The 57,671-nt window shown below is 67.0% G+C and carries 37 protein-coding genes and 1 pseudogene (1 of these 38 only partly in view); 8 read left to right on the plus strand and 30 right to left on the minus strand.

The window, feature by feature from the left end:
* Positions 1–575 precede the first annotated feature (575 nt).
* Both tyrS and CDN38_RS00600 read right to left on the minus strand, forming a co-directional pair.
* Positions 576–1,853, minus strand: a complete 1,278-nt coding sequence (gene tyrS / locus CDN38_RS00595; RefSeq protein ID WP_075510819.1) for a tyrosine--tRNA ligase — start codon at positions 1,851–1,853, stop codon at positions 576–578.
* An 18-nt stretch (positions 1,854–1,871) separates the two neighbouring features.
* Positions 1,872–2,483 (minus strand): DNA-3-methyladenine glycosylase, encoded by a 612-nt coding sequence (locus CDN38_RS00600; protein WP_099319298.1) that lies wholly within the window; start codon positions 2,481–2,483, stop codon positions 1,872–1,874.
* Positions 2,484–2,540: 57 nt separating this feature from the next.
* Between CDN38_RS00600 and CDN38_RS00605 the strand changes: the two genes are divergently transcribed.
* From CDN38_RS00605 to CDN38_RS00615, 3 genes are read left to right on the plus strand one after another with little or no spacing between them, the layout of a single operon-like run.
* Positions 2,541–3,308 carry an ABC transporter ATP-binding protein gene (locus CDN38_RS00605; RefSeq protein ID WP_075510818.1) on the plus strand — a complete coding sequence of 256 codons (768 nt, stop codon included), beginning with the start codon at positions 2,541–2,543 and terminating at the stop codon, positions 3,306–3,308.
* A 2-nt stretch (positions 3,309–3,310) separates the two neighbouring features.
* Entirely contained in the window at positions 3,311–4,060 is a 750-nt protein-coding gene (locus CDN38_RS00610; protein WP_233027141.1) for an ABC transporter permease, read from the plus strand.
* Positions 4,057–4,671, plus strand: coding sequence for a TetR/AcrR family transcriptional regulator (locus CDN38_RS00615; RefSeq protein ID WP_075510828.1), 615 nt, complete (start codon positions 4,057–4,059; stop codon positions 4,669–4,671). The genes CDN38_RS00610 and CDN38_RS00615 overlap by 4 nt, the downstream gene beginning before the upstream one ends.
* Here the strand turns inward: CDN38_RS00615 and CDN38_RS00620 are convergent.
* From CDN38_RS00620 to CDN38_RS00635, 4 genes are all read right to left on the minus strand, one after another.
* Entirely contained in the window at positions 4,637–4,861 is a 225-nt protein-coding gene (locus CDN38_RS00620; RefSeq protein WP_075510816.1) for a Trm112 family protein, read from the minus strand. The genes CDN38_RS00615 and CDN38_RS00620 overlap by 35 nt on opposite strands.
* Positions 4,854–7,817: an acyl-CoA synthetase gene (locus tag CDN38_RS00625; RefSeq protein ID WP_233027072.1), complete on the minus strand. Its 2,964-nt coding sequence runs from the start codon at positions 7,815–7,817 to the stop codon at positions 4,854–4,856. Before CDN38_RS00625 ends, CDN38_RS00620 begins: the two co-directional genes overlap by 8 nt.
* A 196-nt stretch (positions 7,818–8,013) precedes the next feature.
* Positions 8,014–8,325: an ESX-1 secretion-associated protein gene (locus CDN38_RS00630; RefSeq protein ID WP_075510814.1), complete on the minus strand. Its 312-nt coding sequence runs from the start codon at positions 8,323–8,325 to the stop codon at positions 8,014–8,016.
* Positions 8,326–8,369: 44 nt separating this feature from the next.
* Positions 8,370–9,500, minus strand: coding sequence for an EspA/EspE family type VII secretion system effector (locus CDN38_RS00635; RefSeq protein WP_075510813.1), 1,131 nt, complete (start codon positions 9,498–9,500; stop codon positions 8,370–8,372).
* Positions 9,501–10,159: 659 nt separating this feature from the next.
* Between CDN38_RS00635 and CDN38_RS28775 the strand changes: the two genes are divergently transcribed.
* Positions 10,160–10,567, plus strand: coding sequence for a hypothetical protein (locus tag CDN38_RS28775; protein WP_142361225.1), 408 nt, complete (start codon positions 10,160–10,162; stop codon positions 10,565–10,567).
* Between the two features lie 251 nt (positions 10,568–10,818).
* On the opposite strand, the gene CDN38_RS00645 is transcribed toward CDN38_RS28775, so the two are convergent.
* Positions 10,819–12,372 (minus strand): MFS transporter, encoded by a 1,554-nt coding sequence (locus CDN38_RS00645; RefSeq protein WP_082277133.1) that lies wholly within the window; start codon positions 12,370–12,372, stop codon positions 10,819–10,821.
* 222 nt (positions 12,373–12,594) lie between these two features.
* On the opposite strand from CDN38_RS00645, the gene CDN38_RS00650 reads away from it, so the two are divergent.
* Both CDN38_RS00650 and CDN38_RS00655 read left to right on the plus strand, forming a co-directional pair.
* Positions 12,595–14,361 (plus strand): ABC-F family ATP-binding cassette domain-containing protein, encoded by a 1,767-nt coding sequence (locus CDN38_RS00650; protein WP_099319299.1) that lies wholly within the window; start codon positions 12,595–12,597, stop codon positions 14,359–14,361.
* A gap of 14 nt (positions 14,362–14,375) precedes the next feature.
* A complete protein-coding gene (locus tag CDN38_RS00655; RefSeq protein ID WP_099319300.1) occupies positions 14,376–15,638 on the plus strand; it encodes a cytochrome P450 in 1,263 nt (420 codons plus the stop codon).
* Here CDN38_RS00655 and CDN38_RS00660 read toward each other — a convergent pair.
* From CDN38_RS00660 to CDN38_RS31640, 19 genes and pseudogenes are all read right to left on the minus strand, one after another.
* Positions 15,621–16,682: a type III polyketide synthase gene (locus tag CDN38_RS00660; protein WP_075510810.1), complete on the minus strand. Its 1,062-nt coding sequence runs from the start codon at positions 16,680–16,682 to the stop codon at positions 15,621–15,623. The two genes, CDN38_RS00655 and CDN38_RS00660, sit on opposite strands and share 18 nt — an antisense overlap.
* 161 nt (positions 16,683–16,843) lie before the next feature.
* A complete protein-coding gene (locus CDN38_RS00665; RefSeq protein ID WP_075510809.1) occupies positions 16,844–19,888 on the minus strand; it encodes a type I polyketide synthase in 3,045 nt (1,014 codons plus the stop codon).
* A complete protein-coding gene (locus CDN38_RS00670) occupies positions 19,885–26,199 on the minus strand; it encodes a type I polyketide synthase (protein WP_075510808.1) in 6,315 nt (2,104 codons plus the stop codon). The genes CDN38_RS00665 and CDN38_RS00670 overlap by 4 nt, the downstream gene beginning before the upstream one ends.
* Positions 26,200–26,220: 21 nt before the next feature.
* Positions 26,221–32,589 (minus strand): type I polyketide synthase, encoded by a 6,369-nt coding sequence (locus tag CDN38_RS00675; protein ID WP_075510807.1) that lies wholly within the window; start codon positions 32,587–32,589, stop codon positions 26,221–26,223.
* A gap of 89 nt (positions 32,590–32,678) precedes the next feature.
* Positions 32,679–33,740 (minus strand): type III polyketide synthase, encoded by a 1,062-nt coding sequence (locus CDN38_RS00680; protein WP_075510806.1) that lies wholly within the window; start codon positions 33,738–33,740, stop codon positions 32,679–32,681.
* Between the two features lie 67 nt (positions 33,741–33,807).
* On the minus strand, positions 33,808–35,256 hold the full coding sequence (gene argH, locus CDN38_RS00685) for an argininosuccinate lyase (protein ID WP_075510805.1): 1,449 nt from the start codon (positions 35,254–35,256) through the stop codon (positions 33,808–33,810).
* A gap of 100 nt (positions 35,257–35,356) precedes the next feature.
* Complete coding sequence (locus CDN38_RS00690; protein ID WP_099318725.1) at positions 35,357–36,553, minus strand: argininosuccinate synthase; 1,197 nt, start codon at positions 36,551–36,553, stop codon at positions 35,357–35,359.
* 12 nt (positions 36,554–36,565) lie between these two features.
* Positions 36,566–37,066 (minus strand): arginine repressor, encoded by a 501-nt coding sequence (locus tag CDN38_RS00695; RefSeq protein ID WP_075510803.1) that lies wholly within the window; start codon positions 37,064–37,066, stop codon positions 36,566–36,568.
* Between the two features lie 49 nt (positions 37,067–37,115).
* Positions 37,116–38,042 carry an ornithine carbamoyltransferase gene (argF, locus tag CDN38_RS00700; protein WP_075510802.1) on the minus strand — a complete coding sequence of 309 codons (927 nt, stop codon included), beginning with the start codon at positions 38,040–38,042 and terminating at the stop codon, positions 37,116–37,118.
* Positions 38,039–39,229, minus strand: a complete 1,191-nt coding sequence (locus tag CDN38_RS00705) for an acetylornithine transaminase (RefSeq protein WP_075510801.1) — start codon at positions 39,227–39,229, stop codon at positions 38,039–38,041. The genes argF and CDN38_RS00705 overlap by 4 nt, the downstream gene beginning before the upstream one ends.
* Complete coding sequence (gene argB / locus CDN38_RS00710; protein WP_075510800.1) at positions 39,226–40,101, minus strand: acetylglutamate kinase; 876 nt, start codon at positions 40,099–40,101, stop codon at positions 39,226–39,228. The genes CDN38_RS00705 and argB overlap by 4 nt, the downstream gene beginning before the upstream one ends.
* A complete protein-coding gene (gene argJ / locus CDN38_RS00715) occupies positions 40,098–41,309 on the minus strand; it encodes a bifunctional glutamate N-acetyltransferase/amino-acid acetyltransferase ArgJ (protein WP_075510799.1) in 1,212 nt (403 codons plus the stop codon). The genes argB and argJ overlap by 4 nt, the downstream gene beginning before the upstream one ends.
* Positions 41,306–42,365, minus strand: a pseudogene (gene argC / locus CDN38_RS00720) (N-acetyl-gamma-glutamyl-phosphate reductase). Before argC ends, argJ begins: the two are co-directional and overlap by 4 nt.
* 93 nt (positions 42,366–42,458) lie before the next feature.
* A complete protein-coding gene (locus CDN38_RS31635; RefSeq protein ID WP_269821527.1) occupies positions 42,459–44,882 on the minus strand; it encodes a PE family protein in 2,424 nt (807 codons plus the stop codon).
* A gap of 1,773 nt (positions 44,883–46,655) precedes the next feature.
* Positions 46,656–49,142, minus strand: a complete 2,487-nt coding sequence (gene pheT / locus CDN38_RS00735) for a phenylalanine--tRNA ligase subunit beta (RefSeq protein WP_099318727.1) — start codon at positions 49,140–49,142, stop codon at positions 46,656–46,658.
* A complete protein-coding gene (gene pheS, locus CDN38_RS00740; RefSeq protein WP_075510795.1) occupies positions 49,142–50,185 on the minus strand; it encodes a phenylalanine--tRNA ligase subunit alpha in 1,044 nt (347 codons plus the stop codon). The genes pheT and pheS overlap by 1 nt, the downstream gene beginning before the upstream one ends.
* A gap of 366 nt (positions 50,186–50,551) precedes the next feature.
* On the minus strand, positions 50,552–51,331 hold the full coding sequence (locus CDN38_RS00745) for a rhomboid-like protein (protein ID WP_075510824.1): 780 nt from the start codon (positions 51,329–51,331) through the stop codon (positions 50,552–50,554).
* Positions 51,332–51,340: 9 nt separating this feature from the next.
* A complete protein-coding gene (locus CDN38_RS00750) occupies positions 51,341–52,252 on the minus strand; it encodes an adenylate/guanylate cyclase domain-containing protein (RefSeq protein WP_201258282.1) in 912 nt (303 codons plus the stop codon).
* Between the two features lie 73 nt (positions 52,253–52,325).
* Positions 52,326–53,426, minus strand: coding sequence for a PE family protein (locus CDN38_RS31640; protein WP_275539808.1), 1,101 nt, complete (start codon positions 53,424–53,426; stop codon positions 52,326–52,328).
* A 513-nt stretch (positions 53,427–53,939) separates the two neighbouring features.
* On the opposite strand from CDN38_RS31640, the gene CDN38_RS00760 reads away from it, so the two are divergent.
* Positions 53,940–54,998, plus strand: coding sequence for an oxygenase MpaB family protein (locus CDN38_RS00760; RefSeq protein WP_075510823.1), 1,059 nt, complete (start codon positions 53,940–53,942; stop codon positions 54,996–54,998).
* A 3-nt stretch (positions 54,999–55,001) separates the two neighbouring features.
* Here CDN38_RS00760 and CDN38_RS00765 read toward each other — a convergent pair whose 3' ends face one another.
* The 4 genes from CDN38_RS00765 to infC form a co-directional block, all read right to left on the minus strand.
* Positions 55,002–55,787 (minus strand): TrmH family RNA methyltransferase, encoded by a 786-nt coding sequence (locus CDN38_RS00765; protein ID WP_075510792.1) that lies wholly within the window; start codon positions 55,785–55,787, stop codon positions 55,002–55,004.
* A gap of 15 nt (positions 55,788–55,802) precedes the next feature.
* A complete protein-coding gene (gene rplT, locus CDN38_RS00770; protein WP_036412581.1) occupies positions 55,803–56,192 on the minus strand; it encodes a 50S ribosomal protein L20 in 390 nt (129 codons plus the stop codon).
* 77 nt (positions 56,193–56,269) lie between these two features.
* The gene (gene rpmI / locus CDN38_RS00775; protein WP_023373729.1) at positions 56,270–56,464 is read right to left on the minus strand and encodes a 50S ribosomal protein L35; all 195 of its coding nucleotides are present in this window, start codon (positions 56,462–56,464) and stop codon (positions 56,270–56,272) included.
* 39 nt (positions 56,465–56,503) lie between these two features.
* On the minus strand, positions 56,504–57,085 hold the full coding sequence (gene infC / locus CDN38_RS00780; protein WP_080674289.1) for a translation initiation factor IF-3: 582 nt from the start codon (positions 57,083–57,085) through the stop codon (positions 56,504–56,506).
* A 449-nt stretch (positions 57,086–57,534) separates the two neighbouring features.
* On the opposite strand from infC, the gene lysX reads away from it, so the two are divergent.
* On the plus strand, positions 57,535–57,671 hold the start of the coding sequence (gene lysX / locus CDN38_RS00785; protein ID WP_201258281.1) for a bifunctional lysylphosphatidylglycerol synthetase/lysine--tRNA ligase LysX. 3,154 nt of this gene lie beyond the right edge of the window; 137 of the gene's 3,291 nt are visible here — the first part of the coding sequence; its start codon is at positions 57,535–57,537; the stop codon falls past the right edge of the window.

The following is a 57,671-nucleotide window of genomic DNA, read 5'->3' on the forward strand; positions in this document are numbered from 1 at the left end:
GATTTGTCGCTACTAGCAGTAGCGACTAGCGGTCGTGGGGCTGCGCCCCGGTGTGGCGAGATGAAAATCGCGTACTGGTGCGGTTGGGGCGGTGGTCGACGGCGCCGAGTGTGCGTTGATGGCGCCGACCGTGCCGTCAGGGCGGCCGATCGTGGATGTTCCCGCCCTCCATACACAGTCAAAGCCGCCACCGCACACTCGATACGGCGCATAACAGCCGATTGGTGAGCACCTGCGACATCCCCCGAACGCCTGCCATCACAAGCGGTTTGAGCGACGGTGCGGTATCGGTGTGCCGAAACAGCGCCAGGCATCCAAGGCTGCGCGCGAGGACATCGTTGACCAGCCGCATTCGTGGTCACCACAAATTTTCGAGTGAGGCGGGCACTAACGGAGCACTAACGGTGGACAGAAAACGCGGTTGCCAACACCGCATTTTCAGCCCACGGCCACGTCCGCTGACTGGACGCAAACCTGCACGCCGGTCGAACCCCGATGCAGCTGCTGCACACCGCCGAACGTGCTCATCAACTGGGCACGCCACGCCCCCGCCCTACCGAAAGATCCGACCTAACCTAAGAGCCGACCCGTTCGACACCGGCGACATTCCGCTTGCCGCGGCGCAGCACCAGCCAGCGGCCGTGCAAGAAATCCGATGACTGCGGCGACCATTCGTCGGTCTCGACGCGAATGTTGTTGACCGAAACCCCGCCCTCGTTGATGGTGCGCCGCGCTGCCTTCCTGCTGTCCGAGAGGCCGGTGGCCACCAACAGGTCGACGATCCCGTCGGGAGTACCCGGTTTGAGTTCGGCGACGGTGGTTTCGCGCAACGCGGCGGCCAGCGTCGGCTCGTCGAGCCGGTCCAGTTCGCCGTGCCCGAACAGCGCCCGGCTGGCGTGCTCGACGGCGGCGGTGGCCGCCTCGCCGTGCACCAAGGAGGTGAGCTCGGCGGCCAGCCGCCGTTGGGCCAGCCGCTGCTGCGGGCGCTCGGCGGTCGCCTGCTCCAGTTCGGCCAGCTCGTCGGCCGACAGGAAGGTGAACCACCGCAGATAGCGGATCACGTCCGCGTCGGCGGTGTTCACGAAGTACTGATACCAGGCGTATGGGGTGGTCAGTTGCGGGTCCAGCCACAAGCTGCCGCCGCCGGTGGATTTGCCGAACTTGGTGCCGTCGGCGGCGGTCACCAGCGGGACGGTGAGCGCATGCACTGTGGCACCGAGCTTTTGGCGCACCAGCCGCACTCCGGCGATGATGTTGCCCCACTGATCCGAACCCCCGATCTGCAGGCTACAGCCGTGACGCCGGCGCAATTCGACGTAGTCGTTGGCCTGCAGCAGCAGGTAGCTGAACTCGGTGTAGGAGATGCCCTCACCTTCCAGACGGCGCCGGATCGTGTCGCGATCCAGCATCACGTTGACCGAGAAGTGCTTGCCGACATCGCGCAGGAACTCGATGGTCGACATCGCGGCCGTCCAGTCGATGTTGTTCTCGACGATGGCGCCCGTCGGCGAGTCCCCAGAATCCGAGAAATCGACGAAGCGTTCCAGCTGCCCGCGGATCCGGTCGGTCCATTCGGCGACGGTGTCGGCGTCGTTGAGCGTGCGCTCCCCGATGTCGCGCGGATCCCCGATCATGCCGGTGGCCCCGCCGGCCAGCACGATGGGCCGATGGCCGGCCCGCTGGAAGCGGCGCAACGCCAGCAGCGGCACCAGATGTCCGGCATGCAGGCTCGCCGCGGTGGGGTCGAAGCCGGCGTATACCGTCACCGGGCCGCGCCGCAATTCGGCGGCCAACGCGTCAAGGTCGGTGGACTGCGCGATCAGCCCACGCCAAGCCAACTCGTCAAGGATCATGGTCGAAAGTCTTCCAAACTAGTCGCTGGCGCCCGGGACCGGCGCTCGGGGGCTGCGCCGATAAGCCGACACCTCCGGTCGCCCCGCAAGCCACAATCGCCACGGCCGGTCGGCGGCCTGGCTGACGCCCACCCGCGGTCCGGACAGCGCCGTGGGCGGATCGGCCAGCTCCAGCGTTACCGGACTGGCCGGGTCGAATAGGTCAATCCCGTTGTCCGCCATGGTGATTCCCAATGCCTCGCAGAGATTTCCCGGGCCACGCGCCAGTGCGGCGGTACGAACCAGTTCGCCGCGACGGGACCGGGCGACATCGATGCCGTCCTCGACGGCGCAGGCCCGCAGCAAGACGGCGGCAGCCGTGCCGTCGGGGCCGCAGGAGACGTTAGCGCAGACATGGATTCCGTGGCTGCGGTAGGTGTAGAGGTGGCCGGGCGGCCCGAACATCACCGCGTTGCGACCGCTGAGCCCGCGGTAGGAATGCGCCGCGGCGTCCGGCCAGGGACCGCCGGGCACCCCGCCGTAGGCCTCGACTTCGACGACAATGCCGCTCACCCCCCGTCCGGCGAGCGTGGCGCCCAGTAAGCGGTGCGCGGCAGCGACCGGGTCCCCCAGTAGTCGCTCAGCGCTCACCGGAGAGATTGTGCCGCGCCCCTTGACAAGCGCCGGCGACAGGTCGATATTCATCATATGATGAGTTCATCGAGCGATGAATTACTTCGGGACGGCGCCGAACCGGCGGTCGTCATCGAAAGCTTGACCGTTATCCGTGGCAAAAACCGCGCCGTGCAAGATGTTTCACTGAGAGTCGGGTGCGGAACCATCACCGGCCTGCTGGGTCCGTCCGGTTCGGGCAAGACCACGCTGATGCGCTGCATCGTCGGCTCCCAGATCCTCACCTCCGGTTCGGTGCGCGTGCTGGGGCTGCCCGCCGGGTCGTCCCAGTTACGTCATCGTGTCGGATACATGCCTCAGGACCCGACCGTCTACAACGACCTGCGGGTGATCGACAACGTCCGCTACTTCGCCGAACTCTGCGGCGTCGACGGTCAAGCCGCCGACGAGGTGATCGAGGCGGTGGACCTGAGCAGCCACCGGACTGCACGCTGTGCCAACCTCTCCGGCGGCCAGCGGGCTCGCGTTTCGCTGGCCTGTGCCCTGGTCGGCCGGCCGGATCTGCTGGTGCTCGATGAGCCGACCATCGGCCTGGACCCGGTGCTGCGGGTCGAACTGTGGGAGCAGTTCACCGCACTCGCGCGGCGTGGCACCACGCTGGTGGTGTCCAGCCACGTGATGGACGAGGCCGACCGCTGCGGCGATCTGCTGCTGATGCGCGAGGGGCGGCTGCTGGCCCACACCACGCCGGACAATCTACGGAAGGAAACGGGATGCACATCACTGGAGGACGCGTTTCTGTCCATCATCCGACGCACCACCATCGCGCTCGCAGCCGGCTGAGCCTGCAGAACTATACGGCCACCACCGCACGGATTCTGCGCCAGCTGACTGCCGACCACCGCAGCATCGCGATGATCCTGCTGGTGCCCGTGCTGGTCCTCACGCTGATGTATTTCATGTTCGACCAGGTTCCGCCCCGCCCCGGTGCTCCCTCCGGGTTCGACACGGCGTGCATGGTGCTGCTGGGCCTTTTCCCGCTTTTCGTGATGTTCGTCATCACGGCGATCACCATGCAGCGCGAACGAGCTTCGGGAACGCTGGAGCGCATTTTGACCACTCCGCTGCGCAGAATTGATCTGCTCGCCGGCTACGGGACCGCGTTTTCGATCGCCGCGGTGGCCCAGGCCACGGTGGCCTGCATTGTGGCGTTCTGGTTCCTCGGTTTCGACACCGCGGGTAGTCCCGCGTGGGTTTTCGTGATCGCGATCGTGAACGCCATCTTGGGTGTCGGCCTGGGCCTGCTGTGTAGTGCGTTCGCCCGCACCGAGTTTCAGGCGGTGCAGTTCATCCCGCTGGTGATGGTCCCGCAGCTGCTGCTGGCCGGCATCATCGTCCCGCGGGCGCTGATGCCGACCTGGCTGCAGTGGCTCAGCAACGCGATGCCGGCCAGTTACGCCCTGGAGGCCCTGCAACAGGTGGGGGCACATTCCGAGCTGACCTACACCGCGGTGCGCGACATTGTGGTCGTGCTGGCTTTCGCGGTCGCGTCGCTGGGTCTGGCCGCGGCGACACTGCGGCGCCGGACGCCATAGTGGCGGCGCGTCGACGCCCCGGCCGGCCGGCCGGAAACTCCGACACCCGCGAACGCATCCTGACCTGTGCGCGAGAACTGTTTGCGCACAACGGTATTGACCGAACATCAATACGAGCGGTGGCCGCTGCAGCCGGGGTGGACGCCGCCTTGGTTCATCACTACTTCGGAACCAAACAACAGCTTTTCGCCGCCGCCATTCACATACCGGTGGATCCGATGGACATCATCGCGCCGATGCGGGAAACGCCCGTCGAAGACCTCGGTGTGAAACTGCCGACCGCGCTGCTTGCGCTGTGGGATTCCGAACTGGGCCCACGGTTGATCGCGACGGTGCGATCGCTGTTATCGGGCACCGACGTCACTTTCGTGCGGTCCTTCTTCGAGGACGTGGTCACCAAGGAGTTGGGTGCACGCGTCGACGATCCCCCCGGGACCGGGCGGATCCGCGCCCAGTTCGTCGCCTCCCAGGTGATCGGTGTGGCGATGGCGCGCTACATCGTCAAGGTGGAGCCGTTCGCGTCGCTGCCGGCCGAGCAGATCGTGCGGACGATCGCGCCGAATCTGCAGCGCTACCTCACCGGGGATCTGCCGGATGACCTGGCGCCGTGAAGCGGGCGTGCTCGTCGTCGCCGACGTCGCGGGCCTGGTCGACCAGCAGGACCGGGATGCCGTCCTCGATGCGGTAGGCGCGCCGCAGCCGCGGGTTGTAGAGCAACGGGCCGTCCGGGCTGGAGGCGAGCAGCAGCGGACCCTGGTCAGCCGGGCACACCAGGATGCTCAGCAGCTTGTCGTCAATCATCGGCGGATTTCTCGCCGCCCAACTCGGTGCGCGCCGCCGGGGTCAGCTTGCGAAACTCGCGGGAGGCAGGGTCGAAATACCATGCCTGGCGGCCGGGCTTGGGAATTCCGGCGGCCCGCAGCGCGCTGACGGTGGGCCGGTAGGTGGCGCTGAGCGACAGCTTCGGCACCACGTGGACGATGTCGGGTCCCAGTCCGACCGGCATGCCCGCGACGGCATCGGTCAGGTCGGCCGCGGTGATGGTCGCTCCCGGCCGCAATGTCACCGCGGCGACCGCTAGCTGATGGCCGTTGGCCGAAACGTCGTAGGTGACCGCGAGGTCGACGCCGTTGATGCAGCCCAGCGCATCGGTGACCGGCTCGGCATACACCATGCCCCGCGCGGTGCGCACCACCGAACCGCGCCGGCCCGCCAGCCAGTAGTCCCCGTCCGCGTCGCGGTAGAACAGGTATTCGGTGGAGATCCAGGTGTCGGCGGGGGCGAAGACGCCCCGCTTGATCGACGCGGTCGGGTCGATGGGTCCGCTGGCGTGCGCCAGCAGCACTCCGACCTGGTTGACCTCGGCAACCTGGACGAACCCGCGGTCGTTTTCCAGGATCAGGTCGTGTTCGGCGTCGTAGGCGCCGAGCTCGACCCGTCCGGCACCGGGCAACGGGCGGCCCTTGCTGCCGATCTTGGCGCCGGACACGTTGGCCAGCACCGCCTGTCCGTCGGTGGTGGCGAAGAACTCGACGACATGTGCCGGCGCGAACGTGTCGACGACCCGCGCCCACAATCCGGTCGGCATCCCCGAGCCGATGAACAGCCGGACGGGGTGGTTGCCATGCAGGGCAAAAGCCGGATCGTCGACCACGTCGCGCAGCATGGCCCAGGTGTAGGACACGACGGTGACGCCGTAGCGGCGTATCTCGGCGACGAACCGGTCGGCACACAGTCCGCGCGACAGTGCGATGCGAGTGCCGCCCACGACCGCACCGCCCAAGCTGACCAGCAGCGCGGATTCGTGGTGCAGCGGCGTCAGGCAGTAGACGGTGTCCCGGCGGTCCAGGGCGGCCGTCGATGCGGTGCCGAAGGCCGACACCGCCCAGCGGTAGTTGGTGATCTGCTTGGCGACCAGCTCGCCGCCGACCGCGCTGAACGCAATGAACGCCAAATCCCTTGCCAGGCCTGGGTTTTGCCGGTACCAGGCGGGCAACTGGACGGCGTCGGGGTCGATCTTCTCCATGTCGATCACGTCAGCGTCTTGGGGTAGATGCAGATCTCGTGACTCGCCGCCGCCCAGCACCAGCACCTGTCCGGGCAATTGGCGTGCCGCGCCGAGGTTGGTGGGATCGGTGATGATCTCGGTCGCTCCCCCGAGCCGCAGCTGTGCGGCCAGGTCGACGTCTTGGCGCATCAGCACCACTATCGCCCCCAACCGGGACAGCGCCACGATTGCGACCAGCGCGCTGGGCCGGGTCTCCATCAGTACGCCCACCCGGTCACCCTGGCGCACCCCGACGTCGATCAGGCCACGGACCACGTTGTTGATGCGGCGATTCACGGCCTCGTAGGTGTGCACGCGATCGTCGAACAGCAGGAATTCGCCTTGCGGGGCGTCGTGGGCCTGTTCGTCGATGATCCGGCCCAGCGAAATCCGGGTGTGGTCGTTGAGTTGCCCCAGCCGGGCCAGGCGCGGCAGCGTGCGGACGGTTTCGACGGCCAGGGTGCGCATGGACTTGTTGGCGGCTACCACCGCCTCGGCCGCACCACGGGCCATGGCCAGGGCCGCCTCGGACACCTCTCCGATCCCGTGCGCGACCCGGGAGCTGAATGCGACTCCGCTGTCGGTGTGTTCGGCCGGCTGCTCGACCATCAAGCTGATGTTGGCCGGCTTGTCACCGTCGCTGGAGATCCAGCGCACCCAGTCGGCGACGGTGGGCCAGCTCTGGTGCGCCGCCCTGGATCCGACGACGAGACCGAAATGGCCGGTGCGGATGAGGCATTCGTAGACGTCGGTGTTGGGTGCGGCACGACGGATGCCGCGCACCGAAGCCGGCTGGCCGATGTCGTCGACCTCGCCGACGAACGCCAGTATCGGGCAGGTGATGTCGGTGAGCGTCACCATTTGGCCGCTGATGGCGAAACCACCGGTCATCATTCGGTTGTGGGCGATGAACTGCTTGAGCAGTTCTGAGATCGCGGGACCGGACCAGGCGATCCAGCCTTCGGATTCGAGGAATCGGCGCTGTTGTTCCCGCGGCAGCAGGGCCTCGCGGTCATGAAGCTGGCGCAGGAAGTCGATGCGGGCCTTGGCCGTCTTGAGCGGATCCATCATCTGGAAACCGGTGCGTGCCATCCAGCTCGGGATGGCCAGCCGGTTGAAGACGTGATCTGCCATGAAGCTGGCGGCGGCCGCACCGAAGTTGGCCGGAATACCCATCGGCAAGGCGGCCAGGGTGTCCACCGGCGAGCCGAACGCCACGATGCTGGCGATGTTCTTGGAACGCCGGTACGCCGCGGCCTGATAACAGAACATGCCGCCCTGCGAATAGCCGACGATGTGCACGTCCTGGCCGGTGGTGTCATGCACCGTGTCGATGGCCTGACTGAGTGCGACGATGTGGTCGGCCAGGTTGCGGCGCATGCCGCCCTCGACCTTGTCGGGCGAGCCGAAGTCGATGACCCACGGATCCAGGCCACGGGCGTGCAGGATACCCACCGCGCCGTCCTCGCGGGTGACGTCCCACATGTCGGCCGACATCATCATCGGGTGCACCATCAACACCGGCGGGCCTACCGGCGCGTGTCCCGGCCGGGTGTCCGGCGGGAAGTACCGTCGCAGCTTGTACATCGGCACGCTCTCGACGATCTGGGACGGCGACGGCACGCTACCGGTTTCCAGGCCGCCCAGCCGCAGGACTTCCAGCCCGTTTTGGGCGGTGGCCACCAGACGCTCGACCGGGCGTGTGACCATCGACAAATTGAGATCCACAACTGCTCCTGGGTGCTCCTGAGTTGGCCTTGACCAGCGTGGACATCATTCCACATCGGAGCGGGGCACAGGTCGCGCCGTCGCGTACGGCGCCGCCGGCGGTGGTGGGGGATGCTCGGGGTGTTCCAGCCCGGATGACGCTACCCGGGCCGCAGCCGGCCCCTATCCCGGGCGGCGATCAGCGAAAGAACTTGCTCAGCACGCTGGCCGCCCCTTCGTCGGTGTCGAGATAAGCACCGGCGGCCTTATGAAGACTGTCCGCTAGCTGTCCGTCGACTTGTTGCACGCACGCGCCTGTGGCACTGCGGATGGTCTCGAACCCTGCCAGGGTCTGATTGAACAGCGAGCAGAACGAACCGTGGGTGGTCGAGACCGTCTGACTGATTCCGCTAACCATGTCGACCGCGGATTTCACATCGGCCGACACGTTGCCTTGAATCCGCTCCAGCACGCTCAGGAACTCTGGCACGACATACAGAAAATGACCCATGACTACTCCTCTCTGGTGGACGGTTTGGCTATCACCTTGGCTCGCTACGGTTGTGCCACCCGGGCATTGACGAATATCGGCACTTTCCCGGGCTTCTCGGCGCTCGCTGTCGAGCCGTCGACGGGAGCCCGCTCGGCATCCGATCCGCCCGAGGCCCCGCCGCTTCCGCCGTCACCCTGCGGTCGGCGCGTCGGAGCATGCGGCACGGATCCCGGCACGCCCGGGGCACCCGACGAGGATTGCGCGCCGGCCGTCGGCACCGGGCTACCGGCCTGGCCAATGCTGCCCGCAGGACCCACTTCCATTGGGAATGACCGCATCTGAGTCATCGCTCCGCCGAGCTGGCCCATCGCCGGTAAGCCGGCACCGCCGAGCGCGCGCACCGGATCGGACACCTGAGCCAGGTTCGACACGTGGGTGAGGTCGGGCATGGCGGCCGCGCCCCCGGTTGAGGCCGACTTTCCCGACATCCCAGCGATGCCCGACAACGACGACAAGCTGGACAACATGGTTCCCAAGCCCATGTCGGAAAATATGCTGGCGATCTCCGACCACGCCGCGTACAGGGCGGACTCCAATTTCGAGATGAATTGCCGTATATCGAACTCGATGTCCGACACGACGGCGATCACTTCCTCCTCGATCAGGGCTTCCAGCAGCTCGACCAATTTCCACAGCGCGGCAATCAATTTGGCGGTGTCTTCGGCCGTCTTGTACGCCAAATATGCGAGCGCACCGGCAACCATGCTCATCATCAGCGAAGTGATCGGAAGCTGAAACCCATCCGAGAGCCATTGTCCAACAAGGGGTATGTAGGAAATGACGATGGCGACCGGGCGTGCGATCTCGAGAACACGTCTTGCGAATGCCAGGACATCACGGGTCTTCTTTACCGCGTCCGCTTGATCCGTTACCAGCGTCCCGGTGATGTAATCCAGGTCCGCCAAGATTTCTTCCCGGATCTTTTGCAGCTGATTCTTGGCGGAGTAGGCCTCCGCGGCGGCGCCCATCCAGCGGTCGCCCGGAGCGGCCGACGCCTGATCCTGAGCGCTCCGGGTGAACCATGACGAACTGGTGTTGAAGACCTCTCCGGAAACGGGCAATCCGATTCCAAGCAACGCCTCGAATCCGTCGATGGTGTCGATCGCCGAATCGATGATCCACGCTCTGTCCATTGTGATATGTCCTCTCGCAGGCTAATTCGTTAGAAGAGTTGTCTTCGGGCGCACGTCAGGCGCTACCCGGTTATGCATGATCACCGGCTGATTGCCGGGGGTTGATATGGCAGACGCCTTTGTCGCGCCGCTTGGAAATCACTCCGCCAGAAGCGTGCTGGGCGCCATTCATAACGCAGCGCAAGCCAAGTGAAAAGGTAAAGCCGGTCAGTGTCTTCGTCTAGCTGCCATGGACTGCTCCTCGGGTAAGGAACCAACAACGACGAACTGCCGCAACATGTCGCACCAGACAACAGCGCTTTCGGCGGCGGACGTCAGCGTACAAACTCTTTCCAGCCGGATGGCCAGGGTTCACTCGCGGTCGACCTTACGATTGCCACGAAAACGTTGCTACGTACAACAGTTGTATTACGCAAGTCACAGTAGGGCGCGACGGGCCGTAAGCGCAAGAGCCAATTGAGATTTGCCTGTGATCACTTCGTGATCAGTTGCGTGCGAAGGCCGCCCACGCGTCGCCGGTAGGGCTTCGGCGCGTGGGCCATCACCGCAACAACTGCGCACGCGGCCCCGCGCTGAACTGAATTCCTTTTGACATCAGGGCTTTTAGCCCGCCGTAGGCATCAGATGGCTCGCAGCTCCGAGAACGCGCCCCTCATCGATTGAAGCATGTTGGTTTCGGCACATCGGGCCGACTCCAGGATCGCGGGAACGTCCTCGAGTTTGCCGTGTATTCGCGCCAACTGCTCGAGCACACCGAGCCTTCGTTGATTGACATCGTCCAACATACGCCGCGCCTCGGCCATGCGCTGCTCGACCTGCTCGTCGGCAAGGCGGACACGCCGTTCGGCTTCGGTCATGGCGTCATTGAGTCGCTTGTCGCACTCCTGCTGCGTAGTTCGCAGCTGATCATCGATCTGGAATTGGGCGTCGGAGCGAAGCCTGATCAGTTCGGCATCGAGTTGCTGTTCCGCCTTCTCGCGACGCCTGGCATCGGCAATGCGCATTGGTCGATCTCGCCTCGTGATGGGCTGACAGTGGTTGGCCATGGCCCGCTTTCCGGTCGCTGACGGACTTGCGGATCGCCCCCGGGATGACCGGACGACGATGGCAACACAGCCGCCGATGCAAGGACAGACGCGACTGCGTGACTCACCGAAACTCCTTTACATCAGCGTGCGACTCGCCAGTTTGGTAAGCGAGGCAGACTATGGTGCACATTGGCAATAATTGTTATCGGCGGTTTTTTTGGGGCTGGAAGCTGATCGTCACCGACCCGCGCCCCACGCTGCGCAGCCATCGGGCCATCGCGTTGACACGCTCAGCCAGCCCGCTCAACAGGTAGCCGGCGTGGCAGCAGTAGCCACACGGCCACCGCGGCGGTTAACGGCACCAGTGCCATCAACAGGCTGGTGGTACGCAACGCGGAAACCACGACCTCCTGAGTGGTCGCCATGAGACTACGGGCTGACTCCGGATCAAGGACGGCGACGCCGCCCAGGTTGCCCCCGCCGTACGAACGGGTAGCCTCCAATGCTTTGGCGGCCTGAGTGGGAGAGACGCCGGTGCCAGCGAACCGTTCCTGGGCTCGTGCCGTGTAGAAAGTCATGGCCAGCAGGGTGACCATGGTGGGCCCGAGTGAGTAAGCGGACTGGCCGACGCCGGGTTTGACCGCGGCCACCGAGCCCTCCAAACCCGGTGGGGCAAAACTCATCATGACACTGGCCTGCGGGGGCTCGATGAGACCCAGGCCTGCGGTCAGGACCACTATTCCCACTCCGATCACGACGACAGATGTGCCCATGCCGAAGGTGGCGAATACGCCGGCGGCCACGGTGAGCAGTCCTAGACCAAACAGGATGGTGGCCCGCTCCGAGGTCCGGGCCATCATCCGGCCGGCCGCAACGGCCGCGGGCGCCTGCACGGCGGCGCCCAGCACCAACAACACGCCCAGCACGGTGAGCGAATATCCGCGGACCACGGTGGCGTAGTAGCTCAGGATGAGGATCAGCCCGGCGGACAGGAAATTGAACGCCAGCCCGGCGATGACGGCGGCGTTGAACGGGCCGGCCCGGAAGATCCGCAGATCCAGGGCCGGATGGTCGGTCCGCAACTCCCACCACACGAAAAAGGCTCCGGCAGCCAGCCCGATCAGCAATGGCGGTGCGGCAGCGGCCGGGCCGTGAGCCAGCCGGGACAGGCCGTAGACAACACTGACCAGCATGACGCCGGCGGCGGCAATACCGGGATAGTCGATTCGGCGGTCGCTGATCCGGAACGTCTCGGGGACGAACCGAACGGTGAGGGGGATGGTGAGCAACGCTACGGCGGGGGCCACGACCAACGCCCAGCGCCACCCGAGCGACTCGACCAGGATGTTGCCGATCAGCGGTAATGGGGCGCCCACCAAGAATGCGGTCCCGAGGAAGAGGCTGATCGCCTTGGACCGTTGCTCAGCCGGGAACACGGCGTTGATGATCGCCAGCGAAAGACCCAGCAGGAAGGCGAAGAAGACACCGGTCAGAGCGCGGGCGACCATCAGCATCACCGCGTTGGGCGATGCTGCGGCCAGCAAGCCGAAGATGATGGCGCCGACCAGGCCCAGCAGATACATCCGGCGTTTGCCGTAGACGTCGCCGAGGGTGCCTGCGCCGAGTATGGCCGCGGCCAGGGTGAGGGTAGCCAGACTGGCGGCGAATCCAGCGGCAGCGGTGGACATGTGCAGCCCCTCCCGCACCGGCACGAGATTGCTGGAGAAGATGGTTGGGTCGGCGCCGGTGACGGCAAACCCCAGCCCCATGGCGAGCACGGTCATCCACTGGGCGAGCGTCAGCTTGTCCTCGCCGGGTTGCGTTTCCGTGCTTGACGCGTCCATGCCGGTGTGCCTCTCGTCGTGATGTGCGGTCGAGTCTAGGGATGACCCGGGTCGATGGCGACACGGTTTCCCGGGCTTTCGACAGCGTCCACCGTGCGGGGTAGCACCGGCCCTGGTCCACCCCGGGCAGCACCGGCGGCACCGTTGACGACGAGACCAGGGGGTCCGCCGTTGATCTGTCCGCCAGCCGAGTCGAGGATGCGTGCCGGTAGCGTCGGCCCGGTGGCGCACCTGCTCGGAGCCGAGGCCGTGCACCTGGCATATCCGGCCCAGGTGGTGTTCGAATCGGTCACGCTCGGCGTCAACGACGGCGCACGCATCGGCATCGTCGGGCGAAACGGGGACGGCAAATCCAGCCTGCTGGGCCTGCTCACCGGCCAGGTACCGCCGGACTCCGGACGGGTCACCCGGCGCAGCGGTTTGCGCGTCGGCGCGCTGAGCCAGGCCGACACCCTAGACCCCGCTCACACCGTCGGCTGGACGCTGGTCGGCGACCAACCCGAACACCACTGGGCCGGCGACCCGCGCGTGCGCGACGTGGTCGCCGGACTGGTATCCGACATCGACTGGCGTGCAAAGGTTTCCACCCTCAGCGGCGGCCAGCGGCGCCGTGTGCAGCTGGCCCGGCTGCTGATCGGCGGCTGGGAGGTGATCGCCCTCGACGAGCCCACCAACCACCTCGACATCGAAGGCATCACCTGGCTGGCCGGCCACCTCCAACAACGCTGGGCCCGCAACGGCGGCGGGCTGCTGCTGGTCACCCACGACCGGTGGTTTCTCGACGAGGTCGCCACCACCACCTGGGAAGTCCACGACGGCGTCGTCGAACCCTTCGAAGGCGGATACGCGGCCTACGTGCTGCAACGCGTCGAACGTGACCGCATCGCCGCCGCGGCCGAGGCCAAGCGACAGAACCTGATGCGCAAGGAGCTGGCCTGGCTGCGGCGCGGTCCCCCGGCGCGAACCTCCAAACCCAAGTTCCGCATCGAGGCCGCCAATCAGCTGATCGCCGACGTGCCGCCGCTGCGCAACACCGTCGAGCTGGCCAAGCTGGCCACCGCCCGGCTGGGCAAGGACGTTATTGACCTGCTCGACGTGTCGGTCTGCTTCGACGGCCGCCCGGTGCTGCGCGACATCGAATGGCGGATCGGCCCGGGCGAACGCACCGGAATCGTCGGAGCCAACGGCGCCGGGAAATCCACTCTGCTGGGCTTGATCGCCGGCACCATCGAGCCCGACTCCGGCCGGGTCAAACGCGGCAAGACCGTCCGGCTGGCGGTGCTCGACCAGCAAGGTGACGCGCTGACCCCGTTCGCCGCGGACCGCATTGCCGACGTGCTGAGCGGGTTGCGCGGCGGCTACGAGGTCGACGGGCGCGAGGTGACCCCGGCCCAGCTGCTGGAACGTCTCGGCTTCGGCCGGGGTCAGCTGTCGGCGCGGGTCTGCGAGCTTTCCGGCGGTCAGCGGCGCCGGTTGCAGCTCATGCTGACGCTGTTATCCGAACCCAATGTGCTGCTGCTCGACGAGCCCACCAACGACGTGGATACCGACATGCTGACGGCCACCGAGGATCTGCTGGACTCGTGGGCGGGCACCTTGATCGTCGTCTCCCACGATCGCTATCTGCTGGAACGGGTCACCGATCAGCAGTATGCGATTCTGGACGGCCGGCTGCGGCATCTGCCCGGCGGCATCGAGGAATACCTGCGCCTGGCTACCAAACCGTCACCGACGCCGTCCGCCAAACCGGCTGAGCCCCAGGAGATCTCGGGCGCACAGCGCCGTGCCGCGGAGAAGGAGCTGGCCGCCGCCGAGCGCCAGCTTGCCCGCCTGGCCGACCGGATTGCCGCCAAGCACACCGACCTCGCCGAACACGACCAGGCCGACCACATCGGCCTGGCGCGGTTGACCCGGGAATTGCGCGCCCTCGAAGACGAGGTTGGTGTGACGGAGGAGCGCTGGCTAGAGATCTCCGAGGTGCTGGAGTGAACGCCTACCGGACGGTGCCATACCTGCCCGGGGAAGCGCTGCTGGCGCTCTATCGGCACCGCGGCGCGGTGGTCGACGCCGGCGTCGGGCGCCATGGCTTCGTGTATCTGTTGGGCGCCGAGGCCAACAAGTTCGTGTTCGCCAACGCCGACGCGTTCAGTTGGCGTGAGACGTTCGAGAGCCTGGTTCCCGTCGACGGGCCTACCGCGCTGATCGTCAGCGACGGCGAAGATCACCGGCGCCGCCGCAGCGTGGTGGCGCCCGGGCTGCGCCACCGGCAGGTTCAGGACTATGTGCAGACCATGGTCTCGACCGTCGACGCCGTCATCGACACCTGGCGCCCGGGACAGCGGCTCGACCTCTACCAGGAGTTCCGTTCGGCAGTAAGGCGCAGCACCGCCGAAAGTCTGTTCGGCCCGCGGCTGGCCGCCCATTCCGACTTCCTCGGCGAGCAGTTGCAGCCGCTGCTCGACCTGACCCACCGGCCGCCGCAGCTGATTCGGCTGCAGCGACGGCTGAACTCAGCGGGCTGGCGACGCGCGATGGCGGCCCGGCGCCGTATCGACGACCTGGTCGACGCGGTGATCGCCGACGCGCGCGCCCAGCCCGGGCCCGACGACCGCATGTTGACCACGCTGATCGACATGTTGAGCGACAACGAGATTCGCGATGAGATCGTCTCCCTCATCACTGCCGGCTACGAGACCACCAGCGGGGCGCTGGCCTGGGCGGCCCATACGTTGCTCACGCTGCCGGGTGCCTGGGAGACCGCGGCCCACGAGGTTGCTCGCGTGCTCGGCGGCAATCCGCCTGCCGCCTCGGACATCGGGTCGCTGACTTATCTCAATGGCGTTGTGCAGGAAACACTTCGGCTGTACTCCCCCGGAGTGATCTCGGCCCGCCGAGTGATGCGTGACCTGATGTTCGACGGTCACCGGATCCGGTCGGGGCGGTTGCTGATCTTCAGTGCGTACGTCACCCATCGGCTGCCCGAAATATGGCCCGCACCAACGGAGTTCCGCCCGCGGCGGTGGGACCCCGACTCCCCGGACTACCGCAAGCCCGCGCCACACGAGTTCATCCCGTTCAGCGGCGGGCTGCACCGATGCGTCGGGGCGGTCATGGCTACCACCGAGATGACGGTGATGCTGGCTCGACTGGTCGCCCGGACGACGCTGCGCCTGCCTGCTCAGCGGATCCGCGCGGCCAACTTCGCCGCGCTGTCCCCAAAACCGGGACTGACCGTCGAAATCGAGGGCTCAGTACCAGCGCAGTAGTACCAGCTCCGCGCAGAATCCCGGCCCCATGGCCAGCATCAGTCCCGGACTTCCGCTCGGCGGCCGTTTGGCGATGGTGTCGCGCAGGATGTGCAGCACCGACGCCGACGAGAGGTTGCCGATTTCGCCGAGGGAACGCCAGGTCAGCTCGAGTGCGTCGGGAGCCAGTTCGAGGCTGTTGGTGATTGCGTCGATCACCTTGGGACCGCCCGGATGGCTCACCCACGCGCCGACGCCGTCCTTGGACAATCCATGCGCGGCGAGGAAACCGGTGACGTCGCCCGGTAGGTAGTGCTCGATCAGGTTGGGGAGCTCGGGAGACAGGCGCAGCTGCAGACCATGAGAACCCACGTCCCAACCCATGATGTGCAGCGATTCGGGGTAGAGCCGGCTGCGGGAGTCGACGATGGTGGGCCCGCCGGTGCGCAGCTGCTCGGCGCGGCGGTCGCCGACGGCGACCACGGCGGCGGCGCCGTCCCCGAACAGCGCGGTCCCGATAAGTCCCGACACGGTCGGCTTGACCGCGGGGTAGGTGAGCGAACAGAGCTCGACCGCGATCAGCACGGCGACGTCGTCGGGTGCGCCGCGCAGGTAGTCGTGTAGCCGGGCCACTCCGGCCGCACCGGCCACACACCCCAGACCGAACAGCGGCACCCTGCGCACGTCCGGGCGCAGGCCGAGCCGGCCGGCGACCCGGGCGTCCAGCGCCGGCACCGCGACACCGGTCACCGTCGTAGTGACGATCATGTCGATGTCCTGCGGCTCCAGCCCGGCCTCATGCAGCGCACCCATGAGCGCCTCGACCGCCAAGTCGACGGCCTTGTCGATAAAGATCTCGTTCGCGTCGCCGAAGTCGGTCAGCCCCGGGTACTGCTCCAGCGGAAGCACGAATTGGCGGCTGTTCACCCGGGCTGCGGCGTGCAAGCGCCGGACGATATCTTCGTGTTCCTTTAGACCGGGAAATTCGACGAACGAATCGGTGATCTGACTCTGGCTATAGCGGTACGGCGGCAATGCACCGCACACGCCTGCAACAACGCTCATGGCCCCCTGCCCTTACTTGCTCACCTGCCGGCCAGCCCACCCGAAGGGAATACAAATTTTAGGCCGCTTCGGGCGGTCTCGCAAAGGCACGCGTATTCAACACATGTCGTATTCGAGCCCGGCCGGTGTTGCCGTAATCTGGCGCGCCCAGCCGGATTTCATCATTGGGCGTTGGCGTCGTCGGATGGCTCGAGAGCCATCGCGACCAGGGCCTCGGGGCTCAGCGAGTCGATGACGTCCTCGGTGACGGCTGATTCACGCACCGCATTTCCGCTCTGGCCGGCCAACACCAAGAGTTTGCCCAGTAATCCGGTTCGTCGAAGCTCGCGCAGTGGAATATTTCTCAACAGCGGCCAGACCTGCTCGTCGCTGGATTCCTCCGGATGGCTCGATGACAGTCGTTGACCCAGGTGACGGGCGACTGCTGTGGGAGTGGGATAGTCGAATATCAGCGTGCGCGACAACGTCAAACCGGTGGCTGAGGCCAAGCGGTTACGCAGCTCGATCCCCGTCATCGACTCGAACCCGAGGTCCTCAAAAGCGCCCTCGGCGTCGATGTCGCGGCTGTTCGGGTGACCCAACACCGCGGCCGCGTGTCGGCACACCAAATCGAGCAGCTGACAGTGCCGTTCCGCCGGATCGAGTTCGTTCCAGCGGTGCCACAGCGCGGACGTGCCGGCGTGTTCGCTGTCGTGACGCGCTGCCTCGCTGAGCCAAAATCGTTGCCGCGCGAAGCCATAGCTGGGCAGTTCGACTGGCCGCGCGTCCAGGCCGGCAAATGCCCTGGGCCAATCTATGCTCATGCCTTCGGTGAACAGCTGACCCATTGCGGTGAACAGGGATTCGGCTTCGGGGTGATCCTTGGCCAATAACGCCGGAGAGGTTGTCAACCCGGCGCCGGGACCTATCTCGAGAAATGTTGTGGCGCCTAAAGACTCGGCCAATGAGATACCTTCGGCCAACCGGACCGGTTTGCGCACATGCTCAACCCAGTACGCTGCCGATCCATAGTCCGCGCCGGCCAACCGGCCAGTGACATTGGACACCAACGCGATCCGTGGCCGACTCACGGCCAGCCCCGCCAAGGCCGCAGCGAATTCCGAGAGCATCGGCTCCATCAGCGCCGAATGAAACGCGTGCGACACCGCCAACCGGCGCACCCGCCGGCCCGTGCCCGCCAGCCGGTCCGCCACCGCATGCACCGCAGCCTCGGGACCGGAAATCACCACCGAATCCGGCGCATTGACCGCCGCTATCTCAACTCCCGACGCCAGCAGCGGCGCCACCTCGTCTGCGGAAGCGGCCACCGCCACCATCGCGCCACCGGCCGGCAATCCCGCCATCAGCCGAGCGCGGACCGCAACCACCCGCGCGGCGTCGGCCAGCGACAACACCCCGGCCACGTGGGCCGCCGCGATCTCGCCCACCGAATGCCCCAGCACGATGTCGGGCACCACACCCAGGTCCGCAAGCAGCGCCGCCAACGCCACCTCCACGGCGAACAACGCCGGTTGCGCGAACTCGGTGTTTTGCAGCGCCGCCGCATCGGTGCCCCACAGCACCCGCCGCAGCGGCAGCCTCAGGTGTTCATCCAGCGCCTCGGCGGCCGCATCGAAAGCCTTGCTGAACACCGGGAACCGCTCGCACAGTCCGCGGCCCATTCCCAGGTATTGCACCCCTTGGCCGGGGAACACGAATGCGGCCTTGCCGACCCGCCGTGTCTGGCCGACCGCCACACCGGCGCCCGGTTCGCCGGCGGCAAGGCCGGCAAGCCCGCTCACAAGCTGCGCCCGGCCGGTGCCCACCACCACTGCCCGGTGCTCGAACACCGACCGCGTGGACGTCAGCGACCAGCCCACATCCACCGCATCCAGATCGGGGCGCTCGTCCATCCGGGCCAGCAATCGCTGCACCTGGTTGGCGAGCGCTGGCGCCGTCCGGGCCGACACCACCCACGGTATGCTTGCCGGCGTGTCAGCACGTTGTACGGCAACACTTTCGGTGAGCGGGGCCTGCTGGAGCAGCAGGTGGGCGTTGGTGCCGCCCATTCCGAACGACGACACCCCGGCGCGCCGGGGCCGCCCCCGGTCCGGCCATCGCGTCGGCGTGGTATTGACGTGCAGCCCAAGGCTTTCCACATCGACAGCGGAGCTTGCGCCGACATAGTTGAGGCTCGGCGGAATCGACTCGTTTTCGATGGCCAACACCGTCTTGATCAGGCCCGCTATCCCCGCGGCCGCCCCGGCGTGGCCGATGTTCGTCTTCACCGAGCCAACCCTGACCGGATCATGGCGGCGCTGCGCGAATATCTGGCCCAGCGCCGCGGCCTCGGCCGGGTCGCCGACTCTGGTCCCGGTACCGTGCGCCTCGACGTAGTCGACCCCGGCGCAGTCCACGCCAGCCTGGGCCAGCGCACGCCGGATCACGTCGGCTTCTGCCGACGTCGAGGGTGCGGTCAGGCCGGCGGAGCTGTGTCCGGCGTTGCCCACGGCGCTACCCACAATGACTGCGCGGATACGGTTTCCGTCAGCCAGGGCCGCGCGCAGCGGCTTCAGCAGAACCAGGCCACCGCCTTCCCCGCGAACGTAGCCGTCGGCGCGGGCGTCGAACGCGTAGGTATGGCCGGAGGTCGACACGGCACCGAACTCGTGCTCGAGCAGGGCGGTTTCGGTTGCCACATTGAGATGTACGCCGCCGGCAATCGCCTGCTCGGAGGTTCCGGCACGCAGGCTCTCACAGGCGAGGTGCACCGCCACCAGCGACGACGATTGACCGCAGTCGACAGTCATGCTGGGACCGTGCAGGGCGAAAGCATACGAGATCCTGTTGGCGATCATCGCCCTACTGACGCCGGCAAAAGAGTAGTGGTCGACGTTTTCGGCGGCGTCGCGCAGCGTCAAGAACGAATAGTCGTCGTTCATGGCGCCGAGGTACACCGAGACCTGCTGCGCCCGAACCGTTTCCGGCACGATGAAGGCATCTTCGAGCAGCTCCCAGGTCAGTTCCAGTGCCAGTCGTTGCCGCGGGTCCATCGCGGCGGCCTCGCGAGGCGAGATGTCGAAGAACTGCGCGTCGAAATCGGCGCTACCGGCCAAGGGTCCGGGGGCTTCGCGGCCGTCACGCAGCAGTTGCCAGAATTCGCCGGGGCCGGCACCCGCGGGAAACCGGCATGCCAGTCCGATGATCGCGATGTCGCTCGGGTTCACGGGCCCAGTTCCTCGTCGAGAATGGCGAACAGTTCGCTTTCGCTGGCGGTGGTGATGTCGGCGTCGTGGCTGACGATCGCGGCGCTGGGCGTGGCCAGGCCGGCCAGCATGGCGCGCAGCCGGTCGGACACCTGGTCCTTCTCTTCGGAGGTCCAGTCGGGCCGGTTGACCAGGGTATCGAGTTCGCGCGCAACGTCGTCGAAGCGGGCCAGCCGGTCAGGTTGCTTGGCGGCGAGCTCGGGGACGGCGGAATCGAGTTGCTGGGCAAGGTGTTCGGCCAGCGCGGCCGGGGTCGGGTAATCGAAGATCAGCGTGGGCGACAGGGTCATCCCGGTTGCGGCCTTGATGCGGTTGCGCAGTTCCACGGCGGTCAGCGAGTCGAACCCGAGATCCTGGAAGGGCTTATGGGCATCGATGTCGGCGGCGCTGGAATGTCCGAGAACGGTCGCGGCGTCGGTGATGACCGCGTCGACGAGTTCGCGGTGGCGTTGCTCGGGGCTCAGCGATTGCAGACGCGAAATCAGGCCCGGCATCGACGCGGCGCTGCCGGTGCCGATGACACGTCGCGACGGGCGGGTGACCAATTCGCGCCACAGCGGGAGCATCTCGGCATTGGCGGTCATCACGGCGGTATTGAGCTGGGCGGCGACGACGACCGGGCGGTCGGTGAGCAGCGCGGCGTCCAGTAGTTGCAGCGCGTGCTCGGTCGTCAGCCGATCCAGCCCGGCCTGCTTCATCCGGGCGAAATCTCGTTCCCCCAGGTGCCGCGTCATGGTGCTGGGCTGTTCCCACAATCCCCAGGCAACCGATAGTCCGGCCAACCCGTGTTCGCGCCGATAGGCGGCCAACCCGTCCAGGAACGCGTTGGCTGCCGCATAACTGCCCTGCCCCGGAGCTCCCGCGATCCCGGCCATCGACGAAAACATCACGAACGCCGCCAGGTCCACATCCTGAGTCAGCTGGTGCAGGTTCCAGGCCCCGTCGACCTTGGCCCGCAACACCGCCTCGACCCGGCTCGGTGTCAGCGACGTTATCACCGCGTCGTCAAGCACTCCGGCAGCGTGGAATATCCCCTTGAGCGGAAATTGCTTTGGCAACCCCGCCAGCACTGCTTTGACCGCATCTCGATCGGCCACATCGCAGACAGTCACCGAAACCTGAGCTCCACCCTGCTGCAGTTGAGCCACCAAGTCCGCAACGCCAGGGGCGTGCTCGCCGGTGCGGCTGACCAACACCACGTGCCCGACGCCGTAGCGGTCCACCAGATGCCGCGCCACCGCCGCCCCGGCCATTCCGGTGCCGCCGGTGATCACCACGCTGCCCCCATGGAGAACCGACCGCGCCGCGGGCCCTTGGGGGATGGTCAGCACCACCTTGCCGACATGCCGGGCCTGGCTGACATACCGATATGCCTGCTGAGCGCAGCGGACGTCAAAGGCCCTGACCGGCAATGGTTTCAAGGTACCGTTGGACAGTAACCCGAGCACCTGGGAAAGCATCTGCGCGATGAGATCAGGGCCGGCCTCCATCAAGTCGAATGCCCGATAGCGCACTCCCCGATACTGTTCGGTCACGGCCCGGGGGTCACGCAGGTCGGTCTTGCCCATCTCGATGAAACACCCGCCTGGCGCCAGCAGCCGCAACGACGCATCGATGAACTCCCCCGCCAGCGAGTTGAGCACCACGTCGACCCCGCCGCCGCCGGTGGCCTTGCGGAACTTCTCCTCGAAGTCGAGCGTCCGGGAATCGGCGATATGATCGTCGTCAAAGCCCATGGCCCGCAAGGTATCCCATTTGCCGACACTTGCGGTGGCGAAGACTTCCGCACCCCAATACCGCGCCAATGCCACCGCCGCCATGCCCACACCGCCGGTCGCGGCATGCACCAGGACCTGCTGGCCGGCTCGCACCCCACCCAACACCGACAACCCGTACCACGCGGTCAGGAACGCCACCGGCACGCCCGCGGCCGCAACCAGCGACCAGCCCGCCGGAACCGCGGTGACCAACCGCTCGTCCACCACCGCTTCGGAGCTCACCACCCCCAGTAAGCCCATCACCGGGTCACCGACGGACAGCCCCGTGACCCCCGGGCCGGCCTCGACCACCACCCCGGCGCCCTCGGCGCCCAGCTCGCCACCGCCCGGGTACATCCCCAAGGCCACCAATACATCCCGGAAGTTCACCCCTACCGCGCCCACGGCAACCCGCACCTGGCGGGCCGCCAGGTCTATCCGCGGACACGGCCGCACCGCCACCTCCTCCAACGTTCCGCCGCCGCCAACACCCAACCGCCACAACCGATCCGGCAACGTCAATCCCGAACTCACGACCGCCAACCGGGCGCCGTACACCGCGCCGGAACGCACCGCCAACTGCGGCTCACCGGCACCGACGACCGCGTCGGCGGCCACGGAGCCGTCCGAATCCACCAGCACCACCCGGCCCGGATACTCCGCCTGGGCCGACCGCACCAGCCCCCACACCGCCGCACCCGCCAGGTCGCGGACGCCCTCACCGCCCAGGCCCACCGCGCCGCACGTCAACACCACCAGGACTTCGCGACGATCGTCGGCCAACCAGCGCTGCAGCGTCTCCAGCGCCGCAACCACGCGTTCGGCGACACCACCGGCACTCGCATCGGACTCCCACACGACCACTCCGGAGTCGGCGCCGCCGGGCCCCAACGTAATCGGCGACCATGCCAGTTCGAGCAACCGGTCACCGGCCACACCACCGGCAGCCAATGCCGCCGCCGACAACGCGTCACCCGACACCGGACGAATCGCCAACTCGCGCACCGACAACACCGGCAGGCCCGCCGAATCGGTCAGCGCCACCGACACCGAACCGGCGTCTGCCGGTGTGATCCGCACCCGGACCCGTGACGCACCAGCCGCCTGCAACGACACCCCCTGCCAGGAGAACGGCAGCGACAACTGGTCGGCAGCCGCGGCGAATCCCCACGCATGCAGCGCGGCATCCAGCACAGCCGGGTGGATACCAAACCCCGCCACCTTGACGTCCTCGTAAGCCGCCACCTCCGCATAGATTTCCCGCCCCCGCCGCCACACTGCCCGCAGGCCGCGAAACGCCGGCCCGTAACCATAACCGCGTTGCGCCAACCGCTCGTAGACATCGGTCATATCCACGGCGGACGCACCCACCGGCGGCCACACCGACAAGTCCGCTCCGTGACCGGGACCGCCGGCCCGTAGTACCCCGTCCGCATGTAGCACCCACGAATCGCCTGCTGCCCGAGTCGAATACACCGATACCGTCCGGCTCTCCGCCGCGTCGGCGGCGCCGACCACGACCTGTATCCGCGTCGCTTCGCCCGCCGGCAATGCCAGCGGCGCCAGTAAGGTCAGCTCCTGCACCACCGGACAGCCGACCTCGTCACCGGCGCGCAACGCCAACTCCACGAATCCGGCCCCCGGAAACAGGGTCACGCCGCCCACGACGTGATCGGCCAACCACCCCTGCAGTTCGGGTGACAGCATTCCCGTCAACACCACGCCACCGACGTCGGGGCGTTCCACCACCGCCCCCAGCAGCGGATGACCAAGCCCCCGCAGGCCGACACCGCTCAGTTTGGTCTGGTCGACTCCCAGATCTTTCAACCAAAACCGGCGCCGCATGAAGGCATAGGTGGGCAACTCGACTCGCCGGGCGCCCAGGCCGGTGAACACCGTGCGCCAGTCCACCGACATACCCTGAGTGAACAATTCGCCCAGCCCCGTGAGCAGGGATTGGGCTTCGGGCCGGTCCTTGACCAACAGCGGCGGCGACGCCGTCAACCCGGCCCGGGGGCCCACCTCCACGAATGTCACCGCACCCAACGACTCGATCAGCGCCACACTGTCGGCGAACCGCACCGGCTTGCGCACATGCTCGACCCAATACGACGCCGCCCCGTACCCCGAGCCGGCCAATTGCCCGGTCACGTTGGACACCAACCCGATCTGCGGCAGATCCGCCGTCAGATCGGCCAGAACCGCGGCGAACTCCGGCAACATCGGCTGCATCAATGCCGAATGAAACGCGTGCGACACCGCCAACCGATGCACTCGGCGCCCCAGCGGCGCCAACCGATCGACGACGACCTCCACAGCGGCCGCGGGACCCGAAACCACCACTGAATCAGCTGCATTGACCGCCGCGATCTCGACGCCGGGTGCCAGCAGCGGCGCCACCTCGTCTTCGGAAGCGGCCACCGCCACCATGGCCCCACCGGCCGGCAACCCGGCCATCAACCGGCCGCGCGCCACCACCACGCGGGCGGCATCGGACAGTGACAACACCCCGGCCACCTGGGCCGCGGCGATCTCGCCCACCGAATGACCCAGCACCACGTCCGGCACCACACCCACGTCCGCCAGCAGCGCCGCCAACGCCACCTCCACGGCGAACAACGCCGGTTGGGCGAACTCGGTACTTTCCAGCAGCGCGTCATCGATGCCCCACAGCACCTGCCGCAACGGCAATCTCAGGTGCTGATCCAGCGCGTCGGCGACGGCGTCAAATGCTTTGGCGTATAACGGGAACCGCTCATACAACCCGCGGCCCATACCCAGATACTGCGCCCCTTGTCCCGGGAAGATGAACACGGTTTTGCCGGTCGGCCGGGCACGGCCGGCCACCACCGCAGCACCCGGCTCACCGGCGGCCAGACCGGCCAAACCCTGCAACAACTGCGCCCGGTCGGTGCCCACCACCACCGCGCGATACTCGAACACCGACCGGGTGGACACCAACGACCACCCCACATCCACCGTTGCCAACGCCGGACGCTGATCCACCCACGCCCACAACCGCCGCGCCTGATTGGCCAACGCCGGCCCCGAACGTGCCGACACCACCCACGGCACCACCCCGGTAACGCGCTCAGCCGCAACACCGTCCGCGGCACCATCCAAGGAGGGCGCCTGCTCGAGAATCACATGCGCATTGGTGCCACTGATCCCAAACGACGACACCGCGGCCCTTCTAACCCGGCCCTGCGGCCGGCCCAGCACCGGCTCAGCCGGCCAGGGCCGCGACTCGGTCAACAACGACACCGCCCCCGCCGACCAATCCACATGCGGCGTCGGCACATCCACATGCAACGTCTTGGGCAACACCGCGTGCTGCATCGCCAACACCATCTTCATCACCCCGGCCACCCCCGCCGCCGCCGACGTATGACCGATGTTGGATTTGATCGACCCCAACCACAGGGGTTCACTACCACGCTGCCCATAGGTGGCCACAATCGCCTGCGCCTCAATCGGATCCCCCAGCATGGTCCCGGTCCCATGCCCCTCCACCACATCCACATCGGCCACCCCCAGCCGCGCGCTGGCCAACGCCGCCCGAATCACCCGCTGCTGCGCCGGCCCATTCGGCGCCGTCAGTCCGTTGGAGGCGCCATCCTGATTGACCGCCGAACCCCGCACCAACGCCAACACCGGATGCCCCCACCGCCGCGCATCGGCGAGCCGCTCCACCACCAACACCCCGGCACCCTCCGACCATGCGGTGCCGTCGGCGGCCCCCGCATACGCCTTGCACCGGCCGTCGGGCGCCAGCGCCCGCTGCCGACTGAACTCCACGAACGCCGCCGGGGTGGCCATCACCGTCACCCCACCCACCAGCGCCAGATCACACTCGCGCGACCGCAACGACTGCACCGCCAAATGCAACGCCACCAACGACGACGAACACGCCGTATCCACCGACACCGCCGGGCCCTCCAAACCCAGCACATACGCCACCCGACCCGACGCCACACTCAACGTCGAACCCGTCAGGCCGTACCCTTCCAGCTCACCCTTGACCTCGCCGCCGTAACCGGCATGAATGACGCCGACGAACACGCCGGTCGCCGAGCCGCGCAGAGTAGACGGGTCAATCCCGGTGCGTTCCAAGGCTTCCCAGGACACCTCCAGCAGCAGCCGCTGCTGCGGATCCATCGCCAACGCCTCGTTCGGCCCGATACCGAAGAACCCGGCGTCGAAGTCACCCGCGTCGGCGAGGAATCCACCCCGCCGTGTGTAGGTTTTCCCGGGCGCGTCCGGATCCGGATCGAACATCCCCTCGATGTCCCAGCCGCGGTCGGGAGGGAATTCCGAGATGGCGTCGCGCCCCTCAATCAGCATCTGCCACAACGACTCCGGCGAGTCGACGCCGCCCGGGTACCGGCAGCCCATCCCCACGATCGCCACCGGCTCCGACAGCCGGTCCTCCAATTCGGCAAGTCGGCGCCGGGCGCGCCGCAGATCGGCGGTGAGCCGTTTGAGGTAATCAACATGCTTGGCAGTGCCCGTCAAAGTCGCTCCTTGGTGGCCGGGTCAGGAGCCGAGTTCTTCGTCGAGGATGGCGAAGAGCTGGCTTTCGCTGGCGGTGGCGATGTCGTCGTCGGCGCTGAGATGGGCCAGGATGGCGTGTAGCCGGTCGGCCAGCCGTGCCTTGTCCTGCGGTGCCCAGTCGCCGCGGTCGATCAGCCGGTCGAGCTCGCCAGCCATGTCGTTGCAGCGGGCCAGGAGATCGGGTTGGTCTCCGGTGGCGGCGGCCAGACGGCTGCCGAGGTGTTCGGCGAGGGCGGCGGGGGTGGGATAATCGAAGATCAGGGTGGGCGAAAGCGCCAGGCCGGTCGCCGTTTTCAGCCGGTTGCGCAGTTCGACGGCCGTCAGCGAGTCGAAGCCCAGGTCCTGGAACGCGCGGCGGGCGTTGATGTCAGCGGTGCTGGAACGTCCCAGCACAGTGGCGGCGTTGCGACACACCACGTCAACGAGTTCGCGGTGTCGCTGCTCGGGACCGAGCGAACGCAGCCGGGGGACCAATCCCGCTGCCGAGACGGCGGTGTCGGTGTCGTCGACGATGCGTCGGGACGGGCGGGCGGCCAACTCGCTGAGCAACGGCGATGGCGCGGTGCTGTCGGAGCCGAGCGCGCGGGCGTGGAGCCGGGTGGCCACCACGACGCCGCGGTCCGCGACCATTGCGGCATCGAGCAGCTCGAGCGCCTGCCCCGTTGACAGGGCCGCCAGCCCCGCCCGACCCATCCGGGCCTTGTCGCGGTCCCCCAGGTGTCGGGTCATCGCACTGGCCTGTTCCCACAGCCCCCACGCCACCGACAATCCCGGCAACCCATGCGCGCGCCGATACGCCGCCAGCCCGTCGAGGAAGCAGTTGGCCGCCGCGTAATTGCCCTGGCCCGGGGTGCCCAGGATCCCGGCCATCGACGAAAAGAGGACGAACGCCGAGACATCCAGATATCGGGTCAATTCGTGTAGGTTCCAGGCCCCGTCGACCTTGGCGCGCAGCACGGCATCCAGCCGGTCGGGTGTCAGCGAGGCGATCAGCCCGTCATCGAGGACCCCGGCGGCATGAAACACCCCCCGCAGCGGATACCGCGGCGGCAGCTGCGCGAGCAGCGCGGCTACCGCGTCACGGTCGGCCACGTCACAAGCCACTACCGACACCTGGGCCCCGGCATCCCGCAACTCGTCGGCCAGCTCCGAAATCCCTTGGGCCCGGGTCCCGGATCGGCTGACCAGCATCACATGGGCCACCCGGTGGCGGGACACGACGTGGCGGGCCAGCGCCGCACCGGCCATCCCAGTCCCGCCGGTGATCACGACCGTGCCCCCGGCAAGCCCGCCGGCGCTCTCGGAAACCGTCAACACCACCTTGCCGATATGGCGGGCCTGGCTGACGAAGCGATACGCCCGCCGGGCCAGCCGCACATCGAAAGCCTTGGTCGGCAACGGCTTCAACTCTCCGGCAGCGAACATCTTCAGCAGTTCGGCCAACATCTGCGCGATCCGGTCCGGCCCGGCTTCGATCAGATCGAACACGCGGTAACCGGCGCCCCGGTATTGCTGGGCGATCGTCTGCGGGTCGCGAATATCGGTTTTGCCCATTTCGATGAAGCGCCCGCCCGGACTCAGCAGCCGCAGCGACGCGTCGACAAACTCACCGGCCAGGGAGTTGAGCACTACGTCGACTCCAGCACCGCCGGTGGATTGGCGGAACTTCTCCTCGAATTCCAGGGTGCGGGAGTCGCCGATATGGCCGTCGTCAAAACCCAATGCCCGCAAGGTATCCCACTTGCCGCGACTGGCCGTCACGAAAACCTCCAGGCCCCAGCGCCGAGCCAGCTGCACCGCGGCCATACCCACCCCGCCGGTGGCGGCGTGCACCAATACCTTCTGCCCGGCCCGCACCCGCGCCAAGTCCGACAGGCCGTAGAACGCCGTCAGGAACACCACCGGCACACCGGCAGCCGTATCCAGCGGCCAGCCCGCCGGAACCGCGGTCACCAACCGCTGATCCACCACCGCCTCGGGCCCCGCCACGCCCAGCAGCCCCATCACCGCGTCGCCGACGGCCACACCGGAAACACCCGGCCCCACCTCGACAACGACCCCGGCGCCCTCGATGCCGAGCTCACCCCCACCCGGATACATGCCCAACGCCACCAGCACGTCGCGGAAGTTCACCCCGACCGCGGCCACCGCTACCCGCACCTGCCCGGTGCTGAGCTCGCTTCGTTCACACGGGCCCACCCGCACGTCGTCGAGTGTGGCCGCGCCTCCGGGGATCAAGCGCCACCCGGACGGGACCTCGGGCAGCCGAAGCATCGGGTCAGCCGCCCGCAGCCGCGCCCGATAGGCCGTACCGTCGCGCACCACCAGTTGCGGCTCACCAGAACGGATTACCGCGCTGACATCCACCGATCCGTCCGAATCCAGCAGCACCACCCGGCCCGGGTGCTCCGCCTGCGCCGAACGCACCAGCCCCCACACCGCCGCACCGGCCAAGTCCGAGACGTCCTCGTCCGCCAGACCCACCGCCCCATGGGTCAGCACCACCAAGACACCGCCGTCGTCGCCCGACAGCCACGACTGCAACACCGCCAGCACCGCATGCGTGGCCGCCCGTACCGATTCCACCACGTCCGCCTGCCGCGGCACCTGGGCAGCCAACTCCCACACCGTCGCGGGTGGCTCACCAACACCGTTGTGCACCAGCGCTATCGGCGACCATGCGACCTCGAACAAGCCGCCGTCACCCGGCGCCACCGCGGACAGCGCCCGGTCGGGCAACGGACGAAACGCCACGTTCCGTACCGTCAAGACGGGCAAGCCGGCCGCATCAGCCAATTCCAGCGACACCGAGTCGGCACCCGCCGGGGCCAGGCGGACCCGTACCCGGGACGCCCCCGCGGCATGCAGCGACAGGCCCTGCCACGAGAACGGCAACACCGTTCTGTCCTGCCCGCCGGCGACGCCCACCGCATGCAATGCCGCGTCGAGCAATACCGGATGGATGCCGAAGCCGCCCACCTCCAGACCGGCATGCTCGGGCAGCGACACCTCGGCGAAGATCTCCTCCCCCAGCTGCCACATCGCCCGCAGCCCGCGAAACGCCGGACCATACGTGTAGCCCCGCGCGGCCAGCCACTCGTAGGCGTCGGTCACATCCAACGGCGTTGCACCCGCCGGTGGCCATACCGACAAGTCGGCTCCCGGAGCGAGGACCCCGGGCGCCAACACCGCCTCAGCGTGTAACGTCCAGACCGAATCCGGTTGGGCAGCACGTGAATACACCGACGCGCTGCGCCGGCCCGACGCGTCTGCGTCACTGACCACGAACTGCACCTGCGCCGCGCCGGCCGTCGGCAACAGCAGCGGTGCCGTCACCGTCAGCTCCGCCACAGTGGCGCAGCCGACCTCGTCGCCGGCCCGGACGGCCAGCTCCGCGAATCCCGCACCCGGGAACAGCACCACCCCGGCCACCGCGTGGTCGGCCAGCCATGGCTGAGCAGTCACCGACAGCTGGCCCGTCAGCACAACTCCGCCGGAGTCGGGCCGCTCGACCACCGCACCCAGCAAGCCGTGCGCGGCGCCGGTCAACCCCAGACGCCCCGCATCTGCGCTGCCGGCATCGGGTTGGGCCAGCCAGAACCGGCGACGGACGAAACCGTACGTCGGTAGTTCCACCCGGCGAGCGTGCAGACCGGCGAACGCCGCGGCCCAATCCAGCCCGACACCCGCCACGTGGGCCTGTGCTGCCGACAGCCAAAACCTGTCCAGTCCGCCGTCGTCGCGGCCCAGGGACGGGATGACGATCGGTTGCCCGGCGTCGGCAGGGTCGCGGTCGGTCAGCGTCTCTTCAATGGCGGCGGTCAGGACGGGGTGCGGGCTGGATTCGATGAAGACTTGGCATCCGGCGTCGAAGGCGGCGCGGACGGCCCGGTCGAATTGCACCGTCTGGCGGATGTTTTGGTACCAGTAGTCGGCGTTGAGGCCGGCGGTATCGACGAGTTGGCCGGTGACGGTGGAGAGGAAGGCAATGGGCGCCGATCGGGGCTCGATGCCGGCGAGGGCGGCGGTGAGTTCGGTCCGGATGGCGTCGACGTGGGCGGAGTGCGACGCGTAGTCGACGTCGATTTTGCGGGCGCGGATGTCGGCCGCCTCGCATCGCCGGATCAGTTCCTCGACGGCGTCCACTTCTCCGGAGACGACGATCGTCGAAACACCGTTGACCGCAGCGATATTGAGTCGGCTGCCCCAGGAGGTCAGTAGCTCCCGGGCGCGGGTCAGTGGACAGGCGATCGACACCATGCCGCCCGCGCCCGCCAACCGCACCAACAGCCGGCTGCGCAGCGCCACCACCCGCGCCCCGTCGTCGAGGGACAATGCTCCCGCAACGCAAGCCGCCGCGATCTCGCCCTGCGAATGGCCGATCACCGCGTCGGGCACCACCCCGACCGATCGCCACAATTCGGCCAGCGACATCATGACCGCCCACAGCGCCGGCTGCACGACATCCACCCGATCCAGACCGGGCGCGCCCGGAGCGCCGCGCACGACGTCGAGCAACGACCAGCGCACATACTCGCCCAGTGCCTTGTCGCAGCGGCGCATGTGCTCGGCGAACACCGGTGCAGCGTCGAGTAACTGGGCTCCCATGCCGGCCCACTGCGACCCCTGGCCGGGGAAGACGAACACGGTTTTGCCGGTCGGCCGGGCACGGCCGGTCACCACCGCAGGCCCCGGCTCGCCGGCGGCCAGACCGGCCAAACCCTGCAGCAACTGCGCCCGGTCGGTGCCCACCACCACCGCGCGATGCTCGAACACCGACCGGGTGGACACCAACGACCACCCCACATCCACCGTTGCCAACGCCGGACGCTGGTCCACCCATGCCCACAACCGCCGCGCCTGGTTGGCCAACGCCGGCCCCGAACGTGCCGACACCACCCACGGCACCACACCGGTAACGCGCTCAGCGCCAACACTATCCATGAAGGGCGCCTGCTCGAGAATCACATGCGCATTGGTGCCACTGATCCCAAACGACGACACCGCGGCCCTTCTAACCCGGCCCTGCGGCCGGCCCAGCACCGGCTCAGCCGGCCAGGGCCGCGACTCGGTCAACAACGACACCGCCCCCGCCGACCAATCCACATGCGGCGTCGGCACATCCACATGCAACGTCTTGGGCAACACCCCATGCTGCATCGCCAACACCATCTTCATCACCCCGGCCACCCCCGCCGCCGCCGACGTATGGCCCATGTTGGATTTGATCGACCCCAACCACAGCGGCTCTTTCCCCGGCTCACGCTGCCCATAGGTGGCCACAATCGCCTGCGCCTCGATCGGATCCCCCAGCATGGTCCCGGTCCCATGCCCCTCCACCACATCCACATCGGCCACCCCAAGACGCGCGCTGGCCAACGCCGCCCGAATCACCCGCTGCTGCGCCGGCCCATTCGGTGTCGCCAGTCCGTTGGAGGCGCCGTCCTGATTGACCGCCGAACCCCGCACCAACGCCAACACCGGATGCCCCCACCGCCGCGCATCGGCGAGCCGCTCCACCACCAACACCCCGGCACCCTCGGAAAAGCCGGTGCCGTCGGCGGCGCCCGCATACGCCTTGCACCGGCCGTCGGGCGCCAGCGCCCGCTGCCGACTGAACTCCACGAACATCGCCGGGGTGGCCATCACCGTCACCCCACCCACCAGCGCCAGATCACACTCGCGCGACCGCAACGACTGCACCGCCAAATGCAACGCCACCAACGACGACGAACACGCCGTATCCACCGACACCGCCGGGCCCTCCAAACCCAGCACATACGCCACCCGACCCGACGCCACACTCAACGTCGAACCGCGCAGGCCGTACCGCTCGAGGTCGCCGGGTACCCGGCCCTGGCCGCCGTAGGAGCCGTGGAACACTCCGGCGAACACGCCGGTCGCCGAGCCGCGCAGGGTGGTCGGGTCAATCCCGGTGCGTTCCAAGGCTTCCCAGGACACCTCCAGCAGCAGCCGCTGCTGCGGGTCCATCGCCAACGCCTCACTGGGCGCTATCCCGAAGAACTCGGCGTCAAAACCGGCGACGTCGGTGAGGAATCCACCGCTGCGGGTGTACGAGGTGCCCACCGCGTCGGGGTCCGGGTCAAACAGATTCGCCAGATCCCAGCCGCGATCACCCGGAAAGTCCGACACCACGTCACGGCCGGCGGCCACCATCTCCCACAGACCTTCGGGGCTGTCGATACCGCCCGGATAGCGGCAGCCGATTCCCACGACGGCCACCGGCTCCGTCGTCTGGGCCAGAAAGTCACGGTTTTCGCGCTTCAGCCGCTCGTTTTCCTTGAGTGTTTTGCGCAGGGCCGTGATGAGCTGTTCTCGGGTGCTGTCCATACCACGCGGTCTTTCGTACTACTCCAGGAACCGGCGCGACCGGCACGCCGCCTCCGCAACCCCCCGACCGAGCAGACAGTCCACGTCGATTAATGCCAGCGCAGCAGCACTAGTTCGGAGCAGAATCCGGGGCCCATCGCCATCATCAGACCCGGGCTTCCACTGGGCGGTGGTTTGGCGATGGTGTCGCGCAGCACGTGCAGCACCGACGCCGAGGAGAGGTTCCCGATCTCGCCGAGCGAGCGCCAGGTCAGCTCCAGTGCCTCCGGGGGCAAGTCGAGACTCTCGGTGATCGCGTTGATGATCTTGGGGCCACCGGGGTGGGTCACCCAGGCGCCGATGTCGGTAGTGCTCAAGTCGTGCGCGGCCAGGAAAGTGCTGACGTCTTCGGCCACGTACTCCTCAACAACGGCCGCCAGATCCTTGGACAGGACGAGCTCGAACCCGGCGGAGCCGACGTCGTATCCCATGGTGCGCAGTGAGTCGGGGTAGAGATGGCTGCGCGAGTCGAGGATGTCCGGTCCGTCGGCGCCGACGTGGTTAGCGCGCCGGTCCCCGACCGCCACTACCGCGGCGGCGCCGTCAGCAAACAAAGCACTGCCCACCAGGCCGGCCAGCGAGGGCTTGTACCCGGGATAGGTGAGCGAGCACAGCTCGACCGAAACCAAGGCCGCGATGCCGTCAGGGGCACCGCGCAGGTAGTCGTGCAGCCGAGCCACGCCCGCCGCTCCGGCCACGCAGCCCAGGCCGAACAGCGGTAGCCGTCGCACATCCGGGCGCAGCCCGACCCGGCCGGCGATGCGTGCGTCCAGCGACGGCACCGCCACACCGGTGACCGTGGTGGTGATGATGAGATCGAGGTCCTCGGGCTGCAGCCCAGCCACGTCGAGCGCCCCCATCAGGGCTTCGACGCCCAGGTCCACGGCTTTGTCGAGAAAGATCTCGTTGGCCTCGCCGAAGTCGTTCAGCTTCGGGTAGGTCTCCAACGGCAGGACCAGGTGCCGGCTGTCAACCTTCGAATTGGCATGCAACTGCCGGACGATGTCTTCGTAACCCCGGAAATCCGGAATGTTGACAAAGGTGTCGGTGAGTTCCCGCTGGCTATAGCGATAGGGCGGCAAAGCGCCGAATACACCGGCGATGACGCTCATTGGTCCCACCCCTTTAACACGAAAGTCAACGCCGAAACGTTCGATTAGCTTACCTAGAGGTAGAAGTCTAGTCCGCTGGCAGCGGACCGGAGCGCGGTTTCGCCAGGGGCATCAAACCCTGGCGCAGCCGGTCGACGGCTTTGTTCACGAGGTTGAGCTGATCGGCAACCCGGCGCGGCGCGGTACCACCCCGCGCGTCGCGCGAGGCCACCGAACCCGCCACGGTCAAGACGTCACGAACCTGTGGCCTCAGCTCGGCGCTGATGGCGGCCAGCTCGTCGTCGGTGAGCTCCGGCAGCCCGACGCCACGCGCTTCGGCGGCGCGCACCGCCGCGCCGGCGGTCTCATGCGCGGTGCGAAACGGAACGCCTTGGCGCACAAGCCATTCAGCGACATCGGTGGCCAGTGTGTAGCCGGCGGGTGCCAGTGCCGCCATCCGCTCGACGTTGAAGGTCAGGGTGCCCACCAGGCCCGCCATCGCCGGCTGCAGCAGCTCCAGCTGAGCTACCGAGTCGAACACCGGCTCCTTGTCCTCCTGCAGGTCGCGGTTGTAGGCCAACGGCTGGGCCTTCAGCGTCGCCAGCAGTCCGGTGAGGTTGCCGATCAACCGCCCCGACTTGCCGCGGGCCAGCTCGGCGATGTCCGGATTCTTCTTCTGCGGCATGATCGAACTACCGGTGGACCAGGAGTCGTGCAGCGTCACATAACCGAACTCCGTCGTGCTCCAGACGATGATGTCCTCGGCCAGTCGCGACAGGTCGACCGCGATCATGGCCAGCACGAACGCCGCCTCGGCGGCGAAATCCCGGGCGGCGGTCGCGTCGACGGAATTGTCGGCGGCGGCAGAAAAGCCCAGCTCCGCGGCGATCGCGTCCGGGTCCAGGCCGAGCGACGAGCCGGCCAGCGCGCCCGAGCCGTACGGGGACACGGCCGCGCGCTTGTCGAAGTCGACAATCCTTTCCACGTCGCGCAGCAACGGATGAGCGTGTGCGAGCAGGTGGTGTGCCAGCAGGATCGGCTGGGCCGACTGCAGGTGTGTCTTACCCGGCATGATCGCGCTCGGATGCGCGGCCGCCTGAACGGCCAGGGCTTGCACCACGTCGAGCGCACCGGCGGCGACCCGGCGCACCGCGTCGCGCAGCCACATCCGGAACAGGGTGGCGATTTGGTCGTTGCGTGAGCGGCCGGCCCGCAGCCGGCCGCCCAGCTCCGGCCCGACCCGCTGGATCAGCCCGCGTTCCAGAGCGGCATGCACGTCCTCGTCGGTGACCGACGGGCCGAAGCTGCCGTCGGCGACGTCTTGGGCCAGGCTGTCCAGACCGACCAGCAAACCGTCACGCTGCTCTGCGGTGAGCAGCCCCGCTTGGAAGAGCACCTTGGTGTGCGCCCGTGATGCGGTGATGTCGTAGGGAGCCAGCACCCAGTCGAAGTGGGTGGACTTGCTCAACGCGGCCAATGCGTCGGAGGGGCCGCCGGCGAACCGCCCGCCCCATAGCGACCCTTCGTTGGTGCTCACTTTTTCTCCGCGAGCAGACACAGAATCGCACGCCGACGGGCGCGTCGGCGCGATTCTGTGTCTGCTCGGCGGGAGGTGCCCCCAGCTCGCCAGAAGACCGTCACCGCAGGTCCCGGCGGGCGGACAGCTTGGACGACAGCCCGTGCACGTAGACGAATCCGCGGGCGGCCGACTGGTCGAAGGTGTCGCCCTCGTCGTAGGTGGCCAGGTTGAAGTCGTAGAGGGATTCGGCGCTGCGCCGCCCGTTCACCGCGATGTGGCCGCCGTGCAATACCATCCGGATTTCGCCGGACACGTGCTCCTGCGTCGTGGCAACGAAGCTCTCCAGCGCGATCTTCAGCGGCGAATACCACAGCCCGTCGTACACCAGCTCGGCCCAGCGCTGATCGGTCTGTCGCTTGAACCGGCCCAACTCGCGTTCCAATGTCACGTGCTCCAGCTCGGTGTGCGCGGTGATGAGCACCATCGCTCCCGGCGCCTCGTAGATCTCACGGCTCTTGATGCCGACCAACCGGTCCTCGACCACATCAAGGCGCCCAACACCCTGCGCACCGGCGCGGCGGTTGAGTTCTTCGATGGCCTGCAACACCGACAGCGATCTGCCATCGATCGACACGGGCACGCCTTTGTCGAATCCGACGATCACCTCGTCGGGGGTGTTCCAGTTGACCGTGGGGTCTTCGGTGTAGGCGTAGACGTCCTTGGTGGGCGCGTTCCAGAGGTGCTCGAGGAAGCCGGTTTCCACCGCACGGCCCCAGACGTTTTGGTCGATCGAGAACGGCGAGCGTTTGGTGACATTGATCGGGATGGCGTTTTCTTCGGCGAACGCGATCGCCTTCTCCCGGGTCCAGGCGTAGTCGCGGACCGGTGCCAGCACCTCCAAATCCGGTGCCAGCGAAGCAAATCCGACCTCGAATCGAACCTGGTCGTTGCCCTTGCCGGTGCAGCCGTGTGCGACGATGCCGCCGCCGTGCTCGCGTGCGGCCGCAACCAGGTGCTTGACGATCAACGGCCGGCTGATCGCCGACACCAACGGGTAGCGGTCCATGTAGAGGGCGTTGTTCAGGATCGTGGGCAGGCAGTAGCCCTCGGCGAACTCATCGCGAGCGTCGACGACGACGGCCTCGACGGCGCCGCAGTCCAGCGCCCGCTGCCGCACCACCTCCATGTCCTCGCCACCCTGGCCGAGGTCGATCGCCACCGCCACCACCTCACGGCCGGTCTCCTTGCCGATCCAGCTGATGGCCACCGAGGTGTCCAGACCGCCCGAATACGCCAGGATGACGCGTTCTGACATGAACCAACTCCTTTATTTCAGGTTTTCCAACGCCGACGCCAGCTCGGCGCCGGTCATCGGCTCGCGGGCGGCCACGAACACGGTGTCATCACCGGCGATGGTGCCGACGACGTAAGGTAGCGCCGCGCGATCGATGGCGCTGGCCAGGTAGTGTGCGCCGCCGGGCGGAGTGCGCAGCACGGCCAGATTGGCGCTGGCGTCGGTGGACACCAGCAACTCGCCCAGCAGCCGAGACAACCGTCCGGTGCCCCCGGTGACCCCGCGCACCGGGCTGCCGTCTTCGGGAACCACATAGACTCCGACACCGCCGTCGGCGCCACGCAGCTTGACCGCGCCGAGCTCTTCGAGGTCGCGCGACAGGGTGGCCTGGGTGACCTCGACGCCTTCGGCGGCCAGCAACCCGGCCAGTTCGCTTTGGCTGCTGACCGGTTGCGTCGACAGGATCGCCACGATGCGGGCCTGCCGACCGGCACGAGTGACTTCGGGTGCGGCCTTCGATCCGCTGTGAGTCATTGCGCCGCTCCTCCTCATCGCTTCGCTCTGCATCGTCGTCGGCGCGGCGTCATCGCGACCGCTCCAGCAGCCACACCAGCAGCGCTTTCTGGGCATGCAACCGATTCTCGGCCTCGTCCCAGACCGCGCTGGCCGGGCCGTCCATCACCTGATCGGTGATCTCGTCGCCGCGATGTGCCGGAAGGCAATGCAGCACAACGGCTTCCGAGTCGGCCAGACCCAGTAGTCGCTCGTTGACCTGGAACCGGCGGAACGGTTTGACGCGATCCACCCCGTCGTTCTCCTGTCCCATCGACGTCCAGGTATCGGTCACCAGGACGTCGGCGCCGGAGGCGGCGGCCTCAGCGTCGGCGGTCACCGTCACCGAGGCGCCGGTCACCTGGGCGCGCTTTTCGGCAGCGGCCAGCACGTTGCGATCCGGTGTAAAGCCTTTGGGTGCGGCGACGGTGACGTGGATGCCCGCGGTGACCCCGCCGAGCAGCAACGAGTGGGCCATGTTGTTGGCGCCGTCGCCGAAGTAGGACACACGCAGGCCGGGCAGCGACCCTTTGCGCTCGGCGATGGTCTGCAGATCGGCCAGCACCTGGCAGGGGTGGAACTCGTCGGAAAGCCCATTGATGACGGGCACCGTCGCGGCTCCGGCCATGGCGTCGAGGCGGTCTTGGCCGAACGTCCGCCAGACGATGGCATCGACGAAGCGGGACAACACTTTTGCGGTGTCCTGCAGGGTCTCGTCGCGGCCCAGCTGGGTGCTCTTGGCGTCGACGACGACAGCGTGTCCGCCGAGTTGCGCGATGCCCATTTCGAAGGAGAAGCGGGTGCGGGTGGAGTTCTTGTCGAAGATGACCGCTACCCCGCGCGGCCCCTGCAGCGGCCGGCGGCTGAACGGGTCCTTCTTCAGTTCCGCGGCAAGCTCGAGGACCTCGGCCTGCTCGGCGGGCGACAAGTCGTCGTCGCGCAGGAAATGTCTGCTCATGTCGGTGCTCCGGCGCTGTCGAGGATGCCCGGCAGCGCGGCGACGAAGCCGTCGAGCTGGGCTTCGGTGATGATCAGCGGCGGCGCCAGCCGGATGACGTCGGGCGCGGCCGCGTTGACCAGGAAACCGGCGTCACGCGCGGCCGTCTCCGCGGCTTTGGCGTGCTGGGCCGTCAACACAATGCCCAGCAGGAGTCCGCGGCCGCGGACGTGGTCGACCAGCGGGTGGTCCAGCGATTCGATACCCTGCCTCAGCGTCTTGCCGAGTACGTCGGCGCGGCGCACCAGGTCCGCGGTCGCCAGTGTTCGTAGCACCGCCAGGGCCGCCGCGGTGCATACCGGGTTACCGCCGAAGGTGCTGCCGTGCATTCCGGGGGTCATCAGTTCCGCGGCCGGCCCGACGGCCAGGCACGCCCCGATCGGCAGCCCGCCCCCGAGCCCCTTGGCCAGGGTCACCACGTCCGGGGTGATGCCGTCGTGCTGGTGGGCGTAAAAGGCTCCGGTGCGGCCCATCCCGGTTTGCACCTCGTCGAGCACCAGCAAAGCCCCGTGTCGTGAGGTGATGTCGCGGGCGGCCGCCAGGTAGCCCTCAGGGGGGACGACCACGCCGCTCTCCCCCATGATCGGCTCGAGAAATACTGCGGCGGTGCCATCGTCGACAGCGGCGGCCAATGCGTCGGCATCGCCGTAGCGGACGTGAGTGACGTAGCCCGGCAACGGCTGAAACGGCGCCTGCTTGGCGGGCTGCCCGGTGAGCGCCAGCGAGCCCATCGTCCTGCCGTGGAAAGCCTCTTGCGCGGCAACCAGTTTCGTACGGCCGGTGAGCCGGGACAGCTTGAATGCCAACTCGTTGGCCTCGGTCCCGGAGTTGCAGAAGAACACTCGTGCTCGGGTTTTGGCGCCCAGCAGTGCCACCAGCTCCTCGGCCAGTGCGACCCCTGGTTCGGTGGCATACAGGTTGGAGGTGTGGCCCAGCGTCGAAAGCTGGTGCGTGACAGCTTCGATAACTGCCGGGTGGCGATGGCCCAAAACGTTGACCGCGATGCCGCCGAGCAGGTCGACGTAGGTTTTGCCGTCCACGTCGGTCACCACGGCGCCGTCGCCGCTGGCCAGCGCGATCGGCGGGGTGCCGTAGTTGTTCATCATTACGGCCTGCCACCGTTGTTGCATGCTTTCGGTTTGCGTCACCCGCCCACCACCTTGGTGCCGGTGCCCTCGTTGGTGAACAGCTCCACCAACACACAGTGTTTGACCCGGCCGTCGATGACGTGCGCGCTGGGCACGCCGCCGTCGACGGCGCGCAGACACGCCTCGATCTTGGGGATCATGCCCGCTTCCAGGGTGGGCAGCAGTTGTGCCAGTGTGGCCGTGTCGATTTCGCTGACCAACGAATTGCGGTCCGGCCAGCTGGTGTACAGGCCCTCGACATCGGTAAGCATCAGCAACTTTTCGGCTCCCAGTGCTTCGGCCAAAGCCGCCGCAGCCGTGTCGGCGTTGATGTTGTGCACCACACCGTCGGCGTCCGGCGCCAGTGTCGACACCACCGGAATCCGGCGTGCAGCAATGAGATCCACCACCGCATCGGTGTTCACCTTGTCGACGTCGCCGACCAGGCCGATGTCGGTGGCTACGCCGTCGACGGTGACGCTGCGCCGCACTGCGGTGAACAATTGGGCATCCTCGCCGGTGATCCCGACGGCATAGGGACCGTGCGCGTTGATCAGGTTCACCAGCTCGCGGCCCACCTGGCCGAACAGCACCATGCGCGCCACGTCGAGCACTTCCGGTGTGGTGACCCGGAATCCGCCCTTGAAGTCACCTTCGATGCCCAGCCGTCGCAGCATCGCGGTGATCTGCGGTCCGCCGCCGTGTACCACGACCGGATGGATCCCGCAATTGCGCAGAAATCCCATGTCCGCTGCGAATGCCCGCCGCAGCGTACCGTCGATCATCGCGTTGCCGCCGTACTTGATCACAATGATCTTGCCGTGCAACTGCTTCAGCCAAGGCAGAGCTTCGGCCAGCACCTGTGCCTTGACCTGAGTCGTCAATGCCGTCATGAGCTGTAGGCCGAGTTCTCTTCGACGTAGGCGTGCGACAGGTCGGTGGTCCGGATGGCGGCCTGCCCATCGCCGATATTCAAGTCGACGGTGATGTCGATGTCGGGTGCCGACAGGTCCACCTCGCGTGCTCCCGGAACACCGACTCCGTCGATACAGACGGCTGCGCCGTTGAACGACACGCTGATTCGATTGGGGTCGAGGGTGATCGGCGCCATTCCGACGGCAGCCAACACTCGGCCCCAGTTCGGGTCCGATCCGAACACCGCGGTCTTGACCAGGCTGTCGCGGGCGATAACCCGGGCGGCCGCCAGTGCGTCGTCGTCGCTGGTTGCTCCTCTTACCGATACGGTGACGCGCTTGGTGACGCCTTCGGCGTCGGCTTGCAGTTGGGCGCACAGATCGTCGCAGACCCGCAGCACCGCGTCATCGAGATCGGCTTGCGACGGCGCGAATTCGCTGGCCCCCGAAGCCAGCAGCAGTACCGTGTCGTTGGTGGAACAGCTGCCGTCAACGTCGAGCCGGTCGAAGGTGCGGGCGGCGGCTCGGCGCAGCGCGTGATCGAGCGCCGCGGGTTCGGCGACCGCGTCGGTGGTGAGCACACACAGCATGGTGGCCAGCGACGGCGCCAGCATGCCCGCACCCTTGGCCATCCCGCCGACCGTCCACTTCTGGTGGTGCAGCGCAACCTGTTTGGGCACGGTGTCGGTGGTCATGATGGCGTGTGCGGCGTCGTCGCCGCCGGTCAGCCCGCCGTGCATCTCGTGCACAATGTCGCGAACGCCGTTGAGCACCTTGTCCATCGGCAGCCGGTCGCCGATCAGGCCGGTCGAGCAGACGGCGACCTCGATGGCCCCGGTCTCGGTTCCCCAGTCCGACAGCGCGGCGGCGACCGCTTCGGCGGTGGCATGGGTGTCCTGAAAGCCGCCCGGACCGGTACAGGCGTTGGCGCCGCCGGAGTTGAGGATCACCGCGCGCAACTGGCCGGTGGTCAACACCTGCTGAGTCCACAACACCGGCGCGGCCTTGACCTTGTTTCGGGTGAAGACACCGGCGGCGGCATAGTCGGGGCCTTCGTTGAAGACCAGCGCGAGGTCGAGGGCGCCGGATGCTTTGATGCCGGCGGCGATGCCAGCGGCCCGGAAGCCGGCCGGTGCGGTGACTCCTTGAGCACGCAGCAACCTTGTGGCGGTTGGTGTTTCGGTCACGGCGCCACTCCTATGACCGAAAGTCCGTCGGTTTCCGGCCAGCCCAGCGCCAGGTTCATCGATTGGATTGCGGCGCCGGCCGTCCCTTTGACCAAGTTGTCGATCGCGGCCAGTGCGACCAGCGTCTGGGCGTCCTCGTCGACGGCGACGGCAATGTGCGCGGCGTTGCTGCCGATCACTGCGCCCGTGCGGGGCAGCTGACCCTCCGGCAGCAGGTGGACGAATGGCTCAGGGTCGTAAGCCTTTTCGTAGGCCGCCCGCACTTGGGCGATCGGCGAGCGGGTGCGTGCGGTGCAGGTGGCCAAAATGCCGCGCGAGGTGGGAATGAGGACGGGGGTGAAAGACACCGCGACGTCGCGGCCGGTGACCGCGCGCAGCCCCTGCGCGATTTCCGGGGTGTGCCGATGGGCACCGGCAACGTTGTATGCCCGGGCCGACCCGATGACTTCCGATCCGAGTAAGTCCGTCTTGGCCGCGCGTCCCGCGCCGGAAGTACCGCTGACGGCGACGACGGTCACCGCCGGCTCGATCAGATCGTCAGCCATCGCGGGCAGCAGGGCCAGCAACGCGGCGGTCGGATAACACCCGGGCACCGCGATGCGACGTGCACCTTTCAGCTGTTTGCGCGCACCGGGTAACTCCGGTAGACCGTAGGGCCAGCTCCCGGCATGGGGGGATCCGTAGAACCGCTCCCAGGCGGCGGCCTCGGTAAGCCGGAAGTCCGCGCCGCAGTCGATGATCAGGGTCTCCGGCTGGAGTTGAGCGGCCAGCGCCGCCGAATATCCGTGTGGCAGAGCGAGAAACACCACGTCGTGGTTGTCGAGCACGCTGCGATCGGTGGGTTCGAGAATTCGTTCGGCCAACGGCACTAGGTGCGGGTGGTGCTCACCCAGCGCGCTGCCCGCGCTGCCCGCGGCAGTCAACGCGCCGATCGTCAACCGGCCGGCGGCGTGGGCTGGATGTCCGAGCAACAGGCGTAGGATCTCACCGCCTGCGTAGCCGCTGGCACCGGCAACCGCCACCTTTGTCACATCGGCCATTCGGCCGATTCTGCATGATTATGCAGATGTTTGCAAATCCATTCTGGGGTGTGTCGGCTGGGCGCTGTTGCCGCCAGGGTTGGAGGCGTACCACATCGCCGTTGGGCTACTAGGAACCGACCTGAACACCGAGGCTCGCGTTCAACGCCGCCTCGATGACGAGTTGAAGGTTGGCCAGGGCATTGCCGATATTGGCAGCGAGTCCAAGAGATGCATTGTCCAACGCCGTCAGGATGACCCCACCGGTCTGGGCGAGTCCGGCGGTGGCGTTGGCGATACCTGTGGCAAGCGTCAGACCGACTTGGGACAGCCCCGGAAACCCGACGCCAAGGCTTGCCTCGATGGCGCCGTCAAGCGCACCGCCGATCTGAGCCGCTGCATTCTGCCAAATGGCCGCGAGGGCTTCGCCCGTCCGCAGTAGTCCGGAAGCGCTTGCACCGAAACTGCCGGCGAGCACTTGGCCCGTGCCGATGAGGCCCGACAGGCCAGCACCGAGACCGCCCGCCAGAGTTCCACCGGTCTGTACCAGCCCCGACCCCAATGCGGACAACGCGCCGTTGACGCTCGTCGCCAGGGCCGCGCTGAGTTCGGCCGACAGGCTGCCGCTCAAGCCCGCCGACAGGGCCGCGGAAAGCTTCGCCGCCAGCTCCGGCAAGCTCCCACCGAACGCTGCTCCTAGGCTGCCGACCAGATTCTGTCCGGTTTGAATCACTCCGTTGAGCCCACCGTTGAGCGCCGCCACCAGTGTGGGCAACGACCCACCCAGGCTGGCCTGCAACATCGCGCTGAGCTGTGCGGCCAACGCCGGAGCATTGAAGCTGCCCGCCAAGCTGGCCGCGAACGTCTGGCCGGTCTGGATCAGGGCATTCAACCCGCCACCGAAATTGCCGACCAAGCTGGCCGCCAACGACTGGCCGGTCTGGATTAGCCCGTTGAGACCACCGTTGAGGGCGGCCACCAGCTGCGGGAACGACCCGCCCAGGCTGGCCTGCAACATCGCGCTCAGTTGCGCAGCCAACGCCGGAGCGTTGAAGCCAGCGGCCAGCGTCGCGACGAAACTTTGGCCCAGTTCGACAAGTCCGCGCAGCCCACCGTTGAGCGCGGCCACCACCGCCGGAGCATTCAGCACCGAGCTCAACGCGACCGCAAAGTTCTGCCCCAACTCCACCAACCCGTGCAACCCACCATTGAGCGCGGCCACCAGCTGCGGGAACGACCCGCCCAGGCTGGCCTGCAACATCGCCGACAGTTGCGCAGCCAACGCCGGCATGCTCAACCCACCGGTCAAGGTCGCGACGAAACTTTGGCCCAACTCCACCAACCCATGCAGCCCACCGTTGAGCGCGGCCACCACCGCCGGAGCATTCAGCACCGAGCTCAACGCGACCGCAAAGTTCTGCCCCAACTCCACCAACCCGTGCAACCCACCATTGAGCGCGGCCACCAGCTGCGGGAACGACCCGCCCAGGCTGGCCTGCAACATCGCCGACAGTTGCGCAGCCAACGCCGGCATGCTCAACCCACCGGTCAAGGTCGCGACAAGACTCTCACCCGTCTGAATCAGCCCGCTCAGGCCACCACCGAAGCCGCCCGCCAAGCTGGTCGCCAGCGACTGACCCGTCTGAAGCAACCCCGTCACACCACCGTTGACCGCCGCCACCAACGTCGGCAACGCCCCACCTAAAGTCGCCGAGAAGGCAGCATTGAGGCGCGCGGCAATCTCAGGCAAGCTGCCACCGAAGTTCGCCAACAGGCTTCCGCCCGTTTGAATCAGCTCACTAAGCCCGCTGCTGAAACCTATGAGCACGTTCCCCGTCAGGGTTTGACCCGTGTGGATCAGTCCAGTCAAGCCACCGTTGAATGCCGCGATCAGCTCCGGTAGACCAAGGTCGAGGCTGCCTGACAGCGACGCGCCGAGTTGAGCGCTCAACGAACCGCCTAACGTCAGTGCCTGTGTCAGGGCGGCACCTGCCTGGGCACTCAACCCAGCGCCGACGCCCGACATAAGAACGCCGAAATTCTGCAGGGAGTGGCCGGCCGCCACGATGACTTCGCCCGTCTGAACCAGACCCGTGCCGATACCCGACACGATGGCTCCTCCGGTCTGCAGGGCGAGACCGGAAGCTCCGGCACCAAATGCGGTGACGAGCGAGTTGGCAGCCTGGAGAGCCAGTTCACCATTGAAGGCGGCGGTCAGGCCGCCGTTGAGCCCGCCGCCCACTGCAGCAGCGGCATTTTGGCCGGTGAGGACTGAAACAGCATTCGCTACCTCAGCTTCGACGTATGAAGACGCAGTGCCGCTCAACAGCTTGACGAAGTCTGCATGAAACGCCGACGCCTGGGCACTGATGGCTTGGTACTCCTGACCGAAAGTGCCGAATAGTGCTGCGATTGCGGCTGATACCTCATCTTCGCCCGCCGCCGCCAACGCAGTAGTGGGAGGCGCCGCTGCTGCGGCGGCCTCTTCCAGGGCCAAGCGAATACCTGCGAGATCCTGGGCTGCCGCTTGGACAATCTCTGGCACAGCGTTCACAAATGACATGCTCATCGCCCCCACAACATGAACGGTTTGACCCGATGAGACCCGACCTCATCGGCAAAAGCAACGTAATCCGCTGGGGCACACCAATAACGGAAAACGATCGTTTTCAGTTGATTGGGTCGGACTTTATTTATCTACGGGATTCGCGACGACATAACATTTGACTGAAGGAGTTTCAACCGCACTCAGGGCAGCAACCCGGCTGATCCGGCGCGGATTGTCGTATGCGACGCTATTTCAAACAGCGAACTTGTTGCGCCAAGACAAATTTCGATTGGCTCGTCAGCCGCCTTGCCGCCCACGCGGCGACAGCAATCACCCGCGCCCTCGATGCACACCCCCAGCAGCCTTGCCCATCTGGACCGACTCACGTTATTGTCCTGTTGTACAACAACGCATTTGAGCGCCACGACAGCGCTCACCATGTATTCAAAAGCCAGTCGTTGTCGGATCGCTCATCATCGTCGCAATCCCGACCGCCGAAAGATTTTCGGCGGGCACCGCTTCCAGCTAGTGAGCAGTCGGGGCAGTGATAATGCCATCTCGTTAGCTGCGGTGAGGACCGGCGACGAATGTTCAGCATGAAAGGCCACTGGCCTTACCCGGTGTTATGCGGCCGCGACGACTAGACAATCACGTCACCGGAGAGATCCCAAGCGGTTAGTATGGTTTGCCAAATCTGCCTAACCTGCCGTCAGTAGCTACGAATTGGTCAAGACAAATCACCTACGCCGCGGCACGACATGGGGCGCAGGCCGGCGTGTCAGTGGTCGAAAGTCGCGCAAACCCGTGGGAAGACACACATACCCCAGCCGAGAGATTTGGTGATTATGAATTCATACTTGGTGAGCGGACGCTCCTACCGACATGAACCGAGTACGGACACAACGGGATTGGTTCTCGCTTGCCGCCGCAGGGCCGCCGCACTTATTCGCACCGATACGGCCAGTCTCCGAACGCCGCAACTTTGCGCTCGAGCGATTGCCCGTCGTCGTTGCAGCAATCACTAAGCCCTTACTGTAACCCGAAGTTACGGCGATTCCGGTAGGCGATTTCGGCCATTGACGTGGGGTTTTGTCGGTCGATGGTGCGGTGAGTTGGTTACCCACTTCGTATTTACGATGATCCCTCCGATCGTCTGGCTGTCGACAACACAGCGGCTGCCGTGCGCGGCTCGGTCCGCGATGCGCGCCAGCTCGGTTCCGGCGGCGGCCAGCTGCGTGGGGGTACCGCGCCGATCCATCGGAACGTCGTTGTCCTGTTTTGAGTTCACGCCGAAGTGATCGTGCCGCGATAGCCGACAAGCACCGGCCGGGTCGACCCGAATTTGGTGCCCATGACCTCGATGAGGTCAGTGAAGGTGATCGGCTCGGCGGTCCGCGGAAATGACCCACACTGCCACCGGGCGCCCGGCGGGATCGGTGAGCACGCCGTCTTCGATCTGCGGCAGTCCTATTCCTGCGATCGGGGGAATAGCCGCAGGCGGCTAGCTCGCAACCGCGGCCGGTCGTCCAGACCGGCTCACGTCGAGCGACGCCATCCGCGGCAGCTCGGCTCGCGTGAAAGGTGTTTGGCCACGAGCTTTTCCGGATCGACTCGTGACTCCCACCAGCCGCGCCCACCTCGTCGGCCGATGCGCCACCACCACCACCACCACGCGCGGCAGCGAGCGGATGATGCTGAACAGCAGACCCGCCGGCGCCCGCGTGTGACCGTTCGCGCGGGCATGCGGGACTAGCGCTAACTTGGCGCTCCGCCCACAGTTCAGCTACGCAGCAGGGCGCCGACACGTTCCGCAGCCAGCTGCACCGCCGCGTCGCGGGCCGCGCTTGCGTCGTCTTCGGTCAGCGTGCGATCTGGCGCGCGAAACCGCAGCGCGAAGGTCAGCGACTTGCGCGCTTCGCCGATCTGCGGACCGGTGAAGACGTCGAATAACTGAATGTCCTCCAGCAACTCTCCCGCCCCTTCGCGAACCGCATCCAACACGACCTGGGCGGGGACGTCCGCGGACACCACGAGGCTGACGTCCTGAAACACGGCGGGGAACGGCGACACCCGGGGAGCCGGCAGCGATTCCACGACGGGGATCGCATCGAGGTTCAGCTCGATCGCGCAGGTGCCCTTCGGCAGGCCGGTCCGCTCGATCACGGCCGGATGCAGTTGTCCGGCGTGACCGACGGAGGTATCGCCGACAAACACTTCGGCGCAGCGGCCCGGATGCCAGGGCAGGTACCGGGCCGCGCGAAGAGTCACGTCAATTCCGCTGGCCCGCGCAATGATTCGCACCGCCTCGAAAGCGTCGGCGGCGTCGGCCGCGCGGCCCGGACCCCACGGACCGCGAGGCTCGCGCAAGCCGGCCAGCACCGCAGCGACGTGTTGCGGTTGTCGCGGCAGCGATGCATCCAGCACGGCGATCTCCGCGTCGGTAGGCCGGCGGTGCACGGGGATCAACTCGATGCCGCGAGTCTGCTCGGTCGGCCGGACTATCTGCGCGATGGCGAACAACGCGACATCGGTCAGTCCGCGGGACACGTTGCGCCCCAACGCTTCCAACAGGGCCGGCAACAATGTGGTGGCCAGCTGCGGACGGTCGGCTTCCAACGGGTTGACCACGCTGGTCGTGGTCCGGCGTGGGTCGTCGGCCGCCAGTCCCCAGAGGTCGAAAACGCCGGCGGGCAGAAACGGTGTCGGCAGCACCTCGACGTAGCCGGACAGTGCCAGTGACTTACCGATCGCCCGACGGCGCCGCTGGGTGGCTGTGAGTCCGCGGCCCGCGGGCGCGGCGGGCAGGACCGACGGGATGACTTCGAGCCCCTCCAGCCGCATCACCTCCTCGACGAGGTCGGGGGGCTGCAGCAGATCGGGACGCCAACTCGGCGGCGTGACGGTCAGCACACCGTCGTCGGTGACCACCTCGGCGCCGATCTGAGCCAGCCGCCGAGCAGCCGTGCCCGGGGCGTAGGACACGCCCGCGAAGCGGTCCGGCTGGTCGACGGCGATCCGGATCGGCGGCATCGACCAATCATCGACCGGCGGTTCACCCCGCCAATCGGTCAGTGCCGGGACGACTACTCCCCCGGCGATAGCGGCGAGCAGCGCAGCGCACCGATCCAGGGCGGCCACCGAAATGGCCGGGTCGACTGCTCGCTCGTAGCGCCGGGCGGCCTCGCTGGGCAAGTGCAACCGCCGCTGGGTGCGCGACACCGCAGCCGGATCCCATATCGCCGCCTCCAACAACACGCGGGTCGAATCGGCGCGCACCTCGGTGCTGGCCGCACCCATCACGCCGCCAATCGCCGCGGTGGTGATGTCGTCGACGATCAGGACGTCGGCGGGTTCGAGTCGCCGCTCGATGTTGTCCAGGGTGACGACGGTCTCGCCGGAGCGGGCGAACCGCACGCCCAGGCTCCCGGTGATCCGGTCGCGGTCGTGCGCGTGCATCGGGTGACCGAGCTCGAGCATCACGTAGTTGGTGACGTCCACCGCCGGCGAGGTCGCGCGGATGCCGCACAGCAGCAGCCGGCGCTGCAACCACCAGGGCGACACGGCGGCCGGATCGATGCCGGTGACCGGCCGGAGGGCAAACCGGCGCACACCGGTTTCGGGCTGCACCGTCAGCGGCCACGCCTCTCCCTCGACCGGCAGCGCTGGCACCTCAGCGGGGTCGGCGAATTCCAGGTCATAGGCGCAGGCGATCTCCCGGGCCAGCCCGCGCACCGACATGCAGTAGCCGCGGTCGGGGGTGATCGCCAGGTGGAACACCACGTCGTCCAAACCGAGTACACCCGCGCCGTCGGCTCCCGGTTCAGCCGTTGCCGGCGGCAGCACCAGGATCCCGGAATGGTCTGCGGCCAAACCGAGTTCGGCTGCTGAGCAGATCATGCCCGCCGAAGTGCGGCCGTAGGTCGTGCGGGCGGTGATGGTAAAGCCGCCCGGCAGGGTGGTTCCGGGCAGCGCCACGACCACCAAGTCGCCGACCACGAAATTTGTCGCACCGCAGACTATTTCGTGCTGCACGCCGTCGCCGAGGTCGACCAGGCAGGCCCGGATCGGCTTCTTGAAACCGGTGAGTTCCTCGATATCGGCCACCCGTCCCACGGTCAGCGGGCCGTCGACCGGGCCGAGTGCGGTCACCTCTTCGACTTCGTGGCCGATCCGGACCAACGTCTGCTCGAGTTCCCCGGCCGGAACGTCCCAGCCCGGCGCTCCGGCCGAAACCACTTCGCGCAGCCAGCTATACGGAACGCGCATCAGGCGCCCACCCCAAATGGCAACGAGAACCGGATGTCGCCCTCGACCATGTCGCGCATGTCGGGAATCCCGTTGCGGAACTGCAGGGTTCGCTCAAGCCCCATCCCGAACGCGAAGCCCGAGTAATTCTCCGGGTCGATTCCGGCGGCCCGCAACACGTTTGGATGCACCATTCCGCAGCCACCCCATTCCACCCAGTCGGCGCCACCCTTCTTGTTGGCGAACCACACATCGACCTCGGCGGACGGTTCGGTGAAGGGGAAGAAGTGCGGCCGGATCCGGGTGCGCGCCAACGGCCCGAACTCGGCCCGGGCGAAGGCGTCCAGTGTCCCGCGCAGGTGCGCCATGGTCAGCCCGCGAGCCACCGCCAATCCCTCGACCTGGTGGAACACCGGCGTGTGGGTGGCATCGAGTTCGTCGGTGCGGAACGTCCGGCCGATCGAGATGATGTAGACCGGCAATTCGCGCTCCAGCAGGGTGCGTACCTGTACCGGTGACGTGTGGGTGCGCAGCAGCTGCCGCGAATTCTCCGGCGCGATGTAGAAGGTGTCTTGCTCGCTGCGCGCGGGGTGGTCTGGCGGGAAGTTGAGGGCATCGAAGTTGAACTGCTCGCTTTCGACCTCTGGTCCTTCGGCCAGCTCCCATCCCATAGCGATGAAGGTGTCCGCGATGTGTTCGGCCAAGATCGTGATCGGATGCCGGGCGCCAGTCGGCTGCCGGGTCGACGGCAGCGTGACGTCAATACCCTCGGCGGCCAGCACAGCCGCGTCTCGTTCGGCCCGTAGCGCCGCCAGACGTTCGTCGTAGCTGCGCTGCGCATCGCCGCGGGCGACGTTCACCCGCTGGCCGGCATCGGCACGCTCCTCCTTGGGCAACCTGCCCAGTGCTTGCCGGGCCAGCGCTAGCGGCGAACGGTCTCCAAGGTGCTCGGTCTTGGTGCGCGCCAGCGCCTCCAGACTGTCGGCTAGAGCAAAAGCCTGCTGGGCGGCGTTGACCGCCTTGGCCAATGCCTCCGGCGACAGATCGACGGGTTGATCACCCACGCGGCGACACTCTCCTTGCTGACGAGGCTAGGTATAACTGCCTGGCTCTCCCGCGAGGGAGACACCCACCTCGGTCCGTCACCCGGCCAGCGGGCGGGCCCCAACAGGGCTCACATCGTCGCAGGGTGGGTTCACGGCACGGGTATGACGCAACTGCCGATCATAAGTCATCGATCGGTTCGCTTCGGTGACGCCCACTGGGCAACGCCCGCGGGTGCCTCGACGTGCTTGAGCGTAGGTCCTGCGGTGGTCCGGGGTGGTCATGCATGCGCCCGTGGCTTGGGTCTCAGATCACCCGAGGTTGGTCCAGAAGTCCCCCCGCCACCGGCCAACGTCCTATCGGGGCCCGTCCGGCCCGGCCGCGCGTCATGCTTGAGCCGGCACGACCCGCATGGTCTTCCAGCGGGCAAACCCGTAGGCCACGCCCGCGCCCAACGCGCCCACGGCAACACCGCTCACCGATGTCCAGCTGGTGTGCGCCAGCAGCAGAAAGCCGAACCCGGACGAGACCATGAGCAACGCATACCGCGCCGGCGTCCAGCGAACCGGCCGATCGAACCGCATGGTCACCAACATGCCCAGCAAGAGCGAAATGGCGTGGCCGGAGTCGGTGAAATCACCGCCGGCGATCGCGGCCGCCACGGCCAGCGACGCCCACCAGCCGATCCATGCCGGCCGCCAGCGGCGGGAGATCGTCGCGGTGAGCGCTCCGACAACCGCAAGGGCGCCGTAGCTCATCCCGACATCGCTGACACGGGTGATCGACCACGGCAGCCAGCCGAACTCGACCGCGCCCGCCAACGCCGCCGCCACCAGCAAGGTGGCCCCGAGATGGCCGATGACGAACGCGAGGGTCAACCGCCCGGTGTGCAGGTGTAGTTCGGCAAGCGCGAGCAGACAGGCCAGACCCGGCAGCCAGAAGTAAAGTGGACCCTCGGCGATCACGAAGGCGCTATTCCACAAAGTGCCCAGGCGACCGTGTGACAGGTTGTGCAGGTTTGTACTGGCATGCCGAATGACCTGCTCGTGGGCATGCGGACCGAGCATCAAGATCGCGATGCTGACCGAGGCAAGAGCTGCCAGGTAGCCAAGCGTAAACCGGACCCGGCCGAGCCGGTACACGAGTGCCCAAATGCGATGAGTCATCGACATCTACTATGCCTGCTGTTCTGTTTCGGGAGCGTCACCAAAAGCTGGCAGCTCCTTACGAGGTTTGAGGCGATAAATCGCCAAGTCCGGTGGAATGCCGGTGAGCTTGCTGGAAAACATCGGCCGACGTGCCCGCTTGGCGACGACACCCAATGCGTCCAACTCGCTTTGCGGGATCAAGTCCAGGGTGGGACTCGATATCATGATGCCACCTTTTGTGGCGCGTTCCATAACGCGAGCGGCGATGTTGACGTCGATACCGAGCCAGTCAGCGGCCAGTCGCTGCGGCCGGCCGGTATGGATGCCGACCCGCATCCGCGGCGTGTAGCCCGCCACTTCGACTTCGCTCAACGCCTCCCGAGCGGCGAGCACGGCGCGGACGGCTACAGCCGGATTGCGAAACACCGCCATGATGCCGTCGCCCATCCGTTTGACGATGTGGCCCCCGGCGTCCAGCAGCGGGGGCTCGACAGCCCGGGCCACCTGGCGCAACAGCGCCAAGGTGGCATCATCACCGGCCTGCAGCGACCAGGTCGAGAAACCCACCAGGTCGGTGAAGACCAGCGTCACCTCGGGATTCACCGGACGGCGGGAAACTGCCTCAGTCAATGCCTGCCACAGTTGCAGCACACCCAGGCTGACTTCACGCGAGGCGGCATCACGATCCCCCAGCAGCCGGTCGGCAGCCCGTGCCGCGGCCCGCGGACCGCCGTCACCAGCAGTGGACAGCGGATCGCCGAATTCGGGATCGCCGGGCAACAGCCGTCGTGCCCGCCGGATGAACGCCACGACGCCCGGGCTGTGGTTGGTGGAGCGCAGCCACTGCCCCGGAGAACGCCGACGCGAAGCCGACGACGCGACCGCAGTCGCCGTCTCGTCGGGCACGCCGGACTCCCCTTCGCCAGCCCCGACCTCCACCTCGCAAGGGTAGGTGCTACGGGCTGAGCCAGGCAATCACAGTCGTCCTGCCGGCGCCCCGACGATCGACAACCTAGAAGCCGGAGAACAACCCCAACAAGCCGGGAACAAGGCCGCCGACCTGTGTTCCGCCCAATGCAATCGAGGTGGGCGTTCCACTGGTCGGCGTGAGCGTAAGCGTGAAGGGCTGAAGCGGGGACAGCAGCCCGCCAACCGGAACGCTGAACGCCACGTCCGAGTAACCGAGCCCCGCCGGCGCCGCCATCGACTGCGTTATCGTGTCGTGGCCGAAAAGGAAGCTGTTTAAGGCGTTGACGGGAGCAAAGAACAGCGTGCCTGCCGCCGCCAACGGATTCCCGCTTGATAGCGCGTTGCCGAATGCTGTGGCGCTATTTTGTAGCGCAATCGTCGCGAGGTAATACGGGCCCAACGCATCAATGCCGAGCGCGAGCGGCGCAGGTAATGCGATGGAGCCAGAGTCGAAGGCGACTTGAAAGGTGGTCTGGTCCACGCTCCCGTTGAGCGTGAGCGCGATGGGACCGAACGGAGTGGCCGTACTCAGCAGCGGAACACTCACAGGAGCGGTCGCGGCCGGCGGCGCCATTGTGCCGCTGCCCGTCGCAACGGTGGCCGTGGTACCGGTGGCCGTCGCACCGGTGGCCGTCGCAGCAGTGCCCGTCGCAGCAGTGCCCGTCGCAGCAGTGGCCGTCGCAGCAGTGGCCGTCGCACCAGTGGCCGTCGCACCAGTGGCCGTCGTTCCGGCGACCTGCGCACTGGCGGCCGTCGCGCTGGTGCCGCTGCCGGCAGTCGCGGCGCGTGCACCAGCACTTGCGCCGGTCCCCAGCAACGGATGGCCAAGCAACGACAGGGCGGGTCCATTGACCGCGTTCAGCAGATTCTGCTCGGCATTGGCGATCTCGGCGCCGAGGTACGCACCCGCGCCATTGCTCAGGGTACGGACGAACTGGTCGTGAAACGCCGCCATCTTCGCGCCGAGGGCTTGATAGTCCTGGGCATGTGTCGCGAATGCCGTCGTGACAGCCGCCGACACCTGATCTGCCGCCATGGCCACCAGCCCGGTCGTGGGCGGGGCCGCTGCCGCATTGGCCGCGCTCATCGCGGAACCAATTTCCGCCAAATTTCCCGCCGCCGCGTTCATAACGTCCGGTACCACATTGAGAATCAACAAAGCCGGGCCTCCTTGCCTGACTCAAGAAGAAAATCACCGAGTAGTCTCCAGGAAAGAAACTCTACCCCCGGTAATCGCCTTTTGGTTAGCCCTTTTTTGGCCCTTCAGCAACGCCCGGCGCTTCGCCGCACGAGCTCGAAATCAACGTGGCGAGAAGCAAACGAGGCCAAAACAACGTTCCCGCGGACGGCAAATCGTCCGGTCGGAACTGTTTCATGGCAGTCGGCAACATCCCGGTGGGCCGTCGCGGGTTTATCCCATCCGGTCGGTCACATCCGCGGCCCGGGACGCAGTCGACAACCCGGCCGCCCGGTCCGAGGGCGCGGGCTCGCGCGGGGTCGGCCCAATGCCACGCGCTGCGACAAACAACCCTGATCACGCGGGCGCCACACCGCTATGGACACCCGATAACAGCATGCTGGGGCACTCGCCGAAACCGTAGACAACGTGTGTTGTCACCGTTTATCGTGAGCGCACATCGAGCGCGTGGAGGCCGCGATGACTGGCACATCGACGACACCAGTCGAGCCACTCGGACCCGATTCGCTGACCTGGAAATACTTCGGTGACCTGCGGACCGGAATGATGGGCGTGTGGATCGGCGCGATCCAGAACATGTATCCGGAGCTGGGCGCCGGCGTCACGGAGCATTCGATCCTGCTGCGCGAACCACTGCAGCGGGTGGCCCGGTCGGTGTATCCCATCATGGGCGTCGTCTACGACGGCGACCGGGCGCCCCGGACCGGCGAGCAGATCAAGGGCTATCACCACACGATCAAAGGAGTCGACGCCGAGGGTCGTCGCTATCACGCCCTGAACCCGGAGACCTTCTACTGGGCACATGCCACGTTCTTCATGCTCGTCGTCAAAGTCGCCGAATACTTCTGCGGAGGCTTGACCGAGGCCGAAAAGCGCCAGCTATTCGACGAACACGTGCGGTGGTACCAGATGTACGGCATGAGCATGCGGCCGGTGCCCAAGTCGTGGGAAGACTTTCAGGAGTACTGGGACCGGGTCTGCCGTGAGGAACTCGAGATCAACCAGGCGACGCGGGACATCTTCCACATGCGCATTCCCAAGCCGAAGTTCGTACTCATGCCCACGCCCGTCTGGGACCAGATGTTCAAGCCCCTGGTTGCCGGTCAGCGCTGGATCGCGGCCGGCTTGTTCGACCCGGCCGTGCGGGAGAAGGCGGGAATGCATTGGACCCCGGGCGACGAAGTATTGCTGCGCCTGTTCGGCAAGCTGGTCGAGCTGGTGTTCCTGGCGGTGCCCGACGAGATCAGGCTGCATCCCCGCGCGCTGGCCGCCTACCGCCGGGAAGAGGGCCGGACCCGAAGTGACGCCCCGCTGGTCGAAGCGCCCGCCTTCATGGCTCCGCCACGGGACCGCCGCGGGTTGCCTATGCATTACTTCCCACCGCGCGCACGGAGTTTCGTCCCGTTCCCGCTGGAACCGGCCCGGCTGATCATGGAGCGGGCCGGATCGTTGGTGCACACCACGCTCTCGCTGGCCGGCCTGCGCCCTGCCCGGGGCCGGGCGGCTCGGGCCGCATAAGGCTTAGTCAGTGGAGCCGAGCGCCCGGGCGCTCTGGTACAGGCAAATAGCCGCGGCGGCGGCGACGTTCAGGCTCTCCGCTCCGCCGGACATTGGGATGCGCACCCGGTGGTCCGCCTCGCCGGCGATGTCGGCGGATAGCCCGCGTGATTCGGGGCCGAACAGCCATGCCGTCGGCGTGGCCAGCAGTTGATCGGCATCGTCGAGGGACATCTCGCCGTCCACCGCGCTGGCCAGCACCTGCAACCCGGCACCCCGCAACGACGCGACGGCGGCGTGCGGATCGGCTGCGGCGACGACGGGAATGTTGAAGATGCTGCCCGCAGACGCGCGCAAACATTTGCCGTTGTAGGGGTCGACGCTGTGTCCGGAAAGAATCACTGCCGCGGCCCCCATCGCGTCGGCGATGCGGATCAGTGTGCCCGCGTTACCCGGCTCGCTGATCTCGACGGCGGTCGCGATCAGCCGCGGTGAGCCGGTCAGCACATCATCGAGGCGGGTCGTCGGCATGTCGCACACCGCGACGAGTCCCGCAGGGGTAACGGTGTCGGACAAGGCTTTGGCGGCACGTTCGGTCACCAGATGGACTGGCGCGTCATGTGCGGTCAACCAGGTCTCATGCCGTCGCGCCGCGACCTCGGTGACAAACACCTCCCGCACCAGGCCGCGCGCCGACGCGGCCTCGACCAGGTTGGGGCCTTCGGCGAGAAATCGATTCGCACGACGCCGGCCGACGTGGCGATGCAATTTGACCGCGGCGGCGACCCTGGCCGAGCGTTCGGTGAGCACCGGGACGCGGGGCGCCTAAGCCGCCTCTCCGGAAGGGGCGTTGACGTCCTCGGGCAGGGCCGCCCGGGCGACCTCCACGAGCGCGGTGAACGCCGTCGGATCGGTGACCGCGATATCGGCGAGGTTTTTGCGGTCCACCTCGACACCAGCGGCCTTGAGGCCTTGGATCAGCCGGTTGTAGGTGATGTCGTTGGCACGCGCCGCCGCGTTGATCCGCGAGATCCACAATTTCCGGAACTCGCCCTTGCGCGCGCGACGGTCGCGGTAGGCGTAGTTCAGCGAATGCAGCTGCTGTTCTTTGGCTTTACGGTAGAGCCGGGACCGCTGGCCCCGATAACCTTTCGAGGCCTTCAGGACGGAGCGCCGCTTCTTGTGGGCGTTGACTGCCCGCTTTACGCGTGCCATGGATTGTTCCTACTCTCGTTCGGACTCGGACGTGCTTGGTCAGGTACCGGCGCCAGCCGGGTCGTACGGGGCGCCGGCTAACCGTTCAACAGCGAATTGACCCGCTTGGTGTCGTTGGCCGCCACCGCCGTACGGCCTTCCAGGCGCCTGGTTCGGGTCGACGGTTTGTGCTCGAGCAGATGCCGGCGGTTGGCTTTCTGCCGGACGATCTTTCCGGTACCGGTGCGCCGGAACCGCTTAGAGGCGCCGCTGTGAGTTTTGGCCTTGGGCATTTTTCCTCAGTCCTGGTGGGTTCTGGTTGGGCTAGCGAGTTAGTTCGATGAAGGTTTGATGTCGCCGCCCGCTGGTCCCTCCCCATGCCGCGCCCTGGCGCGAGTTTTCGCGCCGCGGTGGGGTGCCAGCACCATCGTCATGTTGCGCCCGTCCTGCTTGGGCGCTGTTTCGACGAATCCGTATTCGGCGACGTCGGCGCCCAGTCGCTGCAGCAACCGATAGCCCAATTCCGGCCGCGACTGCTCACGTCCGCGAAACATGATGGTGACCTTCACCTTCGATCCGGCCTCCAAAAAACGCACCACGTGGCCTTTCTTGGTTTCGTAATCGTGATCGTCGATCTTGGGCCGCAGCTTTTGTTCTTTGACGACGGTCTGCTGTTGGTTCCGGCGGGATTCGCGCGCCTTCTGCGCCGCCTCGTACTTGTACTTGCCGTAGTCCATGATCTTGCAGACCGGCGGTCTGGCATTCGGGGCAACTTCGACAAGGTCGAGATCGGCGTCCGCGGCAACGCGGAGTGCGTCTTCGATACGCACGATGCCTACCTGTTCCCCCCCTGGGCCGATCAAACGAACTTCAGGTACGCGAATGCGCTCGTTGACGCGGGTCTCAGTGCTGATGTGGCCTCCCTTGTTGGCTTTCTTCCGCTGCAGCCAGGGCCCGGAGGGCCGGAAACAGCAGTGGGATACACCAGCCATCAGCAAAAAAGCCCTGCCTAAGCAGGGCCCAATGCCGACCGATCGCGGCTCGAGACAACTCCAGCCGCCTGCGCCACGCGCAGAACAGGCATTGCAAATAATGCCTGTGACCGGACCGCACAGCCTTGAAAAGGCGTTGCACCGTTTCGTGGCTAGCGGTGGGAGTGGGACTCCACTTAACTGTTCCTGGCCTTCGCCGGGATGGTCGCGGCAGCCAGTCTAGCAGCCAAGACCCGTCCTCTGGGCAGCGAGCCGGCCGGCGCGCCAGCCCAAGCGCACTGAGCTGGCGCAATCCAGCCGCCCGGTCGCCAGGATTTTCCCGGTTTGAGGGAATATCCTCGCGGTTTGTGACCATCGCAAAGCCTCGCTCGATGGAGAGCAGGCCCGTCTCCCGGTATCACTGGGTTCCCGCGGCAGCAGGCTGGACCGTCGGAGTCATCGCGACGCTGTCGCTGCTGGCGAGCATGTCGCCGCTGATTCGCTGGATCATCAAGGTTCCACGGGAGTT

This window comes from Mycobacterium ostraviense (assembly GCF_002705925.1).
Taxonomy (GTDB): Bacteria; Actinomycetota; Actinomycetes; order Mycobacteriales; family Mycobacteriaceae; genus Mycobacterium; species Mycobacterium ostraviense.

What these genes read in the sequence shown, in the direction of transcription:
- CDN38_RS00620 (WP_075510816.1), bottom strand. Translation starts at nt 4,861, where the DNA reads ATGATTGACGACAAGCTGCTGAGCATCCTGGTGTGCCCGGCTGACCAG.
- CDN38_RS00645 (WP_082277133.1), bottom strand. Translation starts at nt 12,372, where the DNA reads ATGGACGCGTCAAGCACGGAAACGCAACCCGGCGAGGACAAGCTGACG.
- argF (WP_075510802.1), bottom strand. Translation starts at nt 38,042, where the DNA reads ATGAGCAGACATTTCCTGCGCGACGACGACTTGTCGCCCGCCGAGCAG.
- CDN38_RS00660 (WP_075510810.1), bottom strand. Translation starts at nt 16,682, where the DNA reads ATGAGCGTTGTTGCAGGCGTGTGCGGTGCATTGCCGCCGTACCGCTAT.
- CDN38_RS00760 (WP_075510823.1), top strand. Translation starts at nt 53,940, where the DNA reads ATGACTGGCACATCGACGACACCAGTCGAGCCACTCGGACCCGATTCG.
- CDN38_RS00690 (WP_099318725.1), bottom strand. Translation starts at nt 36,553, where the DNA reads ATGTCAGAACGCGTCATCCTGGCGTATTCGGGCGGTCTGGACACCTCG.
- CDN38_RS00680 (WP_075510806.1), bottom strand. Translation starts at nt 33,740, where the DNA reads ATGAGCGTCATCGCCGGTGTATTCGGCGCTTTGCCGCCCTATCGCTAT.
- rplT (WP_036412581.1), bottom strand. Translation starts at nt 56,192, where the DNA reads ATGGCACGCGTAAAGCGGGCAGTCAACGCCCACAAGAAGCGGCGCTCC.
- tyrS (WP_075510819.1), bottom strand. Translation starts at nt 1,853, where the DNA reads ATGATCCTTGACGAGTTGGCTTGGCGTGGGCTGATCGCGCAGTCCACC.
- CDN38_RS00745 (WP_075510824.1), bottom strand. Translation starts at nt 51,331, where the DNA reads ATGACTCATCGCATTTGGGCACTCGTGTACCGGCTCGGCCGGGTCCGG.
- CDN38_RS00635 (WP_075510813.1), bottom strand. Translation starts at nt 9,500, where the DNA reads ATGGACAGAGCGTGGATCATCGATTCGGCGATCGACACCATCGACGGA.
- CDN38_RS00695 (WP_075510803.1), bottom strand. Translation starts at nt 37,066, where the DNA reads ATGACTCACAGCGGATCGAAGGCCGCACCCGAAGTCACTCGTGCCGGT.
- pheT (WP_099318727.1), bottom strand. Translation starts at nt 49,142, where the DNA reads ATGCGCGTTCCGTATAGCTGGCTGCGCGAAGTGGTTTCGGCCGGAGCG.
- rpmI (WP_023373729.1), bottom strand. Translation starts at nt 56,464, where the DNA reads ATGCCCAAGGCCAAAACTCACAGCGGCGCCTCTAAGCGGTTCCGGCGC.
- CDN38_RS00675 (WP_075510807.1), bottom strand. Translation starts at nt 32,589, where the DNA reads ATGGACAGCACCCGAGAACAGCTCATCACGGCCCTGCGCAAAACACTC.
- CDN38_RS00605 (WP_075510818.1), top strand. Translation starts at nt 2,541, where the DNA reads ATGATGAGTTCATCGAGCGATGAATTACTTCGGGACGGCGCCGAACCG.
- CDN38_RS00625 (WP_233027072.1), bottom strand. Translation starts at nt 7,817, where the DNA reads ATGGTCACACGCCCGGTCGAGCGTCTGGTGGCCACCGCCCAAAACGGG.
- argB (WP_075510800.1), bottom strand. Translation starts at nt 40,101, where the DNA reads ATGACGGCATTGACGACTCAGGTCAAGGCACAGGTGCTGGCCGAAGCT.
- CDN38_RS00630 (WP_075510814.1), bottom strand. Translation starts at nt 8,325, where the DNA reads ATGGGTCATTTTCTGTATGTCGTGCCAGAGTTCCTGAGCGTGCTGGAG.